Origin of the sequence: Flavobacterium sp. (assembly GCF_004211145.1) — a bacterium.
Lineage (GTDB): Bacteria > Bacteroidota > Bacteroidia > Flavobacteriales > Flavobacteriaceae > Flavobacterium.
In genome coordinates this window covers 1-57,671 of record NZ_SEBS01000015.1, presented here as the reverse complement: position 1 = coordinate 57,671, position 57,671 = coordinate 1, and the positions used below count along the sequence as shown (strand labels likewise).

Here is a 57,671-nt window from a genome sequence, read left to right as displayed (position 1 = left end):
CTGCCGACATCGAAATCACGACGGCTCGTTCGTCGGGCGCGGGCGGACAAAATGTGAACAAGGTCGAAACCAAAGTGCAATTACTCCACAAGCCGACGGGAATCCAGATACAATGCTCCGAAACGCGTTCACAGCACGACAACCGCCAACGCGCGATGCAGATGTTGAAATCCCAGTTGTATGAAATCGAACTCAAGAAACAACAGGAACAGCGCAACGACATCGAGGCCGGAAAGATGAAGATCGAATGGGGTTCCCAAATCCGAAACTACGTGATGCAACCGTACAAACTCGTCAAAGACGTTCGGACTTCATACGAAACGAGCAACGTCGACGCCGTGATGAACGGTGAGATCGACGAGTTTTTGAAGGCGTTCTTGATGATGATGGGGCAACGGGAGGAAGAAGTTTAATTTTGCTTTAGGCTTTATGCTGTAAGCTTTAGGCCTTACGTATCCTAGATTCAACAACGGTTCCAAATAACTTGGACGCAGTTTCGAATTCGAAATGTCAAACTGATACACTAAAAATAAAAGCGGTTCTCAATTGTTGAAAACCGCTTTTTCTATTTATAAAAGATTGTCAGATATTAACCGAAATCGTCATCCGCACTTTACACGAAAGCCTATTGCGTAAAGCATACAGCCTAAAGCAAATCACGTAACGACTAACTTCAATCTGAACAAACTCGTCGTCCTTACCTTAAAAGAAGCCTACTGCTTAAAGCTTAAAGCCTAAAGCCTACAGCCTACAGCAACTACGGCCGAATATTCCCCTCAATCGAATCGTCATACGTCTCCCCGACTGCCGCTCCGTAAAGTCGTTTCGCCATCGCGACGAGCATGCCGTTCTTCGTATCCCAGTAGTAACCTTCGGTCGGGACGACTTTGATTACGGTGATTCTCGGATCATCCTTGCCTTCAGTAAACCAGGTTTTCATTTGGGCGTCCCAGAGTTCGTCGATTTTCTGTGCGTCGCGCGAGATTTCGGCGCGTCCATAAATCGAAAGAAAATCGCTGTAACTCGAGCCCTGGAAGAGCAATTGCACGGCCGGATCTTTTTCGAGCTCTTTATTTTTATGGCTGTCGTTCGCGCTTAGGAACCAGAAGTTCGCGTCGTCGTCGATTTTTTCGGGCGCCATCGGACGGGCTGAAAAACTGTTTCCCGTTTCAATCTTCGTACACATGAAGCACGAACCCGCTTTTCCTGCAAGCGACTTGATCTTGTCGATGGCTTCTTCGCCGAATACGTCCTTAAAATTATCTTCTTTCTGGTTTTTGTTGATACTGTCCATAATTTCGGTTGTTTTTGTTTAGAGTTTAAAGTTAGAAATCGATTTCGGGAACCGGTTATATTATTCGCGGGCTTTGTTGCAGGATTTGGCAACGGCTTGCTATATTTGTGTAAATACTTGTCCATGCGCCCAAAATTCCTTCTCATTTTTCTACTTGCATTCGCTGCCTCGGCCCAGAATATAAAAGTCATGTCTTACAATATCCGCGTGGATTTTGGTGGCGACGGGGAAAACAATTGGGAGTTCCGACGCGAATTCCTCGCCGACCAGATTTCGTACAACGAAGCCGATTTCATCGGAACCCAGGAAGGAAAATTACATCAGATCAAATATTTGGACAGCGTTTTGGTCGATCACGCCTACATTGGGCGCGGTCGCGACAATTCGGAAACCCAAGGCGAATACAGTGCGATTTTCTACAACGCGAAAAAGTTCAAACTGATTTCGCAAAATACGTTCTGGCTGTCTGAGACGCCCGAAAAAATGTCAAAAGGCTGGGATGCCGCGCTCGAACGCATCTGCAGCTACGGATTGTTCGAGGACAAAAAGTCGAAAAAGAAATTTTATGTTTTCAATACGCATATGGATCACATCGGCGAAGTCGCGCGTACGAACGGCGCGAAGCTCATCCTCCAAAAGATCAACGAAATAAACACCAAAAAACTTCCCGTAATCCTAACGGGCGATTTCAACAGCGAAATGACGACCGGCGCCTATAAAAGCATCGTCAACGAATTGAATGACGCGCGCAACGTTAGTAAGACGAAACCATTTGGGCCGGCCGGGACGTTCAGCGGATTCAAGTTTCACGAGCCCGTCACATTGCTTATCGATTACATTTTTACATCGGGGAATATCGAAGTTAAAAAGTTCGCCGTGCTTAGTGATTCAAGGGATTGTAAGTATCCGTCGGATCATTTGCCTGTTCTTGCCGAACTAAAATTTTAACAGGAAATATTCCGTTTACTTGTCGATATTCCAAAAGGTTTGATTACCATTGTATACCAAAACCAATAAAACGAAATCATGAAATCAGCTATTCTGGCTATCGCCATGCTATTGCCTATTTTTATCTATTCACAAACAACATTTCAAAAAGGCTATTTTATCCAAAATGACGGACAAAGAAAAGAAGTCCTCATCAAGAATCTCGATTGGAGCAACAACCCTACATCGTTCGAATACAAGACGACCGATGACGCTTCGGTTGAAACGACGACAATGGCAAAAGTGACCGAATTCGGTATTGACGGCGTTTCCAAATACACACGGGCGACCGTCGACATGGATCTGGCCACGAAGCGCCACGGGAATCTTCCCCGGACGCGGATCCCGGAATTCACCAAGAAAACCGCTTTCCTCAAAGTGTTGTCAGAAGGCAAGGAAACCCTTTATGCCTACGACGATAACGGTGTCAACCTATTTTTCTATAAAACGGACGCCGACAGCATCAAGCAGTTGATCTACAGAAAGTATGTCGGTAAAAACAATGCATTGCTCGAAAATGTTGCGTACAGGACACAATTGAAGGCAGAAGTGAATTGCGCTACCGATGACAAGTCGGCGAAAATAGAAAGGCTGAAATATAACCGTGATGATCTTACCGACTATTTCGACGAAATCAACTCCTGTGGCGGTTTAAGTCCTTCAGCGACTGAACAACCGGTCGCCACGACAAAACTCGCACGCAAAAAAGGTGTGTTAAACTTTAGTCCAGCCGTCGGATACAATCTGTACAAAGGAGAAATCGACCATCCTGTAGACTCGCGCGACCTTTCATTTTCTAAATCCGGAGTAAGCATCGGGCTTGAAATCGAGTATGTTTTGCCGACCAACAATGGTAAACTCTCGATTATTTTTGAGCCGACCTACCATTCGATCGGAAAAGTCGAACAAACCAATACCATCAATACGGTTTTGGACGAGCACATGACGCTCAAGTACAATTTGCTGAAGTTTCCGTTGGGCGTGAGATGGCGTTTTTTCATTTCGCCCGATTCCCAGATCTTCGTAAATGGCGTTTTCAACTACGGTATGGTCCTGAACAACGAAATAGAGATGACTCAAAGCAATAATCTTGGTATCTTTACCTCTACCTATACGTTTGGTGCCGGCGTAGGGTTCGCTTATAAGAGATTTGCGGCCGAGGCGAGATTTTCGTCAAGTGCCGGTTTGGTGAGCAACCAAAACGTTTCGTCGTCCATACAGATAGGTCCGAATTTTATTTTCAGATATAACATATTCAAGCGTTGAAAAAATACATTGCCTTACTCCGCGGCATAAACGTAAGCGGACATCACGTCATCAAAATGGAAGCCTTACGCCCGGCATTGGTCGAGCTGGGGCTTTCAAACGTTTCGACCTATATCCAAAGCGGAAACATTCTTTTCGAGAGCGACGACAGTCCCGCGAAACTCGAGATGATCATCAAGAACAAAATTTTCCAGAAATTCGGGTTCGATGTCGCGACGTTCGTGTTGACGCCCGACGAACTGAAAACAGCGCTGGCCGACAATCCTTTCGCGGCAAAAACACCTGAAGATTCCGTGCAGCCGTACGTTGGATTTATGTCGGCGATTCCCGATGTCACGAATGTCGCCGTCATGAAATCACAGGATTTTCGCGGCGATGAATTCCATGTGATCGACAAACGCATTTATTTGTGGTACGCCGATTCGGCCGGAAATACGAAACTCAGCAACGCCGTTTTCGAGAAAAAACTCAACATCAAGGCGACGTCGAGGAATTGGAAGACGATAAAAAAGTTGATTGAACTTAGTAGTGAGTATTGAGATTTGAGCGCCTCAACCTCAAGACCCAAGACTCAAATCTCACAACTATCAAAGCCATTCCACCAGCGAACACCCGATCCCAACCGTCGTCTGCCTGTGGTTGTAATCGATAAGCGTTTCGCCATATCCGTGCGACGCCTGCAAATAGCCGCGTAAATTCCCTTTGACGGGAAATGACCATGAAAACGTGAGGTTTCCTTTTACAGCCGTTCCGAAACTCAGATTGTGGCTTCCGATAAGCGACAAAACATGCCCTTCACTCGCGTAAATCACGTTGAGATCGGCGCGCCCGAGTTCGTCGGTTATGTTCGGATTATCGTCTTCCTCATCGGGCAAACGAATCCACGGACGAGCGTAAATGCTCCATCGTCCTTTTTCCAATCCCGCGTGAAAAATGATGCGGTTCCAGCTTCTCGAGAACGGAAGGCTTTTCCCATTGCTTTGGTGGTTGAACGCCACACCTACCATTCGGCCCTTGAACCCGAAAAGATCGAATTTGATCGGAACGTTCACTATTAGTTCAGGTTCATAGTTGATCTCGCGGAACGGCCTCGAAAGCGACCCGTTGTAAACCTGCCAATGCGATACCTGCGTATATCCGACCCAAAGATCGGCGTGGTTCCAGAAAATGCCCTGCAATAATTTCGTCTTGAAACTGATCTGGAATTTGGTTTCGATGTTGTTATAGTCCTGCCCTTCGGGAACGATGTATTCTTCGCTTCCGTTTCCTGACCGCGGTTTCTCATTCGTGCTGCTCGTCCATCGGACAGGAAGCAAAAAAATCGGTTTGTAAGGCGTGATGATGAATGTGCCTCGCGTCGAGGTGGAATCGAGTTCCCAACGTTGCGCCATCGTTCGAGGTTTCGAGGAATTCCTGACGAGTGCGTCGATTTGGGCAAATGCCGATACTGAAAACAAAGCCGCGAACAGCAATACGTATTTTTTCAAGATTTTGATTTTATTCTAAGGTACGAAACGGGAATAAAAAAACCGCATCGCTGCGGTGTATGTTTTTTTTTGCCGTGAATTCGCTAATCTCAAATGGATAATCTCAGATGGAATCTTATGAAATTCGCGAATTCGCGGCCAAAATTCTAAATAAAAATCTTCAATAAATAATAGAAAATTCCCGCGATAATGGCCGAAACCGGAATCGTCAAGATCCAAGCCCACAACAAATTGATCGTCACGCCCCAACGTACGGCCGAAATCCTTTTCGTGATTCCAACCCCGATGATACTTCCCGTGATCGTATGTGTCGTGGAAACCGGAATTCCCAAATGTTCCGTCAGGTAAAGCGTCGCGGCTCCCGCGGTCTCGGCGGCCACGCCTTCAAGAGGCGTAACTTTCGTGATCTTGGAACCCATGGTCTTCACGATTTTCCAACCTCCGCTCATCGTTCCTGCAGCGATCACGACGAAACTCGCCAATGGAACCCACCACCAGAAATCATCGTTCACGAACATTTTGAAACGGTCGGCCGAATCGGCAGCCAAAAAAGCCGCGTCGCCCATGTCGAGCTTGTAGCAAATGACCGCGGCACCGATGATTCCCATTACTTTCTGGGCATCGTTTCCACCGTGTCCCAAACTGAACAAGGCTGAAGATACCAACTGCAGTTTCTTGAACCATTTGTCGGCTTTCGTCGGATTCGCCTTGCGACAGACATTGAGGATGATGATCGTTATGAAATACGCGATGACCATACCCAGCAAAGGCGCAAAGAATATGAAAAGGAATGTCGGGACGACTTTAGCGTAATTGATCACGTCGACGGTTTCCCCGTTGATGATCGCCGAAAATGCGCCCGCATGAGCCAAAGCCGCTCCCATGAATCCGCCCAGAAGCGTATGCGAAGAAGACGACGGAATTCCCAATTTCCAGGTAACCAGGTTCCAGATGATCGCCGCGATCAATCCCGCGAGAATGACTTCGAGCGTGATGAAATTCTCGTCGACCGATTTCGCGATCGTGTTTCCGATCTTGAATTCCCCGATCCAAAACTTCGAGATGAAGTAAGCCGCGAAGTTGAACATCGCCGCCCAAAGCACGGCCTGGAACGGGGTAAGTACTTTCGTGGCAACTATCGTCGCGATTGAGTTCGCCGCATCGTGAAAACCGTTGATGTAGTCGAAAATAAGCGCAAGGACAATGATGATAATAAGTAAGGTCAAATCCATTACTGAGTGTTGTTACTTATTATTTAAGAGTGTTTTACCGAAATCTGCTCGATAACGTTGGCGACGCTTTTACATTTGTCCGACGCCGATTCGAGAGCTGAAAGCACTTCTTTATACTTGATCACGTTTTTCGCGTCGGTTTCGTTTTCGAAAATGTCGGCAACCGCTTTGTCGAAAACCGTGTCGGCCTTGCTTTCGAGTTTGTTGATTTTCTTACAGACGTCGGCTATGCTTTTGTGGTTCTCGAGATTTTTGAGTTCCTTGATCCCGACTCCGATGAGTTGACACGCCTCAAGGTTGATCTCGGTCAATTTACGGATCGATTTCGTGATTTTTTCCACTTGGTACAAACGCATCCGACTCGCCGCTCCGTGCATGTAATCGGCAACGTTGTCGATGGCTTTGATGAGTGAGTGTATGTCTTCGCGGTCGAAAGGCGTGATGAAGTTCTTGCTTAATTCGAGGTGCGTTTTATGCGTGATTTCTTCGATTTTAGCTTCCAGTTCCTCTATCTTGCGGAAGTATTCCTCGCGCTGTTCTTTGGGGACATTGATGGCTTCGTGCAACGTTTCGGCCAAAAGGATAAGGTTGAACGATGCCTGCTCGAAAAGCGGGAAGAATTTTTTATCTTTTGGTACTAAAAACTGGAAAATGCTGTTCAGGTTCATGTAGCTGATTTTGATGGTGCAAAGGTAGACATCCAATGTTAAGCGAATATTAACTTTATGTAAGCCGCCGATTAAGCAGGGATTCAAAACTCCGGGTTGCTATTTCAAACGATTTCGTACTTTTACGCCACAACAATTTACAACTTTTTTTCAGCCCACACAGCCAATAGACATTATGGACTTGAACTTCAACCAGAACGAAGACCACAACAAGCTTTTACTTTCTTCCCTAAAACAAAAATTCGCGACCGTGAAATTGGGCGGTGGCGCAAAACGCATTGAGAAACTGCATGCCGAGGGCAAGATGACGGCTCGCGAACGAATCGATTACCTGCTCGACGAAAAAGCCTCGAGCATAGAAATCGGTGCTTTTACGGGCGACGGAATGTATGCCGAACACGGAGGTTGCCCATCAGGCGGAGTCGTCGTAAAAATCGGTTACATACGCGGCAAGCAATGCATGGTCGTGGCAAATGACGCGACCGTGAAAGCCGGCGCCTGGTTTCCGATTACGGGCAAGAAGAATCTTCGGGCACAGGAAATTGCGATGGAAAACCGTCTGCCGATCATTTACCTCGTCGACAGCGCGGGCGTGTACTTACCGATGCAGGACGAAATCTTTCCCGATAAAGAGCATTTCGGGCGCATATTCCGCAACAACGCCATCATGAGCAGCCTCGGCATCACGCAAATTGCGGCCGTCATGGGAAGTTGCGTCGCGGGCGGAGCATATTTGCCGATCATGTCCGATGAAGCGCTCATAGTCGATAAAACCGGAAGCATTTTCCTCGCCGGAAGTTATTTGGTAAAGGCCGCCATCGGGGAAACCATCGACAACGAAACGCTTGGAGGCGCAACGACGCATTGCGAGATTTCGGGCGTGACCGACTACAAGGCCAAAGACGACAAGGACGCGCTCGACACCATAAAGAACATCGTCTCGAAGATCGGAGATTTCGACAAGGCCGGATTCAATCGCGAGAAGCCGCAGAAGCCGTTGTCGGACGAAAAAGACATTTACGGGATTTTGCCCAAGTCGCGCGCCGAACAATACGATATGATGGAAATCATAAAACGTCTCGTCGACAATTCGGAATTCGACGAATACAAGGCCGGTTATGGCCAAACGCTGATTACGGGTTACGCGAGAATCGACGGTTGGGCGGTCGGAATCGTTGCGAACCAACGCAAGGTCGTGAAATCGAAGAAGGGCGAAATGCAGTTCGGAGGCGTGATCTATTCGGATTCGGCCGACAAGGCCACGCGTTTCATCGCGAATTGCAACCAGAAGAAAATCCCGCTCGTTTTCGTTCAGGACGTGACCGGATTTATGGTCGGATCGAAGTCGGAACACGGTGGCATCATCAAAGACGGAGCGAAAATGGTGAATGCGGTCTCGAATTCGGTCGTGCCGAAATTCACGGTAATCGTCGGGAATTCCTATGGAGCCGGAAACTACGCCATGTGTGGAAAAGCATACGACCCGAGATTGATCTTTGCATGGCCAAGCGCCGAACTCGCCGTCATGGGCGGAACCCAGGCCGCGAAAGTGCTGATGCAGATCGAAGCCTCGTCGCTCAAAGCCAAAGGCGAAACGGTCGACGAAGCCAAGGAAGCCGAACTTTTCAACAAGATAAAGGCGCGTTACGACGAGCAGGTTTCGCCTTACTACGCCGCGGCTCGTCTTTGGACCGACGCAATCATTGATCCGCTTGAAACGAGAACGTGGATTTCAATGGGAATTGAGGCGGCGAACCACGCCCCTATTGAGAAAAAGTTTAATTTGGGCGTGATTCAGGTTTGAGTCTTTAGATTTGAGTATTGAGATTTGAGTATTGAGAAATCGGCCGAAATTAAAGTACAATGACAACGATTAAAGTCCCAGTCTCAATTTACTGACCTCAATAATCTTAATGAACTTAATGATCTTAATGGTTCAAATAAATTGAGAACATCAAAATTCCCGTTCCCGTCTTAACTAACCTTAACTACCTTAATTGTTGAAAAAAACAACAACAGTTAAAAAATACATTGGTCAAATTTACATCCAACTTAAACCTCAATTCAATAAATTCGTAGTTCTAAAATCACGACTATGAAAAAGTTGCTATTGTTATTCCTATTTTTCGCGCTTTCGGCTCAAGCCCAGGATTCCGCGATTTCTACCGACAAGGAAAAAGTCAAGGGCAAACTGTCGATCACGATGTTGCGCGAATTGAAGTCGTCGCTTTCGAAGAATTTCGGAAAGAATCTTGACAGCCTTAAGGTGATAACGATTTTTTATTACCAGCCAAAAGCAAACTGTGCGAGCGACGCGTACAAATTCATCAAGCCCGACAAACCTGAACCAAAAGAAGCGAAATGGGTAAAATCCGAAGTACTTTATATGTGTTTCGAAAAAGGGATTTCAAGCCAGTACATAAAATATGACGAAGGCGCGACGGTCTACAACGCATTCTTCAGCGAAAATCGCGATTGTGAAGGTTTGGTCACCGTCGATTCGGACGGAAATTACATACTCATAAAGAAACGCGGTTCAGCGTCGACAGCCAACAAATTCCTCGAAGAACTTCAGGGTAAAAAGTGATTTTTCTATTGAAGTTGTAACAATCCGCGGGATTACGCCACCAATTACAAAACACGATACATGAGAATAGCCTTGATTTTATTGTTTGTTTCATGGGGCGCGTCGGCCCAGATTTTCGCCGAACACAGCTTCACTCGAAAAGATTCGCTGCATGGAGGTTTGCGCACCGAACGTACTTGTTACGACGTGCAGCATTACGGCCTCGACATCAGGATCGATACTGAAGCCAAAACGATTACGGGTTTCAACGACATCACATTCAAAGTTGTCGAACCGACGAGCAAAATCCAGATCGATCTGTTCGAGAACATGAAAATCGACAGCATCGTTTTCGAGAAAAAGAAACTTACGTACAAGCGCGAATTCAACGCCGTTTTCATTGACTTTCCGAAACCGCTTTCAAAAGGTATTGAGAAAACGCTTCGATTTTATTATTCAGGGACGCCGATAGCAGCACCGCGTGCACCGTGGCAGGGCGGCTTCGACTGGAAAAAAGACATCAACGGCAAGACGTTCGCGGGAGTTGCGGTCCAGGGAACCGGCGCGAGTTTATGGTATCCCGTGAAAGACACCCAAACCGACGAACCCGACAAAGGAGCCACGATAAAGGTCGCGGTCCCGAACGGTTTGATGAACGTATCCAACGGTCGGTTCAAAGGTTCGAAGGATCTCAAAAACGGTTACACGCGTTGGGATTGGGAAGTGAAAAGCCCGATAAATACGTACGACATTACGGTAAACATCGGCGATTACGTGCACATACATGACAATTACAAAGGGCTCGATATCGATTATTACGTGTTGAGTTATAATAAGGAAAGAGCGAAAAAACATTTCGAGGAAGTGAAGCCGATGATGGATTGTTTCCAGAGTAAATTCGGGAAATATCCATTCGCCGAAGACGGTTACAAACTTGTCGAGACGCCGTATTTGGGCATGGAACACCAAAGCGCCGTAGCGTATGGGAACGGTTATTTGAAAGGATATCGCGGAAACGACATGTCGGGAACGGGTATCGGCCTCACGTTCGATTATATCACGATCCATGAAAGCGGACACGAATGGTTCGGGAACAGCATTACGTCAAAAGACATCGCCGATATGTGGATCCACGAAGGCTTCACGATGTATTCGGAAGCCGTTTACATCGAATGCACGCTCGGATATGAAAAGGCGAACCAATACATGAACGGCATCCGCAACAACATCCATAATTACGAGCCGATCATCGGGCAGTTCGGCGTGAACAATGAAGGTTCGGGCGATATGTATCCGAAAGGTGCATGGCTGCTTCACACCTTGCGTCATGTCGTGAACGACGATGCGAAATGGTGGGCGATGTTGCTTAAATATTCGGAAACCTACCGACACAAGATCATCGATACCAAAACCGTCTGCGACTTTTTCAGCAAGGAAAGCGGTTTGAACCTTACGCCTGTTTTCGATCAGTATTTGCGTACGACGAAAATTCCGGTACTTTCATTCGAAGAAAAAAACGGAACCGTAGCGTATTGGTGGGACAACGCGGTCGATGGGTTCGAGATGCCTGTCGATATTATGATCGGCGACCGTAAACTCCGACTCGAGCCCACAAAGGAAAAGCAAGCGCTGTCTAAAATCGCGAAACTTTCAGAAATCAAGGTTCCGACCCAATACTTTTTGATCACTACATCAGGAATTTAAATTATCCCTAATTTTACCTATCTGATTTTAAATAGTTGTAAATTAGAGTAGTAATTTTAAACAACTTTATTATGGATAGAGTAAAAAGCTTGAACAAATGGGCAAACGCGCACACGAGTTATCCAATCGACGCGTTGCGTATCGCATTGGGCGCTTTTTTGTTCATTACGGGAGTTCTGTTTATCAAAAACAGCCAAGCCACTGCCGACGTGATCGCGCAGTTGAGCAATTTTGACGGCGGCATGTTCGTGTTCCATTACGTGGCCGCGGCGCACATGATGGGCGGCATCATGATCATCTTTGGACTTTTGACGCGTTGGGCGATTTGGGCGCAATTGCCTATTTTGATTTGCGCGGTGTTGTTGAATTTCGTGACTGAAATGAGTGTGCGGAATTTGTTGTTTTCTTCGGTTTGTTTATTGGTCTGCTTGTTCTTTTTGTTTTACGGCAGCGGGAAACATTCGGCGGATTATTATTTTAAGATGCAGAAATAATTTATCATTGAGTTTTGATCCTACCCTGAAATTTTTAAACAATTAAGATAGTTGAGAAAAGTTAAGATCAGAAACTTTTAACGTTACCAATCTTTCGCATTAAACGTTCAGTTGTTTTTATTTCAAAATGTAGAATCAATAATTTTGAAATTTTAGATTAATTCTGTCTGCTAAAGAGTTTAAATTATTGAGAGCATTGCGTTGTTAAGGTTAGATTTCCTTAATGAACTCAATGCTCTCAACATTCACAATAATAAAAACCATATTTCTTTTAACCAAAAAACCTAAACAGTAAACCCAAATCGCTTAACTTTTCTAAACTATCTCAACTGTTCAGAAAAAATTATATTATTTCTCACTAAACGTTTCCCTCCGTTTAATCTTCCCACTGCCCGTTTCTGAAAATTGAGCCACAAATCGAACTTCCTTCGGTTTTTCATATTTTCCTAAACCTGAAAACAAATCATCAGGCAGCGAAAACTCCTCACCTTCAACAAACAAAACCAATTTTTCCCCAAGGGATTCATCAGGTTCACCTGCGACGAAAAACCGTTGCTTGATCTTTTCCGACAACTTGGCCTCGATCTGCTCCGGGATTAATTTGATTCCGCCGGAGTTCACGATATTGTCGCGTCGGCCCAAGAACACGAACTGGCTTTCATTGACCAATTCGACGAGATCATTCGTGACGATCACATCGCCTGAAATCCTGCGCGCATGGATGACCAGGCAATTGTTGTCGTCATACGAGATCGTCACATGAGGCAAAACCGTAAAGGCGCTTTCCCCTACCCGTTTGGCGGCGATATGCGTGATCGTCTCAGTCATTCCGTAGGTTTCGTAAATCTCGGTGGGTAACTTTTCGAGTTTCTTTTCGAGCTGGGCGTTTACTTTCGCGCCTCCGATTATGAGTTTCTTGATGTTGCCCAAATCGGCGATCGAATTCTCGGCCTGAAGCGGAACCATGGCCGCGAAATCGTATTTCTGGTCGTTATTCTTAAGCGGATTTGCGCTCGGTGCCACGAAATCCATGTCAAGCCCGAGGATAAAACCGCGCACGAACATCATTTTTCCCGCGATATATTTCGTCGGCAAACAGTGCAACGCTTTATTTCCCGGAGAAAGATCGAAGAAATCGCCCGTCGCCAACGCCGAATTCACCATCGCCTGTTTATCGATTTTGATGATCTTGGGAGTTCCCGTAGTTCCTGACGTATTGATCTCGATATCGTCCTTGTCGTCGAACCAATCGAGCAGGAACAAGCCGCAGTGCTTTTCATATTCGTCGCCTTCCTTGATAAAACTGTAGGCCACGCGCAACAGATCGTCGCGATCGAGGTGAAAACCGTTCAAAAGGAAGCGGTGATGCACGTTGTTGTAAGTCGGGATATGTGTCATGCTGCGTCGGTTTTAGGTTGGATAATCGTGAAGTCGGCTACTTTTCCGAAGAGTTTCTGACGCCAGTTCGTCCACTTGTAGCGTTTAGCTAAAATTAATAAAATTAGCGGATATGTGATCGCAATCGACACGATCATTTCAGTAAGCATTCCGCTGTTGTCTTCCATTTTCGTATATCGGAACATCGCGTCGGTCTGGAGCGCCGTAAAATCGGAAGTGATGAGCAATGCAGCCATGAGGTTATTGCCCAAATGAAAGCCGAGTGAGAGCTCCAGACCTTCGTCCATCAGCGTCATGATACCCAATAAGAATCCTGTTCCGATGTAAAACGCCATCACGCCGAAGCCCAATTCGAAAACCTCGGGATTCGCGCTGTGGAAAAGCCCGAACATAACCGATGTCACGATAAACGGCAACGCTCGGCTCTTCGAAGCGATTCCGATCTGCTGCATCAAGTAACCACGGAACAAATATTCCTCGAACGCGATCTGCGCAGGAAAAAGCAACAAACTTATGATGACCAGAACCGTAAACTTAAACGGGTCGAAATTCCACACAATGTTCGAACTGTCGATGTAATAGGAAACCGCGAATCCCGCGATAGTGATGATCGTGATCACCGAAAACCCCATCAATACGCGACCGAAATCGACTTTTTTGCGCGATGTCGTCAACGATAAAATGCTGCGCTTGTGCAACACGTAAACCATCAGGAACAGCAAGCCGAGCAAAAATAAAAACGGAAGCAGGTTGGCGACCAGTGAAAAATTCTTGGGCAGGTTCTTGATCATTTCGTACATCTGGGCCGTTTCCTCGGGCGTCGTGAAAAAGAATACGAAAACGAAATTGATGACGAAAATTCCTGTTGTCAGCGCGGCGGTCAAAAGCACTTTCCACGGCGTATTGTCGCCTTTGTAAGCTTGTTCTATAAACATTGAAAATTGTTTGGTTCGTTATATCTACTAAATTAATCTAATTTTGCGCTCCCGATTTCATGTAGGGATATTTTTATGATACAAGTTTATCACAATCCGCGTTGCGGGAAATCCCGCGAATGTCTGGCGTTTTTGGACGACGAAAAAGTCGGGTACGAGATCGTCGAATACCTCAAGACAAAACCAAAATTCCGCGAGATCCAATCGCTTTTAAAGAAACTGCGCGTAAAAGCCATCGAAATCGTCCGAACCAAAGAACCTGAATGGCAGCCGTTTAAAAACGAAACACTCACAAACGACGAAATAATTCACATCCTCGTGAAACATCCGATACTCATCGAGCGACCAATCGTCGTCAAAGGGGACAAAGCGGTTGTCGCACGTCCTTTAGAAAAAGCGGCCGAAGTTATCAGGTCATGACGTCATCTAATTGTAAAGTCGAAAGCCGGAAGCCGCATCGCGAACAAGTGCGCCCTTTTAACAAACCTTTATGAAACAACCGCTAAACCAAAGTCTAATTTTGCACTCGAACGCCGAATAAATTTACCTTTCATGAAAAAATTACAATGGGTTTTCGCCTTGCTGCTTTCCATAACTTCTTTAAGCAGTTTCGCGCAAGCCGGTCCAAAAGTCAAAGTCACGGGAAAAATCGTTGAAAAGACAACCAAGCAACCGCTCGAATATGCGACCGTAACCTTTACGTTGCCCGACAATCCGAAACCTGTAGCAGGCGGAATCACGGATCCGAAAGGTGAATTCTCGGTTGAAGTTCCCGCTGGGACATACAATATCAGTTTCGAATTCATTTCCTTCAAATCGTTCGTGATGACGGGGAAAGCTATCACTGAAAACACAAATCTAGGAAGCGTCGAGCTGTCTGAGGATTCCCAGCTTTTGAATGAAGTCGTCGTCCGAAACGAAAGAACGACGGTCGAAATCAAACTCGACAAGAAAGTTTACAACGTCGGACAGGATTTGATGGTAAAAGGCGGAACCGTGAGCGACGTTCTCGACAATATTCCATCGGTCTCAGTCGACCAGGACGGAACCATCAGCCTTCGAGGAAACGAAAATGTGCGTATCCTGATCGATGGAAAACCTTCGAATGCGATCAACATCACCGAAGCCTTGCGCATCATTCCCGCCGACGCGATCGAAAAGGTCGAAGTCGTCACGAATCCATCGGCGCGTTACGATTCTGAAGGTGGCGGCGGTTTGCTGAACATCATCTTGAAAAAAGGAAAAAACCAAGGCATAAACGGAACATTCATCGGTACCGTCGGAGATCCGGATAATTACGGATTGTCAGGTAACCTGAACTTCAAGTCGAAAGACATAAACGTTTTCACGACAACGGGTTACAACTACAGATTGAGTCCCGGAAACATGTTGAACGACACGCGTTATCTCGACGACGACAACAACACGACGGGTTACATAAACGAGCGCCGCACGAACGACCGATTGAGCAAAGGATACAACTCCAACTTCGGGTTCGACTGGTATCTCGACAAAAGCCTGACGTGGACGAATGCGATCAACCTGCGCCGAAATACGAACGAGAATCCTGAAATCGTAAAGTACTTCAACTACGACGCAAACCGCGTTTTCACAGGTGTCGACACGCGTTTCAACGATCAGGATGGAAACAGCGAGAACTACGAATATTCGACCACGATCGTGAAAGACTTCAAGAAAGAAGGCCACAAGTTGACATTGAACGGGTCGTTCTCGATCAACGACGACAAGGATTTTTCTGAAATCAATTACGGAGCCGAGAGCACGCGCAACATCCAGGAGCAGAACCGCAACGTGATCCAGGCCGATTACGTGTTGCCGATTGGGAAAAACAGCCAGTTCGAAGCCGGTTTCAAAGGCGAGTACAACCGTTTGCTCACTGATTATTTCGTCGGACTTTTGAATGAAGACACAGGTGTATACGATTCGGATTCGCGTTACACGAACAAACTCGAATACAAGGAAAAAGTGAATGCGTTGTATGTCCAATACGGTTCGAAAATCAATAAATTCTCGTATTTGCTCGGCCTTCGTTGGGAAGATTCGAACATCGACGTGAACCAACTTTTCACCCAGGATTTCAACAACAAACGCTACAACAATTTCTTCCCGAGCGCTTTTTTGACGTATGAATTGGCCGAGGAAAGCAACATCTCCCTGAGCTACAGCCGACGCATTTCACGCCCGCGCGGCCGTTTTATCAACCCGTTCTCGAACTATTCGAGCAATATCAACATCTTCCAGGGAAATCCTGATTTGAACCCGTCGTTCAGCGATGCGTTCGACGTCGGTTATTTGAAGCGCTGGAAGAAACTCACGTTCAGCACCTCGATGTATTTGAACCACACGAAAGATTCATTCCAGGTCATCCGACGCGAATCCGGAGATCTGGCGCAGGTAACGCCCGACAGCCCGCTCACGCCGGTTATCCTTTCAACGCCTGTGAACTTGGGCGACGAATACCGTTTCGGGTTTGAATTCACGTTCAACTACTCGCCTTTCAAATGGTGGAAATTGAACAGTAACTTCAACTTCTTCCGAAACCAGACCGTCGGCGATTACACCTATACGATAACGAACGAAGACGGCACGACCGAAACGATCCTTGAAAACCTCGACAACACCGCGTACTCATGGTCGACGCGTCTGACGTCCAAAGTGACGTTGCCATTGAAAATCGACTGGCAGACCAACTTCAACTACAACGGCCCGCAAAAGAACGCCCAAGGTGAAAGCCGCGGCGTACCGAGCATGAACCTAGGTTTCAGCAAGGATTTCTTGAAGGATAAGGTTACGGCTGCGTTGAACGTCCAGGACGTTTTCAACTCACGCAAGCGCATCACCGAAACCTATTTACCGGGAGTTTTGGAGTCGTACAGCGAAATGCAATGGCGAGTGCGTCAGGTGACATTTTCACTCACATACCGTTTCAACAAGAAGAAATCGGAGCGCGAAGAACGTCCGCGTGGAAACGATGGCGGCGGAAACGAGGAATTCCCCGGGTAACCGTTAGAATATGAGCGCTGGATTTGTCCGGCGCTTTTTTTTTACCATTAATTCAATTGAAAGGTTTTGGGCGTGCGGAATACTGAACTTCTGACTTCTTATAAATAGTCATGATTTTTCAAATCAAAACCGAACCGATACGTTTACTGTGCAGGAGCGCTTAACTTTCTCAACTATCTTAACTGTAAAAAAAAACCATGTAGTAAACTTTAAAAGTGCAAACAAACACTCACTTACAGCCAACAAAAAAGGGAAGCGCAAACTTCCCTTTAATTTCTTCAACCAGCTTCTAGATTGCCGATTGTTCTGACTTTGCTTTCCTAGCGGCGCGTTTTTCTTTCCAAAGTTCCCAGCTCGCTCCTGCAACCCAGTAAAATACGAAGTTGACAAGGAATATCATAAGCCAGAAGCCGATAGTGAAAATACACAGGAACATTAAGAAACCTAAGTACTGTTGAAATTCAAACATGTTTTCCGGAATTTTTTGAATTATACGCAAATGTAACAATAGTATTTTTCCCGACCAACTGGCGAATACATTTTTATAAAAAAACATTTATGCGTACTTTTGGGACGCTATTTTTTTGGGCAGCATTTCCCGCTTTCCGCTGTAGCTTTTGAGCAGAATCGCTTTTTTGCACTTGTTTGACGGGCTTCCTTCGGTCGCCGCCAAACGTCGGCAAAAAATGCGCTTCCGCCGCAAAAGGCTGCCGCTTCAATCGGGGCTGCTATGGGAAGTTCGGAAGTTTTTGGTTTGGAAGATCGGAAGCCCAATTAGTAACGACCACATCGACGGGAGGCAATAAATCAAATCAACACCCGAGGCGCAGCCGAACAGTATGGAGCGCAGCGAAATAAAATCAACGAATCAACAAATAAACAGTTAAACCATTAAACAGTTAAACAACCAATGGAATACCGAATAGAAAAAGACACCATGGGCGAAGTAAAAGTCCCGGCCGACAAATACTGGGGCGCCCAAACCGAACGTTCACGCAACAACTTCAAGATCGGTCCGTCAGGCTCGATGCCGAAGGAAATCGTAGAAGGTTTCGCTTATCTTAAGAAAGCCGCAGCGTACGCGAATCACGACCTCGGCGTTTTGTCGGTGGAGAAACGCGATGCGATCGCAGCCGTGTGCGACGAAATCCTCGCAGGCAAACTCGAATCGGAATTCCCGCTTGTCATCTGGCAGACTGGTTCAGGAACGCAGTCGAACATGAACGTGAACGAAGTCATCGCGAACCGCGCCCAGGTGCTCGCGGGATTCAAGATCGGTGAAGGTGAAGCGGTCGTGAAAGCCAACGACGACGTGAACAAATCCCAATCGTCTAACGATACTTTCCCAACGGGAATGCACATCGCGGCCTACAAAGCGGTCGTCGAAGTCACGCTTCCGGGAGTCGAAAAACTACGCGATACGCTCCAGGCGAAATCAACCGAATTCATGAATGTCGTGAAAATCGGCCGCACGCACCTGATGGACGCGACGCCGCTTACGCTCGGGCAGGAACTTTCAGGTTACGTCGCCCAATTGAACTACGGCATAAAAGCGGTCAAGAATACATTGGCGCATCTTTCAGAAGTCGCGCTTGGCGGAACCGCAGTCGGAACAGGATTGAATACTCCTGCCGGCTACGACGTCAAAGTCGCAGAATACATCGCGAAATTCACAGGTCATTCATTCGTAACGGCCCCGAACAAATTCGAAGCCCTCGCCTCTCACGACGCTATCGTGGAATCGCACGGCGCTTTGAAACAATTGGCGGTTTCGTTGAACAAGATCGCGAACGATATCCGCATGTTGGCCTCAGGTCCGCGTTCCGGAATCGGCGAGATATTAATTCCCGAGAACGAGCCCGGATCGTCGATCATGCCCGGAAAAGTAAACCCGACGCAATGTGAAGCGCTCACGATGGTTTGCGCCCAGGTCATGGGGAACGACGTCGCGATCTCGGTCGGCGGCATGCAAGGCCATTACGAACTCAATGTTTTCAAACCGGTCATGGCCGCGAATTTCCTGCTGTCGGCGCGCTTGCTTGGCGATGCCTGTGTCTCGTTCGACGAACATTGCGCGCAAGGCATCGAACCGAACCACAAACGCATCAAGGAACTGGTTGACAATTCGCTAATGTTGGTAACCGCGTTGAATACTAAAATCGGGTATTACAAATCGGCCGAGATCGCGCAGACCGCACACAAAAACGGAACGACGCTAAAAGACGAAGCCGTGCGTTTGGGATACGTTACCCCAGAAGACTTTGACGCTTGGGTAAAACCTGAGGATATGGTCGGGAGTTTGAAGTAATTTTTTATGCTTTAGGCAGTGAACTTTGGCCGCGAAGTCGCGAATACGTCTGTGCAATCAGATTGAAATTCGCGAGTTCGCGGCTAACTTTTTTAAGACGTTTTGATGTTCAGTAAATGCTCGAGTGCGAGTTCCGCGATCGAAATCTCACGCATTTCTCCCTTGCGCACTTTTCCCGTGATCGTAATCGGGAAACTCTCGACAAATTTCCAATATTTTGGCACTTTATAATGTGCGATGCGATCCTTGCAATAGGATTTTAGTTCATCCTTGGTCAAATTATTGCCGGATTTTAATTTTATCCACGCCATGACGACTTCGCCGAGTTTTTCATCAGGAACGCCGATCACTTGAATGTCTTCGATCGATTCGTGTCCGTAAAAGAATTCTTCTATCTCGCGAGGGGAAATATTCTCTCCTCCGCGGATGATCACGTCTTTGATGCGTCCTGAAATATTGATGTAACCATCATCGTCCATCACCGCCATATCGCCCGAATGCATCCAACGCGCCTCATCGAGGACGCTCGCCGTCGCCTGCGGATTGTTCCAGTATTTTAGCATGACCGAATAACCGCGCGTACACAACTCTCCAGCCGTATTCCTGGGTACGATTTCGCCCGTTGTCGGGTCGACGATCTTTATTTCCAGATAATCCTGGACCGTCCCGACCGTTCCGACCTGTTTCTCAAACGGCGCCCCGATGACGGTTTGGGTTGAAACGGGCGACGTTTCGGTCATTCCGTAACAAATCGAAACATCTTTCATGAACATGCGCGACTGTACCTGTTTCATGATTTCAACGGGACAAGGCGAGCCTGCCATGACGCCCGTTCTCAAAGTGGAAAGGTCGTATGAGTCAAAATCGGGAAGCGACAATTCAGATATGAACATCGTCGGAACGCCGTAAAGCGACGTACATTTCTCTTGCTGGACCGTGCGCAATGCCGTCGCAGGTTCGAAACTTTCGGACGGAATCACGATACAGGCGCCGTGTGACGTGCAACACAAATTCCCGATCACCATTCCGAAACAATGGTAAAATGGAACGGGAATGCACACGCGGTCGTTCTCGGAATACTTCAAACGAACACCGATGAAATAGCCGTTGTTGAGCAAATTGTGGTGTGTGAGCGTAACGCCTTTTGGGAATCCTGTTGTGCCTGACGTGTATTGGATATTTATAGGTTCATCGAATTGAACCGAGTTTTCGAAGGTTTCCAAAATTTCGTCGGATATCGAATCTCCTACAGCTAAAAAATCAATCCAATCCCTGTCGAGATATAAAGTTTCCTGCAATTCCTCGCAGTTTTCCTGAACCGATTCGACCATCTGCTTGTAATCGCTCGTCTTGAATGTCAACGCCGAAACGAGCAATTTAATGCCCGACTGATTAAGCACGAACTCGAGTTCGCTCGACCTATACGCCGGATTGATGTTGACCAATATCACGCCGATGCGAGCCGTCGCATATTGCAACAAAACCCATTCGGGACGGTTCGGTGCCCAAATCCCGACGCGGTCGCCCTTGCCCATTCCCTTTTGCAACAGGCTTTTTGCGAGGATCGAAGTCTGCTCCAGAAATTCCGAATATGTCGCGCGATACGAATGGGAATTCGAAACAAGTACTTCGTGGTTGGGAAACTTCGAGGCGATTTCTTTGAGATTTTGCCCGATGGTTTGTCCGAGCAACGGAATATCCGACGGTCCGGCCGAATAAGAATATGGAGAGGTCAAAACGATGATTTTAGATTACCGTTAAAAGTAGTGAAAGTTGCAGAGAATCTTAACATACGCCGTATTGCAGCATATTTTAACTGAAAAATCCCGCTGTGAATAACGGGATTTTCGTATCTAATTTAAAGTTATTCCTTTACGAGTTTGTGTGTCGATGTCGTGCCCGACGCCGTGGTTGCCACTACATTGTAAATCCCTGATGCGAGATCGTGAATGTCGACGGTCGTATCCGAACTTTGGAAACCGGCTAGCATTTTTACTAATCTGCCCGAAAGATCGTAAACGCAAACATTCGTTAAAATGGCCGCGTTGCCCGCGCGAAATCCGAAACTTTCACTCGCTGGATTTGGACTCAAGATGAACTCGCTTGACGAAAATTCCGTCGCATGCAACGAACACGAATTGATTACCATAACCGGAACGTGTGAATCGGGCGCGGTTCCGATACCGAGTTGGCCTGACGAATTTTGTCCCCAAGCGTAAACGCTGCCATCGGCTTTTTGCGCAACCGTGTGATTATATCCGGCATGTACTGAAACCCAATCGCTGTCGGTCCCGATCTGCGTGGGAACATTCCTGTCCTGGGTCGTACCGTCGCCGAGCTGCCCTAAATTATTCTGTCCCCAGCCCCAAAGTGTACCGTCAGTTTTGATCGCGAACGAGGTGTTGAAATAGGCGCTGATCTTCGCCCAATCCGAATCGGTACCTATCTGCACGGGAAAGGACATAAATGTGATCTGCGGCCCCAATCCCAAAGCCCCGACGCCGCTTGACCACGCGCCCCCGAAAACGTACAGTCGGCCGTCATTTTTGAGTGCAAGCGTATGAAGACTGTAAGCACCTGATGCGATTGCTGACCAATTCGTATCGGTACCGATCTGCAACGGTACGCTCGAACTTCCGATTCCCGTAAATTGCCCTATGGCTCCCGCTCCATTGCTTCCCCAACCCCAAAGCGTGCCGTTTGTTTTCACGCCGATCGTCGCGTGATGGATCGCAACTGCATCTTTCCAATTCGTCTCGCTGCCGACCTGATTCGGCGTGTAATGGCTAGTTGTGGTTCCGTCGCCAAGTTGGCGGTACGTATTGCTTCCCCAAGCCCAAAGCGTGCCGTCGGTTTTTACGGCTACGGTGTGATCGCTGCTTCCCGACCCCGATTTCCAGTTGGTAGCCGTGCCAACTTGTACGAATACCTTGGATACGTTGGAAGGCCCGTATGTTCCAATGCCCAAATCACCTTGTTCGTTGCAGCCTGTTCCCCATAATGTTCCGTTCGTCTTGATGCCGAATGTGGTCAGCGCACCGGTAAAAACTTTGGCCCAGTTTGTCTGGTTACCGGCCTGAGTGGGTTCATAAATATAACTTACGTTTCCCTGGCCGAGCATTCCCCAGTCATTCATAGCTCCGCCCCAAGTGTGCAAAGTGCCGTTGTCTAATATGACTGCGCCATGAAAAACCCCGGTCGATACACCCGTGACGCATTGCGCGAAGCCTGAGACCGCAAAAAGTAGCAACAAAGTAATTTTCCCCATTATATATTGTGTTGTGATTGATTTCGAAAGCAGCAATCTACACAATAAATCACGAAAAATCAACGAATTGGATATTGTGACATTCGAATTTAGGATTTAAAAATTTACGCTGTCAAAAAATTGAATTTCCGAAAAAAGAACTCAAAAAAAGACGAAAATTCTTGCTTTTCTTTCGAATTTCATTTGTTTTGGCAGAAGTGAAAATCTTATGCAATCAGAATTGTATCGCGTTGAACTTGTCTCTATAAGCCGTCGGCGTCATCCCGACGTTTTTCTTGAACAACGTCCTGAAGGATTTCAAATCGTTGTAACCCGAATCGAGCATGACTTCGAGCACGCTGTGTCGCGATTGCTCGAGCATTTGCTTTGCGGCTTCGATACGTGTTTTTTGAAGATATTCGATCGGAGTGATTCCCGTGGCCTGTTTGAACCGGCGTACGAGGTTGCGGCGACTCGACGGAACATCGACGATGATTTCCTCTATCGTGTTCGCTTCCCGGAAATTCTTGCGGATTTCAAGCTGCGCCTGTTTCACGAGCGAATCACCGTGATCTTCAATCGGCAGAAAAGTGCCAAAGTAACTTTGCTGTTTACGATCGATATCGACTGAAAAAATCTTAGCCGTCCGAACGGCAACCGCGCGACTGCAGAATTTCTCGATCAAATAGATCATCAAATGGAAACTGTTCGTGGCGCCGCCGCTCGTGAAGATGCGATCTTGCTCCGTGACGACGGCGTCGGCTTGGACAAGGACTTTTGGAAATGCCGAGGCGAATGCGTATTCGGCGTTGATATGCGTGGTCGCGGGCTTTCCGTCAAGCAAACCGGTCGCCGCCAAAAGAAACGCGCCCGTGCAAAAACTGGCGATGTGTGCGCCGTTCGCATATTGGTTCTGCAACCACGGAATCCAATTGCGGTTCGTGGCGAGCTGGGACGGCATCGCGTCAGGCTTGAACGCGGGAATCAAAAGTAGGTCGTAACGCGCCTGGGAGTCGGGTTTGGTCAGTTCGTATTCCGAATACAATAACGGCCTGGAATCGTCCTGATACAACAATTCGATCTCGAAAAACGGATCGCGTTCGACCTCTACGTAAAAACGGTTTACGGTTTGGAACACGTCGAGCATGGCGGCGACGCTCAAGAGGCGATTTTCAGTGGTAAGCAGGATCCCAAGTTTCATATCGTAGTTTTGTCGGAACTCAAATATAAGATACTATGGCTTAAATGCCCTTTTCTTAAACTTTTAATAACAAAAAAAGCCCCGTACTTGACGAGGCTTCTTAAAATTATCTTACTAATTTTTAAGGAACTTGGTAACCGACGTACCTATTTCAGAAAAAACTTTTACATAATACTGTCCTTGCAATAAAGTCGACACATCAATCGTGGCATCGGTCTGTGGGCTTACATTTGTCAGCACCAATTGTCCGAGCGCGTTATAGAAACTGATCGATTTGAGCGCCGCATTATCTTTGGAGGCGATGCGTATTTCTTTGCCGGATGGATTCGGATACAACACAAAATGTTCTGAAAACTCAAAGTCGGCTGTTTGCAAAGTTTGGATAACAGTAATAGCGGGTTCGGTTACAACAGGGAAATTGTAATCGAAGTAAATCGAAGCCGAATTGCTGAAAGTGTCGCCAACGGTCAAGGTAGGTTTGGTCTTGATTTTAAATGCAATGAACCCATTGTTGCTCTCAGGCGCAAAAGGCAGGTCGATATTCTTGAAAATAAATTCAACACGTTCATTTATGGCACGGAATTCGAAATTATGGCTGGAAACCATAGGGATAAGAGTTTCTATATCGTATTTTGTTGTGTCGATGACATCCCTGACGACAATGTTATGAGCGTTCGCGTCACCCGTATTTTCGAATCGGATCACATAATGCACGTACTGGCCGGCCATTTCAGGACCTACAACCTGTCCTTCGATACATATCTTATCATTCGGGTCGTAAGAATTGGCAATTGTTTCATGAAAAACGATCGTATTGTCCTGTAGTTGCGTATCGCTAAGTGTTGATGATATCGTGGCCGTGTAATTCAAAATATCGCCTCCGTTCAATGGAGGTGTATCCATAGGTGAATTAAGATGGAACTTGATCGTGATCAATCTGCGTTCGAAAGGCTCAAGGTTTTCAAAATCCCAGACAAGATCACCCGCAGATTGTGTAGCTAAGGCAATATCGGAATCCACAAAATCCAATACAGACTCGTCATATTGCAAATGTACCGTGCCTGATTGATCCTGCGTTCCTTTATTCTTGATGAGCAATTGATAAGTTATCGTTTCTCCAGGAAGACACACATGTCTCGAAAACAACAGGACTTCAAGGTCAGGGAACGTACCATTCGGGGAAATGCAGAAATCATGTTGTAACGGACTTTCCTCATCAGGAAAAACCACACTGACCGAACTTGGCGATACCAAAAAATACTCAGGGTTTTCCAAGATTGGCGTCAAGGTGTGGTTTCCTGCAGGCAATGGTATGTTAAACGTATCTTGATTATAGAGGGAGATGCCGGTTTGAGTGCCATCTGTCAGACTCAGGCGAACAAAATTCGCATAATCGTCAGAGCCGTCACAACCGTTCATCTCATAATCATAACGAAGGACGCCGGTAAGGGCGTATGAGGCATCTAGAGGCGTGAACGAGCAATAGGAATTCACTTCGCAATTTTCAATCCCGTAATAATTGAGCTTATTATCTATATAGGCAAAAAGGGATTCTGGTACACATATATAACTTATGTCAGGATTCCCGTCAAACATAAGATCCGAAATACCGTTCGTTATGATATGCATTGTCGGTGCAAAAATCGATTGCAGGTTGTTATTATTGGCAAAAAATACCTCCATTTCAGGGCTGTTGCCCACATCGATCGACGTCAAATTATTGTCGTTGCAGAAAAGCCGTTTCAGGGAAACGCAATCGCTCAGGTCAAGTTCGGTCAATTGATTATTACTACATTCAAGGTGGACTAATTGTACTTTTCCTTCGAGGTCTAGCGAGGCAAACTGGTTATTATTGCATTGCAATATCTCCAGTTCGTCCAGACCAGCCAAATCGAGCTGACTAAGGCCGCTATTTTTACAATATATACGTTTCAGGGTTGGCCAGGAAGAGAGTGCTAAATCCGGCAGTTGCGGACTGTAGGAATAATCAAGATGTTCCAGCTGACTTAAACCGCTCATATTCAGCGAAACGAGACCGTTGCCGCCACATCTGAGTTTCTTTAGATTCGCAAGCATGGTAACATCCAATGAAACATAATTGTTAACCGAGCAATCTAACTCTTCGAGCGTAGAGTGTTGCGAAAAATCGGGTAATGGCAGATTCGGGCTGCTGGAATATCTTAAAATCTTTAGTGACGGAATATTGGAGATATTTAAAGATGTGAGGCCGCTTCCGCCGCAGTTTAATTCCTCTAGCTGCACCAAATCACTGCAGTCAATTTGTTGGATTAGATTTCCGGTACACGAGAGTTTTTTCAATTGGGTAAGCCCGCTAAAATCCAACGACTGGATGCCGGTAATATTGGAGCAATCCATCTCGATCAGATTCGCAAGCCCACTAATGTTAAAATTTATCACGTTCGTCACACCTCGGCACTTCAACGTTCGCAGGTTTGCAAATGCTTCAATGCCCGACATATTACCGGCACCAGGGCCTGAATCCCCCCATGAGCCGGAAACATCGAGATAGTATATCGCGATGGCTTCGTTTACTTGGATTTGCCCGTCAGAATTCGTGTCGATTGAAACCCAGGTTCCATTCACGTCTTTTGCCATATAAGTCTCGTCCGAAGCTGTAAGCAGTTTTGCCTTAAAATTGGTTGGGAGAGAAACAACCTGGGCTTCTGAGACAAGACCACTAAAGAATGTCAGGTAAATAACAATGAAGATTTTTTCATAACTATAGTTTACGATTGGAATATTGAACAGTTAACATAATTCGAAGCGTTGTGATTGGTAGACGTTTTTTTCTTTAAATGGTTGCGTCAAAAAAAAAAGCCCCGTATTTCTACGAGGCTTTATTATTAAGGCGAAAAGAAATTATTTCTTCTCGTTCTTCTCCATTTTAGCTTTCAAACCGGCAAGGATGTCGTTGTTGTCTCCCAACGTCGGCGCCGAAGCGTTGTTGTTGTTCGAGCTTTCTTGCGACTGGCGAACGTTCTTCTCCTCTTCCTCACGGAAAGTAGCAGTGTGAGACGCAACCACGCGCTTGAACTCCTTGTTGAATTCGATTACTTTGAATTGGGCAGTTTCACCTTTCTTAAGTTTCTTGCCGTCTTCTTTTTCAAGGTGACGCGCAGGGATGAACGCAACTACGTCATCTCCGAAGTCAACTGTCGCTCCTTTATCAACGATCTCAGCAATCGTCCCTTCGTGAAGGGTTCCAACTCCAAAGGCAGCTTCGTGCTTATCCCATGGGTTTGGTTGTGTTTGCTTGTGACCCAATGACAATTTGCGTCCGTCTACGTCAAGTTCCAATACGACAACTTCAAGTTTGTCACCAACGTTCACGAATTCTGAAGGGTGTTTCACTTTTTTAGTCCAAGAAAGGTCAGAGATGTAGATCAATCCGTCGATTCCTTCTTCCAATTCTACGAATACACCGAAGTTTGTGAAGTTACGAACGATACCTGTGTGTTTAGAACCTACAGGGTATTTAGACGTGATGTCGGTCCATGGATCTGGAGTCAATTGCTTGATACCAAGTGACATTTTGCGGTCTTCACGATCCAAAGTCAAGATTTGAGCTTCGACGACGTCGCCAACTTTCACGAAATCCTGAGCCGAACGCAAGTGCGTAGACCAAGACATTTCGCTAACGTGGATAAGTCCTTCAACGCCTTCAGCAACTTCGATGAAAGCACCGTAGTCAGCGATAACGACAACTTTTCCTTTCACTTTGTCACCAACTTTAAGCTCTTGACTCAAAGCATCCCATGGGTGAGCGTTCAATTGCTTAAGACCAAGTTGGATACGAGTTTTCTCGTCATCGAAATCAAGGATTACGACGTTCAATTTCTGGTCTAGTTCAAGAACTTCACTTGGGTGGTTGATACGTGACCAAGAAAGGTCAGTGATGTGGATAAGTCCGTCAACGCCTCCAAGGTCGATGAATACTCCGTAAGAAGTGATGTTTTTAACGACACCTTCGAGTACCTGACCTTTTTGCAATTGCCCGATGATCTCTTTCTTCTGTACTTCGATGTCAGCCTCGATAAGCGCTTTGTGCGATACTACGACGTTCTTGAATTCGTGGTTGATTTTCACGACCTTGAATTCCATGGTCTTGTTCACGTAGATATCGTAGTCACGGATCGGCTTAACGTCGATCTGCGATCCAGGAAGGAACGCCTCGATCCCGAAAACGTCCACGATCATACCACCTTTAGTGCGGCATTTCACGAATCCGTTTACGATTTCGCCAGTGTCATGAGCGTTGATAACGCGATCCCATGATTTGATGGTTCTAGCTTTACGGTGAGAAAGTACGAGTTGTCCTGTCTTGTCCTCACGAACGTCGATCAAGACTTCTACTTTGTCTCCAACTTTCAGGTTCGGGTTGTAACGGAATTCGTTCAACGAGATAACACCTTCTGATTTGGCGTTGATGTCGACGATTACGTCACGGTCAGTCATTCTCACGACTGTTCCGTCCACTACTTCTTCCTGATCTGTTGCGATGAAGGTTTTTGAAACGAGTTCCTCGAATTCCTTCAAGTTTGTCTCATCAACGGCGTCGATACCTTCTTGGTAGTTGTTCCAGTTGAAGTTGTTCAAAAAGTCTTCTTGTGTTTTTAATAATTCAGACATGCTGATTAATAATTTGTATCCTGCTTTTACCGGATTTCTTAACAGATTAAAAACAGAAGTTGTTTTTTTGTTTTTTTAGCGCCTTTCCGGAAATCCGTTCTCCATCAAAAAGGTGTGCAAAATTAAGGCATATTTATTTACCTGCCAAACAAGTAAACCAAATATTGTCTTAAAATGTTAAATGAAAATGGCGGACATGAATTTTTCGTAAATTGTCGAACAACAACAAATTGCTATTCGAACCGTGGAAATAATTTTACGCCCACGAATTTCCGCTATTGCAACAATCTCAACGAAGCTTGCGGGAAGTCTTTTGCTGTTTTTTCTGTTGTTTTTTTCGACCGGAACATCGGCGCAACTCGTCGTAAGCAAGACCGACGAAACCTGCGACGGCAACGCCAAGATTACATGTACGATTACCAATCCGGCTCCATCGGCGACGTTCGAATTCCGAATCTTCAAACTACCGGATCTCGTCACTCCTATTTCCATACTGACATCGAACGGAGGCGAACTCACAGGTCTGGACGCCGGAACGTATCGCGTGGTTGCGACGGTAACTGTGAGCGGTGTTCCGACTACGTTTCCGTCCCAGGACGTCACGATCGTAGAAATGATTACGCCCTTGCAGATCAGCGCGACTTTTACCGAGGAACATTGCGAGGACGGCACGATAACCGCAGTCGTCACGGCCGGGTTCCCGCTCGAGTATGAATTGTTCGAAGGTCCTGAAACCGTAAGCCCGCAAAGTTCGCCTCTCTTCACGGGATTGTTGCCCGGGCTTTACACCTTACGCGTGACCGATATATGCGGCGCAAAACAATCCATATCGGTAACGGTTCCGCATAACGAAGTCGTATTCTATGTAGGCGGCATGGGTTTTCTTCCCGAACTCCCCGATTGCAACCACATTACCGTCACGAATCCCGTTTATCCAGCCGATCTCGACGATGATAATTTGCTCTATCCATTGACAATGGTTTACACGGTTTATTCGCCGAACGGAACCAATAATGTCGTTTTGAGCAATATCGGCACGACGGGAAATCCTGATTCGTACACGGCTTTGCAGACCATCCCGTTCTGGTACGGCCAAATGTACACGTACGACTTGACCGTGACCGACGCTTGCGGCACGACGGTTTCATTTCCGGGCAACGTCGTCGATTTGACGTTGACGGCTTCATTCGTGCCCCAGTTGGGCGAGTGCAGCCAATACTTTTTCTATATCGAGCCGTCGGTTTACGTCGCTCCTTACAATATCGTATTTACATCTTTTCCCGCCGGTTTCGATCCGACGACGTACAACCCGAATCATCCCGGACCCTTTTCAGGTTCCACGACCGATTACGGCGACGACACGAATACCGTTCCGTTCGGCGATTACAGTTTTACGCTTACCGACGCTTGCGGCCACACGTATTCGGACACCCAGACTCTGGAACCGCCTGATTATACGATACACGCGATTCCGGTTCCGCATCCGGGTTGCGAGGCGTATTTGAGCGATGTGCAGATTCAGGTTATCGAATTCGACATCGCCTCGATCGTGATTACGGTCGCGCCTCCTGAATTCCCGTATCCATTGCCGTTCCAGGTTCCCGCGGCATGGATTACCGAACCACAGGAAGCGTGGCTCTTCGACTTGTGGTCGGGCAATTACACGATTGAGATTACTGACACTTGCGGTCTCGTCCATCCAAAAGATTTTACGGTCGACCCATTCCTGGCAAATCTGCCGCTCAATGATTCGACACGCGCCGATTGTGAACTTGGCAAAGGAGGAATTCGGGTACGTGGCGGAAACGCGAACCTGATCACCTCGGTCATCATCACGGCGGCTCCCGCGGGTTTCCCTGAACCGTTGCCGTTCGACGCATCGCTTTATATCGCAGGCGGAACCTTCACGATGGGCGGCCTGCTTCCCGGCGATTACACGATGGTCATTACCGACAACTGCCTCGTCCATCCGCCCGAAGTGTTCACGGTCATGCAATATCTGCCGCCTGTAAGCGACATTCAATTATCCAAAAATTGCGCGTCGTTCAATTTGGCGATCGCACATACGTCGAACGCGACGACGCAAAAATTCTGGTTGCAGAAGAAAAATTCATCAAACCAATGGACGCAACCGAATACCGGGACGGTTTATGTCGATGGAATTCCTTTCAGTGCCGCGAACGCACTGGAACTCCAAAACAACAGCCCGAACCTGAACCTGCAGTACATAGGCGAATTCAGATTGGTCACGACATTCCAGGCGTATGAGAACGGCAATATCGCCCCCACGAAGGAATGTATGGAAACGTTGCTGGAATTTGACAATACAGGTGACGTGGAAATTGTCGACGTTATAAAACTGACCTGTGACGGCGCACTCATAAGCGTCAAGGTAATTGCCGACGGGGTGCCTCCATTCCACTACAAAATCATCGAAAAGAACGGAAATCCATTCGTGATCGACAACGGCAACAACGATACGTTTATTGATCTGGAACCTGCGGTCTATAAATTCTCGGTAGAACATTTTTGCGGGCAATCGGTCGTGAAAGTCGTGGATATCGCGTCGCTCCCATCGCTTATAAATGCGATTCAGCCGAACTTTCCGTTGATAGCGTGCGACGACGACGATCGCGATGGAACGGCTGACTTTGACCTTACGCAATTCAACGCGACGATCATCGGAACCCAAGACCCGAACGACTTCGCGCTGACCTATCACAGTTCGTTGGAAGATGCCGAAGACGGCGTGGACGCGCTTGCACAACCCTATAATTCCGCGACGGCTCAGTTGTTCGCACGCCTCAAGTTTACGAATGGCGACTGTTACCAAGTCGTTTCTGTCGAAGTCATCGTAAACGAATATCCGAAACTCGACATGGAATTGCGTTACGGTTTATGTCCGAATGCGTCGCTTAACATTGTCGCCGATTCCGGAATGGATTCCTATTTATGGTCATCGGGCGAAACCACGAACCAAATTACGGTTTCAACAGCGGGAACGTACACGCTTACAGTGACGCAAACCAATAACGGAATTACGTGTACGGGAATGTATACGATCGAAGTCGTTCCTGTTGTTTCCCCAACGATACGCGAAGTCGAAGTCACCGATTGGACTGACAGTAACAATACCATCGTCGTCCACACGAACGAAACCGACACAGGCGATTTCCTGTATTCGATCGACGGCACGAATTACCAGCAATCGAATACGTTCACGAATCTCATGCCGGGCGAATACCACGTTTGGATAAAGGACATTGGCGGTTGCGGCGACGATGACGAGATCGTGCATTTGCTCATGTATCCGCGATTCTTCACGCCTAACGCCGACGGTTACAATGATTATTGGAAAGTCAAATACGACCAATACGAGCCTGCGCTTTACACGTACATTTACGACCGATATGGAAAACTGATCACGGGATTTCCCGTCGGTTCACAAGGCTGGGACGGAACGTATAATGGGAAACTCTTACCGTCGACCGATTATTGGTTTTTGGTGATTCGTGAAAATGGAAAGGAAAAACGAGGGCATTTTTCGATGAAAAGATAGTTTTAGTGCCTGAGTGCCTGAGTGCCTGAGTGCCTGAGTGCAAATTACAAAATGAAAAAAGTCGGACATCAAAATCCGACTTTTTTTATAAATCTTTTTTAATTTTTTTACCTGAGTTTTGAGTGACTTAAAATATAATTGAAAAAGATTATTCTTTTTCTGAAAACGAACTCAGGCACTCAGTTTCTCAGTCACTCAGGCACTTTCCAATCAATGCCCGACATTCACAACTTCCGCCGAATCGTGCTTATGCTTAAACAAAACCGCAAACGCAATAGCAACGATCAACGCATAAACCGCGAACGAAAACCAGATGCCGTGCCAGTCTTTCAATCCGTCGACGGTAAAATAATTTTGGATCACGTAACCGCTGATCGAGCTTCCGAGGATCGCACCGAAACCGTTCGTCATCATCATGAAAACGCCTTGAGCCGACGATCTGATTTTCGAATCCGTAGTCGTTTCGACGAACAACGATCCTGAGATGTTGAAAAAGTCGAACGCCATTCCGTAGATGATATTCGACAAAATAATAAGCAATAAACCGAAAGATTCCGGCGCCCCGAAAGCAAAGAAACCAAATCGCAAAACCCAAGCGAACATACTGATCAAAATCACGTTCTTGATGCCGAATCGCTTTAGGAAAAAAGGAATCGCCAGGATGAACAACGTTTCGGAAATCTGGGAAATCGACACGATCATCGTCGAATAACGAACCACGACCGAGTCGGCATATTCAGGAATATTCTTAAAGTCTTTTAAATAAGTGTCGCCGTACATATTGGTCAACTGCAACGCGGCGCCGAGGAACATCGAAAAGAAAAAGAACAACGCCATTTTCGAATCGCCGAGCAATCGGAACGCATCCAAACCGAGCTTTTTGGAAAGAGGCGCGTCTTTGTCGATGAGTTTCATCGGCGGACATTTCGGTAAACTGAACGAGTATAATCCCAACAATATCGCTCCGATTCCGGCGAAATAGAATTGGTTCGCATTCAACGAATTTCCGAACAACGAAGCGAATTTCGTCCCGACGTCAATCCCGAAAGTCAAAGGCGAAAACGTATCGCTGAACAAATTCGTGATCCACATCGCCACGATAAAACCGATCGTTCCCCAAACCCGAATCGGCGGAAACACCTTTATCACATCGTAGTCATTATCCTTCAATATCTTGTACGACAAAGCATTCGAAAGCGAAATCGTCGGCATATAAAAACACATTCCTAGGAGTAAAATCCAGAAGAAATTCACGGGATTGTCGGTTCCGGCCAAGACAAACAATGTCGCGCCGTACAAAATGTGCAGAATTCCGTAGAGTTTTTCGAGATTCATCCATCGGTCGGCGATGATTCCCATCAACGCGGGCATAAAAATCGAGGCGATTCCCAAAGTCGAAAATACGGCGCCAAATTCCTGTCCCGACCATTTTTTAAAGTCGAAGCCGTATGTTCCTAAAGTTGTAAGCCACGCGCCCCAAACAAAAAATTGCATGAAGCTCATGGCGGTAAGTCGTAATTTTAAACTCATAAAAGGTTTGGTTTGTTATGGCCGTAAATCTAAGGAATCGATTTAGATTTTGTACACGAGGTCGAGTACTTTATCGAGTTGGTCTTCGCGGCTAAGGTGTGAATTGTCGATTTCGATCGCGCCATCGGCTTTGCGCAATGGAGAATCGTCCCGGTGCGTGTCGATGTAGTCGCGTTCTTCCACGTTTTTAAACACTTCGTCGAACGTGACGGTCTGCCTTTTTTCGATCAGTTCTTCGTACCGACGTTGGGCGCGCGTGTGCGGGCTCGCGTTCATGAAAATCTTTAGTTCCGCATCGGGGAAAACGACGGTCCCGATGTCGCGTCCGTCCATCACGATGCCTTTGTCCTTGCCCATCTGCTGTTGTTGTTCGACGAGTTTGGCGCGCACCTGCGATATTTCGGCAACTTTGCTTACGAATCCGGAGACTTCGATCGTCCGGATTTCAGCTTCGACGTTTTTGTCGTTCAAAAACATTTCCCCAAAGCCCAATTCGGCGTTGAAGACGAAATGCAATTTTATCTTCGGAAGCAATTCCACGAGGCGTCCGACGTCGAAATGATGCGCATCGATCAAATGGTGTTGCATCGCGAAAAGCGTTACTGCGCGGTACATCGCACCCGTATCGACGTACACGTAGCCGAGTTGGCGCGCGAGTTGTTTCGCCAAAGTACTTTTTCCGGTCGACGAAAATCCGTCTATCGCGATCGTAATTTTTCTATCCACAATCAATATTCTTCTCCAAAATTAATGGTCAGCCCGAACAGGCTGGTGTTGGCCGCAAGCGAATAACGCGAGTACGAGTAATTGAATTTGAGCCTGTTCAACTTGAGACCGAAACCCGCTGAAATTCCTGCGAAGTTGCGCTGTTCCAGAATCCGCATTTCCTCGCCTCGTCTAAAATTGTATCCGATTCGTACGTTGAAGCTTTTCTTCGGAAACAATTCGGCCCCGACAATTACGTGGCGCAACGCATTGTTGAAGAACGACACTTTCTCAGGCGTCGAACCGCCGTCGATATTGCCCTCGGCTCGAGCCGGATTCGAGAACGAAACGTCCCACTGCTGCAGGTTTTCCAATGTCAAATGCCAACGCAACGGCACGTTTTCAGGTTCCTGGGAAACGCCGAACAGGATTTCGTTCTGTACGCGTTCGTTCGCGCCTGCGTAAGTCGTGAATTGCATGCCGAGATTCCGGATCGAAAACGCCCAGTTGATATCGTTCACGTCATCGATGTAAATCGCACCGAAGTCAATCGCGCCACCGAATGAATTATAGCTTTCAAGCGTCGATGAAATCAGTTTTCCCGTCGCGCCCAGATATAAATTCGTAAACGGGACATTGTAGGCGTATCCGACCGACAACGCGATTTCACTTCCCGAAAAGTCTTGTGTTTTCTGTCCGTTTTCGTCGTAACCTTCGAAATTTCCGTAATTCACGTAATTCACGCCGGCTTGCAACGTTTGCACGTGTCGGTCGTAAACGTAAGCGTATGAGGCCGTGCCGTATGTGACTTCGCCAAAATAACTTCCGTAATTCAACGCGAGCCGATTGTCCATCTCGGGATTTATCGTCGCCGGGTTGAAATTCGCGGTGTTCGGGTCTTCGTCGTAGATAGTAAGCACTTTTCCGCCTAAAGCTGCCTGCCTCGGCGATGTCACCAGATTGAGAAATTGATAGACGCCTTTACCTCCTATCTGCGCGAAAGACAGCGCATTGCATAAAAATAAGGTTACAAGGAGGAATTTTCTTAGCATATTTCGTAGCGGATTACCCGAGGTTATAACGCTGATGCGAAGATATTATTTTTACAAAAATAAACCCCTGTGAAAACAGAGGTTTTATTTCTATAAAGTTTTTGCGTTTTTGACCTTCTGGTCCGTAAGCGCAAATTTCAAAACTTCGTGCATTTCCTTTACATAATGGAACGTCAATCCTTCGATGTAATCGGCTTTGATCTCGTCTATGTCCTGCCTGTTCTCGTGGCAAAGAATGATTTCCTTTATGCCGGCGCGTTTCGCGGCGAGGATTTTCTCCTTGATGCCGCCAACGGGAAGCACTTTTCCACGTAACGTAATTTCGCCAGTCATCGCCAAATGTTTCTTGACCCGTTTTTGCGTGAGCAACGAAACCAATGATGTGAGCAACGCGATTCCTGCGCTCGGTCCGTCTTTCGGCGTCGCACCTTCAGGAATGTGGATATGGATGTTGTGTTTCGAGATCACGTCGGCATCGAGACCGAGGAATTTGTCGTTCGCCTTAATATATTCGAGCGCGATCGTCGCCGATTCCTTCATCACGTTACCTAAATTTCCGGTTAAGGTCATCGACCCTTTTCCCTTGGATATCAACGATTCTATGAACAAGATGTCACCACCTACCGACGTCCAGGCCAAACCTGTCACGACTCCCGCGACTTCATTGCTTTCATATTTGTCGCGCTCCATTCTTGGTACGCCGAGTATCTTTACGATGTCGGTGTCGTTGACTTTCACGTTGTATTCTTCCTCCATCGCGACCGATTTGGCCGTGTTGCGAACGACTTGGGCGATCTTGCCTTCAAGACCACGAACGCCCGATTCGCGCGTATAACCTTCGACGATTTTCTCGAGTTGTTTTTTGCCGATGACGAAATCCTTTGGCGTAAGGCCGTGTTCCTTCAATTGTTTCGGAAGCAAATGCTGACGTGCGATTTCGACCTTTTCCTCTATCGTGTAACCCGACATCCTGATGATTTCCATACGATCTCGCAAAGCCGGCTGTATCGCGCCCAGGTTGTTCGATGTCGCGATGAACATCACCTTCGACAGATCATAACCCATTTCAAGGAAGTTGTCGTAAAACGAATTGTTCTGTTCAGGATCGAGCACTTCGAGCAATGCCGACGATGGATCGCCCTGGTTGCTGTTCGAAAGTTTGTCGATCTCATCCAAAACGAAAACCGGATTCGAAGTACCCGCTTTCTTCAGACTTTGGATGATTCGTCCTGGCATCGCGCCAATGTATGTTTTTCTGTGTCCGCGGATCTCGGCCTCGTCGCGCAAACCGCCCAGGGAAATTCGGACGTATTCGCGACCCAAAGCCTCGGCGACCGATTTCCCGATCGACGTTTTCCCGACACCCGGAGGTCCGGTCAAACAAATGATCGGTGACTTCATGTCGTTGCGCAATTTTAGGACGGCGAGATATTCGACGATGCGTTTCTTGACGTCTTCAAGACCGAAATGATCGCGATCGAGAATTTTCTGGGCGCGTTTCAAATCGAAATTATCTTTGCTGAAATTGTTCCAGGGTAGTTCGAGGAACAGTTCGAGGTAACTTCTTTGGATGCCGAAATCAGGCGCCTGTGGATTCATGCGTTGCATTTTGAGCAACTCCTTATCGAAGTGTTTCGACGTTTTTTCGTCCCACTTTTTGGCCTTCGCTTTTTGTCGCATTTCCTCGACTTCCTGCTCGCCCGAAACGCCGCCCAGTTCTTCCTGGATGGTTTTCATCTGCTGGTGCAGAAAATATTCGCGTTGTTGCTGGTCGAGGTCGAATCGGACCTTGCTTTGAATGTCGTTCTTGAGTTCGAGTTTCTGCAATTCGACGTTCATGTAACGCAATGTTTCCAAAGCGCGTTCCTTCAACACGTTTATGGCGAGCAGGTTTTGCTTGTCGTTCACGGGCAGATTCATGTTCGAAGACACGAAGTTGATCAGGAACGAATGGCTTTCGATGTTCTTGATCGCAAAAGTAGCTTCCGAAGGAATATTCGGGCTTTCCTTCACGATCTGTATCGCAAGTTCTTTGATGGAATCGACGATCGCGAAGAATTCGGTATCGTGGACTCCCGGCCGAACTTCCTCGACTTCTTTTACCGAAGCGCGCAGATACGGTTTCTCTGAAATCATCGCATCGATCTCGAAACGCTTCTTGCCTTGAAGAATGACGGTGACGTTTCCGTCGGGCATTTTCAAGACGCGCAGGATTTGAGCGACGGTTCCTATTTTATGGATGTCGTTTTTCGTCGGATCTTCGTCTTCCTCATTCTTTTGTGCGACGACACCGATGATCTTGTTGCCGGCGTTCGCATCGTTGATAAGTTTGATGGATTTGTCGCGCCCGGCTGAAATTGGAATGACGACACCAGGAAAAAGTACGGTGTTTCTCAATGGAAGAATCGGCAATGAAGCGGGTAATTCCTCTCGGTTCATTTCCTCTTCATCCTCGGGCGTCAAAAGCGGGATAAGCTCGGCATCGGAATCGAAATTCTGAAGCGACAAATTGTCAATCGATAAAATTTTATGCTGTGACATGCGTGGTATTGTGACAGTGTGACAGTCAAAAAAATCGACTGTGGCACAAAGATAGGTTAACAAATGTTTACGGTTGGTTTAAAATCGATGTATGACGCATTAAAACGATACGCGCCGAAAAAGCCAAAAGTTGTGCCAAAAAAAATCCGCCAACGGGCGGATTTATACTTTGAAATGCATTTTTGTTTTCGATCAATACGCGGCGTCGAAGGTTCCATTCGTGATCTGGAAGGTTTGTGTACCGTCGACAACCGTTGCGGTAAACGTACCTTTCACGCGATCGGCCGTGATTTCAGTGATGATTACCGTTCCTGTCGTCGCCAGACCTCCGTTTCCGTCAGGATTCGTGAACACGACCTGAACCATGTCGGTATTCGGGCTTCCCGTGATCGGGTAACTTCCCGTATCGATGTCCGACTTTACACTGACCGTGATCGCCGTTTCTCCCGACTGACCCGCAACCGAGATGAAATCCATACCTCCAACCGAAGTTTCCGCCGTGAGGATATCGCCCGCTGTAAACGCGGTTCCATCGACAGTTGCCGTGAACGTATCGCCTGTCGGACTGTCGGTCACATAAGGAAGATTCGTGAATATACCGTTCGTGAATTGTTTCGGCGCGACGGTTTCGTCGGTGTTTGACCAATAACCCGTAAAGTTGAACGTTCCCGAAATCGTGTGGTTTGCCGTATTTATTTCGGTAATCGTGATCGTTCCCGTATTCGCGGTATCATCCTCAGGATTTATCGACCAATAGCCGTATTGTGAACCCGACGGATTGAACGCCAAAAGATTCTCGTTCGCGGGATAAGCGCCGATTTGCGTCGCATCGATGATGAACCCGAAGCTGTCGCCGTTCGCACGCAAAGCGGTCAGTAAGATCGAACTTTCAGAAACGAAAACCTGGGTAGTCAGCGCCGTATATGTATTTCCGTCAAAATCCACTTTAAAAGAACCGGGATCGTTTGGATTGGGATTATTCGGATCTTCGGGCTCCGGAACGATAATGTTCGGATCGAGCGGCTCAACGTCGCAAGCCGTGAAATTAAGTACGGTGAAAAAGGCAAAAAGGCCGATCAGCAATTTATTTTTCATGGTAGTTGTTAGTTTTGGCCAAATATAGTTTTTTGGGTGCAAAGTGCAATGTCCAAAGCGCAAAGTTTTGCGTGAAGCAGCGACAAATTCTGCAGAAATAATATGCGAAATTTTTACTTTAGCGTCGGTTTTTCAGGGTAATACTTTGCGCTTTGCACCATGCGCTTTGAACTTTCTCAAAAAAAACTGTAACAAACAAATCTACCTCCTGTCATTAACCACAAATCACAAATAACCGATTGAGCTTAGCCGGCCACAAAATAGAGGAACTGATATCACTTTGCAAGCGCAAGGACCAGCGCGCGCAGTTTGAAATCTACAACCGCTACAGCAAAGCGATGTACAACGTGGCGCTGAGAATCGTGAAAGACGAGCATTACGCTGAGGATGTGATGCAGGAAGGTTTCCTCAGGGCTTTCCTCAAAATCGACGATTACCGGCAGGAAGTCGCGTTCGGCGCATGGCTCAAGAAAATTATCGTGAATTACAGCATTGATTTCTATAAGAAGAACAGCCGTTTTCCGCAGGAAGATTTCGATCGGGTCGTGTACAAACTCGAGGATGAACCTGAAACGTCACACGAAGGAATCAGTTTTGCGAATATCAAGGCGAACCAGGTTCTCGACACGATCGGGGCGTTAAAGGAAAGCTATCGAATGGTCCTCACGTTGTTCTTCATCGAAGGTTACGACCAGGAAGAAATCACTGAGATTCTCGGCATCAATTACGGAAACTGCAGGACGTTGTTGAGTCGGGCGAAAGAAAATTTAAGAAAGAAGCTTCAGGAAATCTGAAAAATAAACATGACTATGAAAACGGAAAATGACAGCATCGAAAGCCTGTTTACGCAACTTGAAGGCCAATGGGATATTTACGAACCGAGCCGGGGACATTCGGAGCGCTTTCTCGACAAACAATCGCGCAAGACTCAGAAAGTGCGCTGGTTCCCGATGTCGATAGCCGCATCGATTTTACTCGCCGTGGGTTGGTTCACGTTCATCAACAACAACAATCCCGGACGTCAGCAGCAGATTGCCGAGATGTCGAGCCAGACGCGGGAAACCGATTCGGTATTCACGGCCATCATCAAATACGAGATGCAACGCATCAAACAGAAAAATTCACCCATCAATCAACAAATCATTAAAGACGCGCTCGCCCAACTTGAGGAAATGGACGCCGACTATGAGAAAATCAAGACCGATCTCGCAAAAGGAGGCGAAAGCCAACAATTGATCCACGCGTTGGTCAGCAATCTCAAGACGCAAATTTCCTTCCTTGAAAACATATTGGACAAAATCGAGCAGAACGAACAATTAAACGACACTACCAATGAAAAAGTTATGTAATATCCTAGTTCTCCTATTAACTCCTGCCCTTTTGATGGCGCACGGGATCGAAGAGGGAAAATACAATAAGCAGAAGCGCATCAATAAAGCGTATGCAGTGAATTCCGACGCCGGAATCGACATCGAAAACACGTTCGGACCTGTTTTCGTAACCACTTGGGACGAAGACAAGATCGAACTCGACATCACGATCAAAGTGAGCGGAAACAATGAGGAATGGGTCAACAAACGTCTAGAGTCGATCGACGTCGACATCAACGCGCTCACGAATTTGGTGAGTGCGACCACGAAAATCGGAAATGTTTCAGGAAGATCGGGCAACGGGAATTCGATGGAAATCAGTTACACGATCAAAATTCCTAAAAAAGGCGCGATGAAAGTGTCGAACAAGTACGGAGACGTGTTGTCGTCGGACATCTTCGGTCCCGTAAAACTCAACGTGAAGTACGGGAACGTAAAACTCGCCAAATTAAATAGCGCGGGGAATACGCTCGATATGGAATACTGCGGTTCGGTGAACATCGAGCGCATCAAATCGGGATCGATCCATGCCAATTACTCGAAGGTCAACATCGGCAGTTATGACAATCTCACGGTCAATTCGAATTACACCGACATCACGGCAATCGACGGCGACAACATCAAATACGACAGCAATTACGGCAAACTTAATTTCCAAAAGATCGGCAATCTTGAAGGAAACGGCGATTATTTGACCGTGGTCGCGGGAGAATTGTCGGGCAACCTGAGCATTTCGGCGAGTTATACGAACATTAAAGTCAGCAATGTAACGGCTGCAGCCAAAAACATTTACGTGACCGGCGGTTACAATACGGTCGATCTGCGGTATGCCGACGGTTACGATTTCGATTTCGAAGTCAACGGGAAATACACGAACATGAACTTCGACGACAATCTTCAAGTCAACTCGAAACAGGAAACCAACAAAGACAAAGTGTTCAAAGGTTTCCACAAAAAACAAGGCGGCGGCAAAGTCATCATCGTCGGGAAATATGGAAACGTCACATTGAAAAGCAATCGTTAATCAGGTTTCGGCCACAATCACAATCAATCATGAAAAACACGATCACATTTGCAGCAATCCTTGCCGTATCGGCTTTCGCGACCGCACAGGAAAGTAAAGACATCAAGACCGAAAAATATGACGAGATTGTCGTCGCCGGTTCCTACACAGTAGAACTGGTTTCAGGAATTGAAGGCGAAATCACCGTTTCAGGCGAGGCCGACGACCTTAAAAAACTCGTCGTCGAAAGTGACGGCAGTACGCTTAAAATCCATCACAACAAGGAATTCGGATGGAAAGGCAACAAAAAACCAGTGAAAATCACGGTTCCTGTGGAATCTATAAACAAAGTCACGCTTTCAGGATCGGGCAGCATCACGGGCGCGAATGTGATCAAGACAAATCATTTCGAAGCGACGCTTTCAGGTTCGGGAAAAATTAACCTAAACCTCGATGCTGGCGAAATCGAAGTTTCCATGAGCGGATCGGGAAAAATCGAGCTTAAAGGGAAAGCCGACAAATTCGAATCGAACATCTCAGGTTCGGGCAACATCAAAGCATTCGAACTCGCGACGGCAACAGCAAACGCGAATCTTTCGGGCTCCGGAAATTGTGAAATCAACTGCTCGGAAGCGATCGTCGCGCGAATTTCAGGTTCCGGCCGAATCCACTACAAAGGAAATCCTGCCAAGGAAGACACAAAAATCGTGGGTTCAGGCGGCGTCACAAAGTCGTAAAACAACAGGAAAAAGGATTTTCATAACCGTAAACTTTGATTTACGACGTAAGTTAAAAGTTAGCGCTGACGCCTTGCTCAATCGAGTGAGGCGTCTTTTTTTGGGATGCGTTTGAGCAGGATGATTCCAATCACGAAGAAGGACGCGAGGAACACGATCGCGAAACGCGGGCTGCCAGTAACTTGGTCGATGATGCCGTAAATGCACATCCCGATCACGATTCCTACTTTCTCGGCTACATCGTAGAAACTAAAGAACGAAGCCGTGTCGTTAGTTTCAGGAAGGAATTTAGAATAGGTCGAGCGCGACAACGATTGGATGCCGCCCATGACCAACCCGACGAGCGACGCCATCACGTAAAATTCAATCGGTTTGGTGATGAAATAAGCACCCGCACAAAGTATCGCCCAAAAAATATTGATTCCGACAAGCACAGGAATATTTCCGTATTTCGCCGACGCTTTCGATGTAAGGACCGCGCCCAAGACCGCCACAAGCTGGATCAACAAAATACAGATGATAAGCCCGAATGTGCTTTGTTCCGGATTCTCCCACTTAATTTCCTGGCTCCCGAAATATGTCGCGACGAGCATTACGGTCTGGACGGCCATGCTGTACACGAAGAATCCCGACAGATAACGCTTTAGCCTAATGTTCGACGACAATTGTCCCCAGACTTTCTTAAGCTCGCGAAACCCGTTGAAGACAACCGACCGCGTGAATTTTTGCGAGTTTTGGTTTCCCTTCGGAAGATATATGTATGTGTATTGGCTGAACAAAATCCACCAAATCCCGACGGCGATGAATGAGTATCGCATCTGCATTTCGCGTGCGGCATCGTCTTCGGCCGACATGACCATCGCAAGGTTGATGACAAGCAACACGACGCTCCCGATGTAGCCCAACGAATACCCTTTCGCGCTTATCGAATCCTGTTGTTCCGGAAACGCGATGTCAGGCAAATAACTGTTGTAGAAAACAAGGCTTCCCCAAAATCCGACGAGCCCGAAGAAATAACAAATCAATCCCGGATAAATATTTTCAAGGTTGAACCAATACAATCCGACGCACGACAACGCGCCCAGATAGTTGAAAAAACGCATGAACATTTTCTTGTTCCCGACATAATCGGCAATTCCCGACAACATCGGGGACAAGATCGCGACGAGCAAAAACGCACCCGCCGTCACGAAGCTGATGAGCGCCGAATTCTTGACATATCCGCCGAAAATCACGACGACGCGATCGCTGCGCAGCGCAAACAACTGATCGTAAAAGATCGGGAATATCGCCGACGCAATCGTAAGCGTGTAAACCGAATTCGCCCAATCATAGAACGCCCAAGCGTTGAGTAACTTCTTGTCGCCCTTTTGTAAATCAGCCATAAAGGAAAGTTTTGGTCATAAAAAAAGCTGCCTTGAAAGACAGCTTCGAAGATAGTTTTTTTAGTCGAAAGTCGAACGTCAAAAGTCGAAAGACAATTTCGAATCAACCGTAATTTAATATTTGGTACCGAGTTTCGCGGCTTCGGCTTTCGCGGTCGGGATCAGTTTCTTGATGTTGTTGATACGCGTGTTGTCGCTTGGGTGCGTGCTTAAAAGTTCAGGTGTCGAACCTCCGCCCGATTGCGCCGACATGCGCTGCCAGAACGCCAAGGCATTGTCGGGATTGTAGCCTGCAATCGCCATCAGCGTCAAACCGATTTCGTCGGCTTCGCTTTCGTGGCTTCGGCTAAACGGCAAGATTACGCCGACTTGTGTCCCGATTCCGTAGTATTGTTGGAAGGCTTGCTGTCTTTCGGCGCTTTGTCCACTCGTTGCGACAGCTACTGCCGCAGCCCCGACCGCTTGCGCTTGAGATTGGCTCATACGCTGCGCACCGTGGTTCAATAATGCGTGCGCGACTTCGTGTCCCAAAACCGTCGCCAAACCGGCTTCGTCTTTCGTAACGGGCAGGATCCCCGAATACACGACGATTTTTCCGCCGGGCATACACCAGGCATTCACGGCTTTGTCCTGAACCAATTTATATTCCCATTGATAACCGGCGAGTGAATTTGAAATGCCTTTCGACGCATAGTATTTTTCGACGGCGGCGCGGATCTTGGCACCGACTTTTTGTACGAGAGCGGCGTCCGACGTTCCTGTGACGACTTTATTTTCGGTCAGGAATTGGTTGTATTCGGCAAATGCCGACGGAAACAGTTGATCGTTGGAGACGATATTGAATTCCTTTTTTCCTGTCAGGGCGTTCGTGGAACAAGCGGTCGACAATAACAAAACCGACACGGCGAGCAAGATTCTATTTTTCATGGATGTTGATTTTAACATTGTAAAATTAGTTTAAAATGTTAAAATCGGTTTATACGAAAGTTGGAATTTTTTACAGTATATAAATCTGAAATGGAAAAGCCTTCGAGGGGAAGGCTTTTTATATTTTATTACTATTGCTTATTTCTATTCGCCGATGATATGGATTTCGGTGAACTCTTTCTCGATTAAGAATGAGTTGGCATCGAATTCCACTTTCGTGAGTTCGCGTCTTTCGTTGTCGACGTAGATGTTTTTGACCTTGAACGGCAACCCGTGCAGGTTGATGCGGAATTTGGCGTACGTCGTCTCGAATTTTCCTTCCTTGAACTGTTGGATCACCAACTGGTTTCCCTTTCCATTCAATGTGAACGACAACATGCTGTAGCGACCTTTGTTGTAATCGTAACCGTCCTGCGCGTCCTCGTAAAGGAACGAACGCTCCTTGCCGATCTTGAAATACACTTCAAGCGTGACCTCGTCGAATTGCTTTTCCCCGACGTATTGCTGCACCGGATATTTCGGGATGATCGCGCCTTCTTTGACGAACAACGGGATCTGGTCGTAATCGGTGGCGACCCAAACTTCGCGTTTTCCCGACACAAATTCGTCGGTCCAGTAGTTGTACCAATTTCCTGCGGGAAGATACAAACGACGTCCGAGCGAGTTCGGTTCCAGGATCGGGCATACCAAAATCTGGTCGCCGAAAATGAATTCGTCGGTTCTATAATGTGTCTGCGGATCTTCCTGGTCGAAATACACGAGCGGCTTCAACATCGGCACGGCATCGTTGATATATTGCCAGAACATCGTATACAAATACGGCAACAATTGATAACGCAGCGACACGAATTTACGAGTGATATTGACGACATCTTCGTCAAACGACCAAGGTTCCTGGTCGCCGTGATCGCCCGATGAATGCGTCCTGCAGAACGGATGGAACACGCCAAGCTGGATCCAGCGCGCGTACAATTCACCCGACGGTTGTTCGGCAAATCCACCGATATCCGATCCCGTGAAACCCATGCCTGAAATCGACATGCGTTGCATCTGTATGTTCGCAATCCACAAATGCTCCCAAGACGCGACGTTATCACCCGTCCAGGAACTCGTATAACGCTGTGCGCCCGAATAGGCAGAACGCGTGATGATGAACGGACGTTTCGGATACGCGAATCGCTTCACGCCTTCATAGGTAGCGCGCGCCATCTGTGTTCCGTAGATATTATGTGCCTTCCTGTGTGAGCAAGGATTTCCGTCGTAGTCGTGACGCACGTCCATCGGGAATGTTTTACCCGGAACTTCCATCACGGCAGGTTCGTTCATGTCGTTCCAGACGCCTTTCACTCCTATTTCCCCGATAAGTTCCTTAAACAATCCGGCCCACCATTCGCGCACCGCAGGATTCGTGTAATCCGGGAAATTGCATTCGCCGGGCCAGACTTTTCCTTTCATGTAGGGACCGTCGGCGCGTTTGCAGAAATAATCGTTCGCAACGGCTTCGTTATATACCGAATAACTCTTGTCGATCTTGATTCCCGGATCGATGATCACGACGGTCTTGAAACCATCTTCGGCAAGTTCGGCGACCATCTTTTTTGGATCGGGAAAATATTCCTTGTTCCAGGTGAAGCATCGGAAACCTTCCATATAATCGATGTCGAGGTAGATCGCGTCACAAGGAATCTGCAGTTCGCGGAACTTTGACGTGACTTCGCGCACCTTACTTTCAGGATAATAACTCCATTTGCATTGGTGATAACCGAGCGTCCACATGGGCGGCATTTCGGGTTTTCCCGTCAAATCGGTGTAGGTCGTGACGACGTCGGCCATTTTGGGACCGTAGATGAAGTAGTAATTCATTTCGCCACCTTCGGCCCAGAAGCTTGTCACGCCTCGTCTTTCCTGTGCGAAGTCGAAGAACGTTCGGAACGTATTGTCGAAGAAAACGCCATATGACGCTTTTTGGTGCAGCCCGATGTAAAACGGAACGACCTTGTAAAGCGGTTCCTGGTCTTTGTGGAACGCATATTGGTCAGTGGCCCAATTCTCGACGCGTTTGCCTTTGAGGTTGAAATGCGTCGGCTTGTCGCCCATTCCATAATAGGATTCGCCTTCCTTTGAAACCAGACTCATCTTGACGATGTTTCCGCCCCAATGATAGCTTTCCTCCCAATGGAATCCGATTTCCTCATCGAGCAAAACATTGCCGTCCAAATCATAAATCGTTTTGTGTACGTCTGACTTACGGATTTTCACGATGACTTTACTGGTCTTGATCTGATAAAACTCAGTTTCCTCTATGAACGAAAACTCATTGAAACCGTGGGATTGGTTCTTGTCGATCGCGTATGAAAAGTCGGTGTTGAAATACCCTTTCGTCGTGTAGCGAAAGCGGATCATGCTGTCGCGCAGCACGGTCACCTTCAAGATAACATCGTTGTCCGTATGGAAAAAAACGGAATCGGTCTCTTTGGTGAATGATATGATTTTTGACGGATAGACGTCTCCTTTGAATTCTAACTCGGTGTTGGTAATCATCAATAAAAAGTTTGTAGGTAGGGTTCCAAACTTAGGTAAAATTGTTCATACCGAGCAGGAAACCCTATAAGATTTTACGCAAACGTTGTCGTATCTTGCATGCGTGATTCGGCGCGTAAAGTGCACACGTCCGAAACATTTGAAAATAAAAAAACGTTCAACGCGTGTTAACTTTTTGTCAATTTATCGCTTCGTACGCAAGCAATGAGCGAAATTCACGTTGAAAGTCATTAAAATTGCCCTGATGAAAATACCACACCCGATCAATTCCATGCGCAGGAATATTATGCGCTCTTTAACTAAGAACATCGGCAATTCGAATTCCAAGGCTGAATTTGAGAAGACCGATCCCAACGAAATCAAGCGCGTCCTGATTTGTCGACCCAACCACCGGCTCGGGAATTTGCTTTTGATAACCCCTTTATTACAGGAAATAGAAGAACGTTTTCCAAACGCCAAAGTAGATTTATTCGTGAAAGGCGGCATCGCGCCCGTGATTTTCAAAAATTACGAAAGCGTCGATCGGGTGTTACAATTGCCCAAAAAACCGTTTTCGTCCCTGCTCCAATACATGGCGGTTTGGTTTAAATTGAAAGCGAGAAAATACGATGTCGTAATCAACGTCGACAGGAAATCGTCATCGGGCCGGCTTTCCACGAAAATCGCAAATGCGCGTTTCAAGTTTTTCGGGGACAATTGCGAATGTATTTCGGCCACTGAACCTGATGCGCGTCACATTGCAAAATCGCCGGTGTACGAACTCCGTGACGGGTTTTGCCAAACGACCGTGTTTCCCGTAGTGCCAAAGTTGAACCTGAAACTTTCATTGGACGAACTGCAAGATGGAGCAAAAAACCTGAAAGAAATTTTCAACAACGACAAAAAGACGATAAGCATATTTACATTTGCGACAGGCCGAAAATGCTACGACCAAAATTGGTGGCTCGCGTTCTACACGAACCTGAAAGAACAATACCCTGATTACAACATCGTGGAGATTTTGCCCGTGGAAAATGTTTCCCAAATAGGATTTCGTGCGCCTATTTTTTACAGCAAGGACATAAGGGAAATTGCTTCGGTAATCGCCAACACTGAAGTTTTCATCGGCGCCGACAGCGGCATCATGCATCTGGCGAGCGCATCCCAGACCGATACGATGGGATTATTTTGCGTGACCGACGAAACCAAATACAAACCTTACAACGGACGAAGCCTCGCGGTAAACACGAATTCTTCAGGGCCGAACGAATGGTTTACGGCGTTGCAACAAATATTGGCGACGTATTGTGTTATCCTAAACGAAGTACTGTAACACCGAGCGGAGGAAGCGTCAATTCCGCCGAGAATTCGCGACCGTTCCACGCCGATGCCTCGATCTTGATCACTTTTGGATTTACGTTTCCACCTCCGGCATATTCGGTTTTGTCACTGTTGAAAACCTCGGTAAGTTTTCCTTTCGACGGCAAGCCGATTCGGTATTTCTCGCGTAATACCGGAGTGAAATTACAGACGATGACCAGGTTTTCCTTTGGGTTATTGCCTTTTCTCATGAAGCTGATCACGGCATTCGCGCTGTCGGAATAATTGATCCATTCGAAACCGTCGTGGTTGAATTGCTTTTCGTGCAACGCGGGTTCTGACTTGTAAAGCGCGTTCAGATCGGTGATCGCTGATTTGATTCCTTTGTGGAAGTCGTAATCGAGCAAGTGCCAATCGAGGCTTCCATCGAATTTCCATTCTTCGCTTTGCCCGAATTCGGAGCCCATGAACAGCAATTTCGATCCCGGATGCGTGAACATGTATCCGTAAAGCAGACGCAAATTCGCAAAACGCTGCCATTCGTCTCCGGGCATGCGTCCTAAAATCGAGTGCTTTCCATATACGACTTCATCGTGCGAGAGCGGCAACATGAAATTCTCGGTGAATGCGTACGTCATCGAAAACGTGATGTCATTCTGGTGATAACTTCTATAAACAGGTTCTTTCTTGAAATATTGGAGCGTGTCGTGCATCCAGCCCATCATCCATTTCATGCCAAAACCGAGGCCTCCGGCGTATGTCGGGCGGGAAACCATCGGGAATGATGTGCTTTCTTCGGCAATCGTCTGCACGCCGTCGAAATTCGAATATACGGCTTCGTTGAAGTCTTTCAGGAAACTGATAGTGTCGAGATTCTCGCGGCCTCCGAACTCATTCGGTTCCCATTCTCCATCCTTGCGCGAATAGTCGAGATACAGCATCGAGGCGACGGCATCGACACGTAATCCGTCGACGTGATAGTGTTGCAACCAGAAAATCGCGTTTGAAATCAGGAACGATCGCACCTCGTTTCGACCATAATTGAAGACCAATGATTTCCAATCGGGATGATATCCTTTGCGGATGTCGGGATGTTCGTACAGATGCGTTCCGTCGAAATAACCCAAACCGTGCGCGTCACTTGGAAAGTGAGACGGCACCCAATCGAGGATCACTCCTATTCCCGCCTGGTGGAATTTGTCGACGAGATACATGAAATCCTGAGGCTTCCCGAATCGCGACGTCGGCGCAAAATACCCTACCAGTTGATAGCCCCAGGACGGATCGTACGGATATTCCATGATCGGCATGAATTCCACGTGCGTGAATCCGGTTTCTTTAACGTATGAAACCAGTTCGTCGGCGAGTTCGATATAGGTAAGGAAACGATCCTGTTCCACATTTCGTCTCCATGAACCCAAATGCACTTCGTAGACCGAGTACGGCTTATCAAGTTGATTTGCCACGGTGCGCGCCTTCATCCATTCGTCATCCTTCCATTTGTAATTCAAATCCCACACGACCGATGCGGTGTGAGGCGGCTTTTCACAATACAACGCGAACGGGTCGGCTTTCTCGGTGATCATGCCGTTGTTGTGGGATTGTATCTTGTATTTATAGGTCGCACCCTGTTCGATTCCGGGAATGAAACCTTCCCAAATCCCCGATTCGTCCCAACGCACGTTGAGCTGGTGTTCGCCCTGTATCCAATAATTGAAATCGCCCACGACCGAAACCGTGCGCGCACTCGGCGCCCAAACCGCGAAATAGACACCTTTCACGCCGTCGACTTCGACAATGTGTGCGCCGAGTTTCTCGTGCAACTGAAAGTGTTTTCCGGCTTTGAAAAGGTTGATGTCGAAATCGGTGAAAAGGGAATATGATCGTACTTTCATAGTTTTGGGTTTGGGCTTCGAGCGCAGTCGAGAAGCCTCAGGGTTTATATTTGTGATGCGTAGCGTTTCGGCACTCCGCCAACGTTTGGATATGATCGAAATTTTTCTCCAAAAAAGCTTTTTTCTTTTGGCCCGACCAACCCGATAATTTCTTCTTTATCGCCAAAGCCTGTTCCAAGTTGTGGAAGGTTTGATACCACTCCAGAACGAAAGGCCGTCGGTTGAACGTATAATTTTTGCGATCGCTGCCATTTTTTAGGCAGTCGATTTCTGTTTTCAAATTTTTGGTGATTCCCGTAAAGAATTTACCGTCCTTACAACGAAGGATATAGACGTAATAAAACATGGCGTGTACAATTTTATATGGCTTGTAATAAATTTCATTTTAATCTGGCTTTTAGTTCAATTGACGACGTTCCTCGACTACGCTCGGAACCTAATAACCCATTATACTCTGAATTCCCCTCAAAGGAATCACCGCCCATCGTGGACGCGAATTTAACTCATATCCCAATTCATAAACGGCTTTTTCCAATAAACAATACCTCAAAAGGAATTCGATTTCATGGCTGTAACCGATATTCAAGTTTTCCGACTGCACTTTTTCAATATACGTTTCCAAAAACGCGCCGACGATGTAATTGAACAACAATTCGGCGGCCTTGAACAATTCTTCCTGCTCGTACGGATACTTTTCCTTGTTGTTGAAAATCGTCGCGTAGATCGCGTAGTGGAACGATCGGAACATGCCCGCGACGTCTTTAAGTGGCGGCTGTTTTACCTTTCTATCGCGGATCGTACTTTCAGGTTCGCCCTCGAAATCGAGCAGATAGAAATCGTCGCCCGAAACCAAAACCTGTCCCAAATGGTAATCACCGTGGATTCGGATGCGCTCGCTTTTCATCTTCGTCCAATCGAAATCGACGAAATGCTTGCGCACGAGTTTTTTGTTTTCGAGGAATTGCTGAGCGAGTTCGAGCGCCAGACCGTCGAGTTTGTGCAGGCTGTTTTCGATGATGTTGAGCCTGTTCTGGAACTGGTACAACAATCGGTTCTTGAGCCAGACGGTATAATCGCCGTTGTAGGTCGTCGGTGTGAACGCCGTGTCGTGAATGTCGCTTCCGAGTGCGATGTGCATTTCGGCCGTGCGCCGCGCCAACGTCTGGATCCGTATGAACAAGCTTAATCCCGCCCAGTCAATAATTTCAGGCGGTATTTGGTTGATTTTCAGTTTTTTGAATAAGTCTACTTGAGGTAACTTATCAATGTTTATTTTCTTGGTTTTAAGATTTTGAAATACGCCGTCGATCTCATCCAACATGAATTTCCACGCGTCGCCTTGGTTCGGAACGAGCTCTTGCATCAGGCCCAAAGTGATGTTTCCTTCGGCGAGATTCGAACTCATGCTGCCCATATACGCGGGCGTGTTCCTGAAATCCATACGTTCTGTCAAGAAGCGGTTGATCTCATAATCAGGATTCGTGCTCACGTAGATGCGTCGGAAAATCTTAAGCACGAAGTTATCGTTGTAGATGATCGACGTGTTGCTTTGCTCGACGCCCATAAAGCGCGACGACTTGTAATCGCTGTCGATGAGATTCTTGCCTTTGTGGAACGACAACTTCGCCGAACTTTGAACGTCGGAAGCTTTCGAAATATTCTCAAATATGAGCTTCCGGAAATCTTCCTGGTGCAGCGCGTCAACGAGATAACCTTCTTCCTTGTTCATACGCACGGGCGCGATGATCGTATTCGTGTCGAGTTCTTCCTCGGCCATGAACGAAAGTGGCATGAAATAATGCTGGTAAAACGCTTCCTTGAAATTCACTTCAAGCAAAACGCCGTAATACGTATTCTTTTTCGATGTGATCTTAAAGTAATCGATGACCTCGATGTATTTGAGCGTACTCGCCTTTCCGCCGTACCAACGTTTGTTGATGATATAATTCTCGAGAATGTCGGACGAGAATACTTTTACGAAATTATCGTTCTCGAATGCGTCTTTCCAGTCAGTGTTGAACTCGAAAGGCGTCGTGAAGGTTTCCTGATTCGGATCTTTCATGTTCATTATTTCTGCAATTTAAACAGATGGAAAGGCAGCGATGTGTCGAGTTCGACGTAATTCCATTCGGTATCCCAAATGTAGGAATTGCCTGTGATCAAGTCGTCGACTTTAACCGAACCTTGGCCTATTTCCTGTTGTGGCAACCGAACCCAAGTACGTTGGGTGTTGTGCGGATCGAGGTTTACGACCATCAGCGTTTCGTCCGAGCGGTCGTCGTCGTATTTGTAGTAAGCGATGATCTGGTCGTTCTGGGTGTCGCAAAATACGATGTTGTTGGTTTGCTGCAACGATGCGTGATTTTTACGCACGTGGTTGATTTTGGTAATCAGCGAGACGATCTTATTCTGCGCGCTCCAATCCCATTTTACGATCTGGTATTTCTCCGAATCCTTGTATTCTTCTTTTCCCGGAAGCGGTTCCGAAACCATGAATTCATAAACAGGCCCGTAAATCCCGACGCTCGAGCTCAATGTCGCCGCGAGAAAATATCGGCTCAGGTGAATCGCTTCGTTCCCATGTTGGAGCGGGAACGGATTGATGTCGGGCGTATTCGGCCAGAAGTTCGGGCGATAGAACTCGGCCTGTTCCGTTTGGGTCAATTCGGTCACGTATTCGATGAGTTCGGCCTTCGTATTGCGCCAGGTGAAATACGTGTACGATTGCGTGAACCCTTGCTTGGCGAGCTCGTGCATAATCTTGGGACGCGTGAACGCTTCGGCCAAAAACAATACATCGGGATGTTTTTTCTTGACTTCGGCAATCAGCCAGCCCCAAAAGTAGAACGGCTTCGTATGCGGATTGTCGACGCGGAAAATCGAAACGCCACATTCCTCGACCCAGAACAGCGCGACATCGAGCAATTCCTTCCACAAGCTTTTCCAATTCTCGGATTCGAAATAAATCGGTTGGATATCCTGGTATTTCTTTGGCGGATTCTCGGCGTATTGTACCGTTCCGTCAGGTCGCCATTTGAACCATTTCGGATGTTCTTTCACATACGGATGATCGGGCGCCGCCTGCAACGCATAATCCATCGCGATCTCGATTCCCATGGATTTCGCTTTTTTCACGAGCGACTTGAAATCGTCGACAGAACCCAATTCGGGATGCGTGGCTTTGTGTCCGCCGTGCTTCGACCCGATTCCCCAAGGAGAACCGACATCTCCGGGCTGGGCGTTCGTCGCGTTGTTTTTTCCTTTGCGGTTGACTTCACCGATCGGATGCACGGGCGGGAAATACAGCGTGTCAAATCCCATTGCGGCTACTCTCGGAAGCAATTTCTCACAATCCTTGAACGTGCCGTGTTTCCCATCTTCAGACGAAGCGGAACGCGGAAAAAATTCGTACCAAGTGCTGAAAAGTGCTTTTTTTCGGTCGACATAAACCTGAAATTCCTGTGATCTATTTTCTAGGTATCGGACGGGATTTCGCTTAAAGATATCGTGAAGTTCGTGCGACATCGCTTGCCTGATCGCGTTTTCGTAGTCTTTTTCGTCGGCGAACGATTTGGCGACTTTCCTCAGATAATCCTTTTCAGATTTGTCGGCAAGCTTCGCGACATCCTTTACATATTCGGCTCCTTCAAGCAATTCCGACCTCACGTGTTGGTTGTCCTGGATCTTGCGCTCGGTTCCGTGTTGCCAGTTAAGCGCATAATCGACCCAACCTTCGACGAAGTAGCTGTAATGGCCTTGTTTTTCTACGATGAACGAAGCTTCCCACGCGTCATTTTCAGTGGGAACCATACGAACTTCGCTCCAGTCTTTATCGTTTTCATGTTTGTATTTTACGCAACATTCGATCACGTCATGGCCGTCTGAAAAGACATCAGCGGTCACGTGAACAGTTTGGCCGGGAATTCTCTTTATGTAGAATGCTCCGGAATCGAGCTGCGGACGCACGTTCTCGATGATGATCCGGGTTTGGTTTTGCATTTTAAGTATTATTTATGAATCTGAAATTTAAGAAAAATAGCAGTACTTAATAACTTGCAATAAAATTTAGTGAAATGACAAAGAAAGCGAAGAAGCGCCCCGATTCATTGAAGATTCCGAACGTTATCATTTATACCGCTAAATTTTTGCAACTGTTTTCGCGCAAATGGTGTACGAAGTTCTGCGCACGGCTTTTTACGACGCCGATTCGGCACAAGATCCCGAAACGCGAGCACGACATGGAATCCCGGAGCAAACAACAACTGATTTTTGTTCCTTCGATCGCGAAAGAAGTCATGTTGTACACGTTTGGGTCGGGACCAAAGAAAATCCTGCTCGCACACGGTTGGTCGGGCCGAGGCACACAACTTGTCAAGATCGCCGAACGCCTTGTCGAGGAAGGTTATACGACGTATAGTTTCGACGCTCCGGCTCACGGAAAATCATCGGGTTCGACGACATTGATGCCGGAATTCATCGCATCGATATTGGAAATCGAAAAGCAATTCGGGCCGTTCGAGGCCGCTGTCGGGTACTCGCTTGGCGGGATGTCGTTGCTCAACGCCGTGAAACGTGGATTCGACATCAAGAAATTAGTGACGATCGGCAGCGGCGACAAAATCAGCGACATCCTGCTCGATTTCACGCGTCGAATGAAGCTCGACAACAAAGTAGCCGACGAGATGCGCGACTATTTCGAGGCGAGTTTCATCGGGGAAACCATGGAAGGCTATTCCGCGTATATAGCGGCAAAAGAAGTTGAAATCCCGGTGCTCGTGATCCATGACAACGACGATTTTGAAGTGCCCGCGAAGTGCGCGATCAACATCCATAAACATCTGCCCGATGGTCAGTTGATGCTTACGAAAGGGCTCGGACACCGCAAAATCCTCGGCGATCCGGCCGTGATCGAACAAACCCTCGATTTCATTAAAAACAACACATTATGAAAAAAGTATTTTTATTTCTAGCAGTATTTTCGCTGCTTTCGTGCCAGTCCCAGGAGAAAAAACCTGAGAAGACAGCCGCGACAACTTCAAAAGGCAAAATCGTGAAAAGCGAAGCCGAATGGAAAAAGGAGCTTACTCCGGAACAGTACAGCGTATTGCGCGAGAAAGGAACCGAAAGACCGCACACCGGGGAATATGTAGACACGTTCGAAAAAGGAAAATACGTTTGCGCGGCTTGTGGAAATGTACTGTTCAACTCTGATTCGAAATTCGCTTCCGACTGCGGATGGCCGTCGTTCGACCAAGCGATCAAAGGTTCGGTAGATTACCACGTCGACAATTCGCTTGGCATGTCGCGTACCGAAGTCACTTGTGCGAAATGCGGCGGACATTTGGGCCACGTATTCGATGACGGACCGATCAAGACAACCGGAAAACGCTTTTGCACGAATTCGGTATCCATTAAATTCATTCCCGCGAAAAACCCCGAAAACAAGTAAATATGGACTACAAGATCAATAAATCAGAAGAACAATGGCGCGAAGAGTTAGGGCTCGAGCGATATAAAATCCTGCGGCAAAAAGGTACCGAGTTTCCACATTCGGGCAAGTACAACCTTCATTTCGACAAAGGAACTTATGTGTGCGGCGCCTGTGGAGAACCGCTATTCGAAAGCGATTCCAAGTTCAATTCAAGCTGCGGATGGCCGTCGTTCGACGATGCGATTCCCGGCAAAGTCGAATATATCAAAGACACGACGCACGGCATGATGCGAACCGAGATCTTGTGCGCCAACTGTGGTAGCCATTTGGGACATGTGTTCGACGACGGTCCGACCGAAACCGGCCAACGGTACTGCGTGAATTCATTGTCGGTTGACTTCAAGGAATAAAAAAAGCGGAGATAAATTCTCCGCTTTTTTATTTTATTTCTTGATGACGCGTCTGGTTTCAGTAAGGTCGTTTTCGAGTTGTATTTTTAGGAAATACACGCCACTGTTAGCGTCGGCGAGCGAAATTTCATCGCCGTTTGCCTGACGAACCTGTTGGCCTAACGTATTTAAAGCCGTTATCGACTTCACGCCTGTTTCCGATTGTACCTTGAAAACATCGGCAGACGGATTCGGATAAATCGAAACCAAGTTTTTCACATTCGAATTCACGGCTAGAGATTCGCCAAATACGTTGATCGCAAAAACGACAAGCGATTGGAAATTTCCTCCCGGTGAATATGAAAATGATACCCCTGTGATCGCTTTGCCTTGATTGGCCGCCAAAATATCGATTTTTTTCTCGAATAATTTACATGCGCCCGATTGGGAAAACTCGTTGAGCTGCGCCCATTGCGTGCTGCCTGAGCCGACGCGGCTTAAGTTTCCGAGCGCGATTCCTGTGGTTCCACCAACCCAGTCGTAGGCGATTTGGTTGGTTGCTGCCTGGGACGTTCCGTCGGCAAAATTTACGGTCACGCCAACTGTGCTGGCCTGTGCCTCAGTCGCAACCCACAAAATATAGAGCGAAGTTGCCGTGTATTGCGTCCCGAAAGTCAACGTTCCCGTATTCGTAGTCAGCGGACGGATCAACAGCGCGTTTGAAGCACTGTAGTCTGCGAGTTGGTAGGTAACTCCTGCGGTAACGGCGCTCGTGATTTGGCCGTTCGCGGGTAAACCACCGCCGAATACCGCGGCCGATGCGGAATTATATACGGTCGTCGGCACGAAGTCTGCCGAGAAATATTCGTTCGAAAAGTCAATTGTCGTCGTAGTCGTCGTATTCGCCTGACCGTTTCCATTGGCGATAACGTCGTGGTTAAAGCCCGTCAACGGAACCGAATAGTACGATGCGGCTACCGATTGCGGCAAATCCTGCTGTTGCATTTCCATTGCAAAATCCGCATCGCTTCTGTCCGAATTACGCGCGAACATTAGAGAGGAAATCAAAATGAATAAAAAATAGTAGTTGTTTTTCATAAATCTTTGTGTTTTGGTTAAATAGAGATTTATAAAAATAGTGAAAGTATTTTTGTTATCGTAATTTATTTTTGGGCGTGCCGGCGGCGTGGGCGTTTCTGGTTACTTGACGATTTCGTTCACCGCCGTCGGGCTGGCCCGCTGCTATCTTTTTGCCTCGGACGTCTTCGGTAAGCGGACATTTGGCTTCGGCAAAAAGGATATCCGCTTGCATCCCTCACGCTTTTTGAGTGCCTGAGTGCCTGAGTGCCTGAGTGCCTGAGTGCCTGAGTGCCTGAGGCAAAAATCAACAATCGACAACAAACAACGTAAGGAATCTAAAAAACTTCGTGCCTTCGTGCCTTCGTGGCAAAAAAAACGGCCGTCACTAAAAACTTCGAGTCCCCGTGCCTCCGTGCCTTCGTGTTAAAAAAGCGCAAAGCGCCCCAAAACAAAAAAAAACCACAGTTTCCTGTAAGGGTTTGCTTTGCCAGTTCGCTGCGCTCGTGTCCAAAAAAAGCCAGCGACACGACCATAGGGACTGCGCTGCAACTAAAAACAAAAAACCCTCACAGTTTCCTGTAAGGGTTTCCAAAAAAAGGCAGCGACATACTCTCCCACAAATTGCAGTACCATCTGCGCAGGCGGGCTTAACTTCTCTGTTCGGGATGGGA

At 47.1% G+C, this 57,671-nt stretch carries 46 protein-coding genes and 1 rRNA gene (1 of these 47 running past the window's edge); 20 read left to right on the top strand and 27 right to left on the bottom strand.

Annotated features, from left to right (window positions below; translation table 11 throughout):
- A protein-coding gene (prfB, locus tag EOO50_RS09050) for a peptide chain release factor 2 (RefSeq protein WP_290839389.1) crosses the window boundary here: on the top strand, positions 1-413 show its end. It extends 688 nt beyond the left edge of the window; 413 of the gene's 1,101 nt are visible here — the last part of the coding sequence; its start codon lies beyond the left edge, outside the window; its stop codon occupies positions 411-413.
- A gap of 344 nt (positions 414-757) precedes the next feature.
- On the opposite strand, the gene EOO50_RS09045 is transcribed toward prfB, so the two are convergent.
- Positions 758-1,294, bottom strand: coding sequence for a pyridoxamine 5'-phosphate oxidase family protein (locus EOO50_RS09045; protein WP_290839388.1), 537 nt, complete (start codon positions 1,292-1,294; stop codon positions 758-760).
- Positions 1,295-1,417: 123 nt separating this feature from the next.
- Here EOO50_RS09045 and EOO50_RS09040 point away from each other — a divergent pair, with 123 nt between their 5' ends.
- The 3 genes from EOO50_RS09040 to EOO50_RS09030 all read left to right on the top strand — a co-directional run bounded on the left by EOO50_RS09040 (position 1,418) and on the right by EOO50_RS09030 (position 4,086).
- On the top strand, positions 1,418-2,242 hold the full coding sequence (locus tag EOO50_RS09040; protein WP_290839387.1) for an endonuclease/exonuclease/phosphatase family protein: 825 nt from the start codon (positions 1,418-1,420) through the stop codon (positions 2,240-2,242).
- 78 nt (positions 2,243-2,320) lie between these two features.
- The gene (locus EOO50_RS09035; RefSeq protein ID WP_290839386.1) at positions 2,321-3,547 is read left to right on the top strand and encodes a hypothetical protein; all 1,227 of its coding nucleotides are present in this window, start codon (positions 2,321-2,323) and stop codon (positions 3,545-3,547) included.
- Entirely contained in the window at positions 3,544-4,086 is a 543-nt protein-coding gene (locus EOO50_RS09030) for a DUF1697 domain-containing protein (RefSeq protein ID WP_290839384.1), read from the top strand. Before EOO50_RS09035 ends, EOO50_RS09030 begins: the two co-directional genes overlap by 4 nt.
- A gap of 48 nt (positions 4,087-4,134) precedes the next feature.
- On the opposite strand, the gene EOO50_RS09025 is transcribed toward EOO50_RS09030, so the two are convergent.
- The 3 genes from EOO50_RS09025 to EOO50_RS09015 all read right to left on the bottom strand — a co-directional run bounded on the left by EOO50_RS09025 (position 4,135) and on the right by EOO50_RS09015 (position 6,934).
- Positions 4,135-5,034, bottom strand: coding sequence for a phospholipase A (locus EOO50_RS09025; RefSeq protein ID WP_290839383.1), 900 nt, complete (start codon positions 5,032-5,034; stop codon positions 4,135-4,137).
- A gap of 146 nt (positions 5,035-5,180) precedes the next feature.
- Entirely contained in the window at positions 5,181-6,266 is a 1,086-nt protein-coding gene (locus EOO50_RS09020) for an inorganic phosphate transporter (protein ID WP_290839382.1), read from the bottom strand.
- A 23-nt stretch (positions 6,267-6,289) separates the two neighbouring features.
- A complete protein-coding gene (locus EOO50_RS09015; RefSeq protein ID WP_290839381.1) occupies positions 6,290-6,934 on the bottom strand; it encodes a DUF47 family protein in 645 nt (214 codons plus the stop codon).
- Between the two features lie 175 nt (positions 6,935-7,109).
- On the opposite strand from EOO50_RS09015, the gene EOO50_RS09010 reads away from it, so the two are divergent.
- The 4 genes from EOO50_RS09010 to EOO50_RS08995 all read left to right on the top strand — a co-directional run bounded on the left by EOO50_RS09010 (position 7,110) and on the right by EOO50_RS08995 (position 11,698).
- Entirely contained in the window at positions 7,110-8,738 is a 1,629-nt protein-coding gene (locus EOO50_RS09010) for a carboxyl transferase domain-containing protein (RefSeq protein ID WP_290839380.1), read from the top strand.
- Positions 8,739-9,029: 291 nt separating this feature from the next.
- On the top strand, positions 9,030-9,521 hold the full coding sequence (locus tag EOO50_RS09005; RefSeq protein WP_290839378.1) for a hypothetical protein: 492 nt from the start codon (positions 9,030-9,032) through the stop codon (positions 9,519-9,521).
- Between the two features lie 60 nt (positions 9,522-9,581).
- On the top strand, positions 9,582-11,204 hold the full coding sequence (locus EOO50_RS09000; RefSeq protein WP_290839377.1) for a M1 family metallopeptidase: 1,623 nt from the start codon (positions 9,582-9,584) through the stop codon (positions 11,202-11,204).
- Between the two features lie 71 nt (positions 11,205-11,275).
- Complete coding sequence (locus tag EOO50_RS08995; protein ID WP_290839376.1) at positions 11,276-11,698, top strand: DoxX family protein; 423 nt, start codon at positions 11,276-11,278, stop codon at positions 11,696-11,698.
- A gap of 348 nt (positions 11,699-12,046) precedes the next feature.
- Here EOO50_RS08995 and EOO50_RS08990 read toward each other — a convergent pair whose 3' ends face one another.
- Both EOO50_RS08990 and EOO50_RS08985 read right to left on the bottom strand, forming a co-directional pair.
- The gene (locus EOO50_RS08990; RefSeq protein ID WP_290839375.1) at positions 12,047-13,096 is read right to left on the bottom strand and encodes an AMP-binding protein; all 1,050 of its coding nucleotides are present in this window, start codon (positions 13,094-13,096) and stop codon (positions 12,047-12,049) included.
- Positions 13,093-14,031, bottom strand: a complete 939-nt coding sequence (locus EOO50_RS08985) for a CPBP family intramembrane glutamic endopeptidase (protein ID WP_290839374.1) — start codon at positions 14,029-14,031, stop codon at positions 13,093-13,095. Before EOO50_RS08985 ends, EOO50_RS08990 begins: the two co-directional genes overlap by 4 nt.
- 75 nt (positions 14,032-14,106) lie before the next feature.
- Here EOO50_RS08985 and arsC point away from each other — a divergent pair, with 75 nt between their 5' ends.
- Together arsC and EOO50_RS08975 are read left to right on the top strand one after the other, a co-directional pair.
- Complete coding sequence (arsC, locus tag EOO50_RS08980; protein ID WP_290839372.1) at positions 14,107-14,451, top strand: arsenate reductase (glutaredoxin); 345 nt, start codon at positions 14,107-14,109, stop codon at positions 14,449-14,451.
- A 132-nt stretch (positions 14,452-14,583) separates the two neighbouring features.
- Complete coding sequence (locus tag EOO50_RS08975; RefSeq protein ID WP_290839370.1) at positions 14,584-17,055, top strand: TonB-dependent receptor; 2,472 nt, start codon at positions 14,584-14,586, stop codon at positions 17,053-17,055.
- A 289-nt stretch (positions 17,056-17,344) separates the two neighbouring features.
- Here EOO50_RS08975 and EOO50_RS08970 read toward each other — a convergent pair whose 3' ends face one another.
- Entirely contained in the window at positions 17,345-17,524 is a 180-nt protein-coding gene (locus EOO50_RS08970) for a hypothetical protein (protein WP_290839438.1), read from the bottom strand.
- 441 nt (positions 17,525-17,965) lie between these two features.
- Between EOO50_RS08970 and fumC the strand changes: the two genes are divergently transcribed.
- Positions 17,966-19,363, top strand: coding sequence for a class II fumarate hydratase (fumC, locus tag EOO50_RS08965; RefSeq protein ID WP_290839369.1), 1,398 nt, complete (start codon positions 17,966-17,968; stop codon positions 19,361-19,363).
- 92 nt (positions 19,364-19,455) lie between these two features.
- On the opposite strand, the gene EOO50_RS08960 is transcribed toward fumC, so the two are convergent.
- From EOO50_RS08960 to rpsA, 5 genes are all read right to left on the bottom strand, one after another.
- The gene (locus EOO50_RS08960; RefSeq protein ID WP_290839368.1) at positions 19,456-21,099 is read right to left on the bottom strand and encodes an AMP-binding protein; all 1,644 of its coding nucleotides are present in this window, start codon (positions 21,097-21,099) and stop codon (positions 19,456-19,458) included.
- Positions 21,100-21,227: 128 nt separating this feature from the next.
- Positions 21,228-22,631: a T9SS type A sorting domain-containing protein gene (locus tag EOO50_RS08955; RefSeq protein ID WP_290839367.1), complete on the bottom strand. Its 1,404-nt coding sequence runs from the start codon at positions 22,629-22,631 to the stop codon at positions 21,228-21,230.
- 214 nt (positions 22,632-22,845) lie between these two features.
- On the bottom strand, positions 22,846-23,811 hold the full coding sequence (locus EOO50_RS08950; protein ID WP_290839366.1) for a helix-turn-helix domain-containing protein: 966 nt from the start codon (positions 23,809-23,811) through the stop codon (positions 22,846-22,848).
- Between the two features lie 114 nt (positions 23,812-23,925).
- On the bottom strand, positions 23,926-26,427 hold the full coding sequence (locus tag EOO50_RS08945) for a T9SS type A sorting domain-containing protein (RefSeq protein ID WP_290839365.1): 2,502 nt from the start codon (positions 26,425-26,427) through the stop codon (positions 23,926-23,928).
- Between the two features lie 264 nt (positions 26,428-26,691).
- Complete coding sequence (gene rpsA / locus EOO50_RS08940; RefSeq protein ID WP_290839363.1) at positions 26,692-28,461, bottom strand: 30S ribosomal protein S1; 1,770 nt, start codon at positions 28,459-28,461, stop codon at positions 26,692-26,694.
- A gap of 244 nt (positions 28,462-28,705) precedes the next feature.
- Here rpsA and EOO50_RS08935 point away from each other — a divergent pair, with 244 nt between their 5' ends.
- Positions 28,706-32,020, top strand: coding sequence for a T9SS type B sorting domain-containing protein (locus EOO50_RS08935; protein ID WP_290839362.1), 3,315 nt, complete (start codon positions 28,706-28,708; stop codon positions 32,018-32,020).
- A 210-nt stretch (positions 32,021-32,230) separates the two neighbouring features.
- On the opposite strand, the gene EOO50_RS08930 is transcribed toward EOO50_RS08935, so the two are convergent.
- The 5 genes from EOO50_RS08930 to EOO50_RS08910 all read right to left on the bottom strand — a co-directional run bounded on the left by EOO50_RS08930 (position 32,231) and on the right by EOO50_RS08910 (position 38,943).
- The gene (locus tag EOO50_RS08930) at positions 32,231-33,550 is read right to left on the bottom strand and encodes a nucleoside permease (protein ID WP_290839361.1); all 1,320 of its coding nucleotides are present in this window, start codon (positions 33,548-33,550) and stop codon (positions 32,231-32,233) included.
- Positions 33,551-33,592: 42 nt separating this feature from the next.
- Positions 33,593-34,276, bottom strand: coding sequence for a (d)CMP kinase (cmk, locus tag EOO50_RS08925; RefSeq protein ID WP_290839360.1), 684 nt, complete (start codon positions 34,274-34,276; stop codon positions 33,593-33,595).
- Positions 34,277-34,278: 2 nt separating this feature from the next.
- Positions 34,279-35,307 carry a type IX secretion system protein PorQ gene (porQ, locus tag EOO50_RS08920; protein WP_290839359.1) on the bottom strand — a complete coding sequence of 343 codons (1,029 nt, stop codon included), beginning with the start codon at positions 35,305-35,307 and terminating at the stop codon, positions 34,279-34,281.
- A 90-nt stretch (positions 35,308-35,397) separates the two neighbouring features.
- Positions 35,398-37,848 (bottom strand): endopeptidase La, encoded by a 2,451-nt coding sequence (gene lon / locus EOO50_RS08915; protein ID WP_290839358.1) that lies wholly within the window; start codon positions 37,846-37,848, stop codon positions 35,398-35,400.
- Positions 37,849-38,040: 192 nt separating this feature from the next.
- A complete protein-coding gene (locus EOO50_RS08910) occupies positions 38,041-38,943 on the bottom strand; it encodes a DUF6252 family protein (RefSeq protein WP_290839356.1) in 903 nt (300 codons plus the stop codon).
- Between the two features lie 239 nt (positions 38,944-39,182).
- Between EOO50_RS08910 and EOO50_RS08905 the strand changes: the two genes are divergently transcribed.
- From EOO50_RS08905 to EOO50_RS08890, 4 genes are read left to right on the top strand one after another with little or no spacing between them, the layout of a single operon-like run.
- Complete coding sequence (locus EOO50_RS08905) at positions 39,183-39,737, top strand: RNA polymerase sigma factor (RefSeq protein ID WP_290839355.1); 555 nt, start codon at positions 39,183-39,185, stop codon at positions 39,735-39,737.
- A gap of 15 nt (positions 39,738-39,752) precedes the next feature.
- Positions 39,753-40,292 carry an anti-sigma factor gene (locus tag EOO50_RS08900; RefSeq protein WP_290839354.1) on the top strand — a complete coding sequence of 180 codons (540 nt, stop codon included), beginning with the start codon at positions 39,753-39,755 and terminating at the stop codon, positions 40,290-40,292.
- On the top strand, positions 40,276-41,337 hold the full coding sequence (locus tag EOO50_RS08895) for a hypothetical protein (protein WP_290839353.1): 1,062 nt from the start codon (positions 40,276-40,278) through the stop codon (positions 41,335-41,337). The genes EOO50_RS08900 and EOO50_RS08895 overlap by 17 nt, the downstream gene beginning before the upstream one ends.
- A gap of 29 nt (positions 41,338-41,366) precedes the next feature.
- Entirely contained in the window at positions 41,367-42,053 is a 687-nt protein-coding gene (locus tag EOO50_RS08890) for a head GIN domain-containing protein (protein WP_290839352.1), read from the top strand.
- Between the two features lie 77 nt (positions 42,054-42,130).
- Here the strand turns inward: EOO50_RS08890 and EOO50_RS08885 are convergent, their stop codons facing one another.
- The 3 genes from EOO50_RS08885 to EOO50_RS08875 form a co-directional block, all read right to left on the bottom strand.
- Complete coding sequence (locus tag EOO50_RS08885; RefSeq protein ID WP_290839350.1) at positions 42,131-43,438, bottom strand: MFS transporter; 1,308 nt, start codon at positions 43,436-43,438, stop codon at positions 42,131-42,133.
- A gap of 114 nt (positions 43,439-43,552) precedes the next feature.
- Positions 43,553-44,365: a M48 family metallopeptidase gene (locus EOO50_RS08880; protein WP_290839348.1), complete on the bottom strand. Its 813-nt coding sequence runs from the start codon at positions 44,363-44,365 to the stop codon at positions 43,553-43,555.
- A gap of 144 nt (positions 44,366-44,509) precedes the next feature.
- Complete coding sequence (locus tag EOO50_RS08875; protein ID WP_290839347.1) at positions 44,510-46,906, bottom strand: glycoside hydrolase family 31 protein; 2,397 nt, start codon at positions 46,904-46,906, stop codon at positions 44,510-44,512.
- Between the two features lie 244 nt (positions 46,907-47,150).
- On the opposite strand from EOO50_RS08875, the gene EOO50_RS08870 reads away from it, so the two are divergent.
- On the top strand, positions 47,151-48,218 hold the full coding sequence (locus EOO50_RS08870) for a glycosyltransferase family 9 protein (RefSeq protein ID WP_290839346.1): 1,068 nt from the start codon (positions 47,151-47,153) through the stop codon (positions 48,216-48,218).
- Here EOO50_RS08870 and glgB read toward each other — a convergent pair.
- From glgB to EOO50_RS08850, 4 genes are all read right to left on the bottom strand, one after another.
- Positions 48,196-50,100: a 1,4-alpha-glucan branching protein GlgB gene (glgB, locus tag EOO50_RS08865; RefSeq protein ID WP_290839345.1), complete on the bottom strand. Its 1,905-nt coding sequence runs from the start codon at positions 50,098-50,100 to the stop codon at positions 48,196-48,198. The two genes, EOO50_RS08870 and glgB, sit on opposite strands and share 23 nt — an antisense overlap.
- Positions 50,101-50,137: 37 nt before the next feature.
- Complete coding sequence (locus tag EOO50_RS08860; RefSeq protein WP_290839344.1) at positions 50,138-50,446, bottom strand: GIY-YIG nuclease family protein; 309 nt, start codon at positions 50,444-50,446, stop codon at positions 50,138-50,140.
- 90 nt (positions 50,447-50,536) lie between these two features.
- Positions 50,537-52,168 carry a putative maltokinase gene (locus tag EOO50_RS08855; RefSeq protein ID WP_363331729.1) on the bottom strand — a complete coding sequence of 544 codons (1,632 nt, stop codon included), beginning with the start codon at positions 52,166-52,168 and terminating at the stop codon, positions 50,537-50,539.
- Positions 52,168-54,099: an alpha-1,4-glucan--maltose-1-phosphate maltosyltransferase gene (locus EOO50_RS08850; RefSeq protein ID WP_290839342.1), complete on the bottom strand. Its 1,932-nt coding sequence runs from the start codon at positions 54,097-54,099 to the stop codon at positions 52,168-52,170. The genes EOO50_RS08855 and EOO50_RS08850 overlap by 1 nt, the downstream gene beginning before the upstream one ends.
- Before the next feature lie 74 nt (positions 54,100-54,173).
- Between EOO50_RS08850 and EOO50_RS08845 the strand changes: the two genes are divergently transcribed.
- Genes EOO50_RS08845 through msrB (EOO50_RS08835) form a run of 3 tightly spaced genes read left to right on the top strand, consistent with a single transcriptional unit; the run spans position 54,174 to position 55,941 of the window.
- Entirely contained in the window at positions 54,174-55,049 is an 876-nt protein-coding gene (locus EOO50_RS08845; protein WP_290839341.1) for an alpha/beta hydrolase, read from the top strand.
- Positions 55,046-55,549, top strand: a complete 504-nt coding sequence (gene msrB / locus EOO50_RS08840; RefSeq protein WP_290839340.1) for a peptide-methionine (R)-S-oxide reductase MsrB — start codon at positions 55,046-55,048, stop codon at positions 55,547-55,549. Before EOO50_RS08845 ends, msrB (EOO50_RS08840) begins: the two co-directional genes overlap by 4 nt.
- 2 nt (positions 55,550-55,551) lie before the next feature.
- The gene (msrB, locus tag EOO50_RS08835; protein WP_290839339.1) at positions 55,552-55,941 is read left to right on the top strand and encodes a peptide-methionine (R)-S-oxide reductase MsrB; all 390 of its coding nucleotides are present in this window, start codon (positions 55,552-55,554) and stop codon (positions 55,939-55,941) included.
- 33 nt (positions 55,942-55,974) lie between these two features.
- On the opposite strand, the gene EOO50_RS08830 is transcribed toward msrB (EOO50_RS08835), so the two are convergent.
- The 3 genes from EOO50_RS08830 to rrf form a co-directional block, all read right to left on the bottom strand.
- Positions 55,975-57,018 carry a T9SS type A sorting domain-containing protein gene (locus EOO50_RS08830; RefSeq protein ID WP_290839337.1) on the bottom strand — a complete coding sequence of 348 codons (1,044 nt, stop codon included), beginning with the start codon at positions 57,016-57,018 and terminating at the stop codon, positions 55,975-55,977.
- Positions 57,019-57,073: 55 nt separating this feature from the next.
- Positions 57,074-57,232, bottom strand: a complete 159-nt coding sequence (locus EOO50_RS08825; RefSeq protein ID WP_290839334.1) for a hypothetical protein — start codon at positions 57,230-57,232, stop codon at positions 57,074-57,076.
- Between the two features lie 361 nt (positions 57,233-57,593).
- Positions 57,594-57,671 (bottom strand): 5S ribosomal RNA (gene rrf / locus EOO50_RS08820); the annotation flags it as partial.

Excerpts from the sequence above, each read along its gene's own strand:
- EOO50_RS09045 (WP_290839388.1), bottom strand. The coding sequence starts at position 1,294 with ATGGACAGTATCAACAAAAACCAGAAAGAAGATAATTTTAAGGACGTA.
- EOO50_RS09040 (WP_290839387.1), top strand. The coding sequence starts at position 1,418 with ATGCGCCCAAAATTCCTTCTCATTTTTCTACTTGCATTCGCTGCCTCG.
- EOO50_RS09035 (WP_290839386.1), top strand. The coding sequence starts at position 2,321 with ATGAAATCAGCTATTCTGGCTATCGCCATGCTATTGCCTATTTTTATC.
- EOO50_RS09020 (WP_290839382.1), bottom strand. The coding sequence starts at position 6,266 with ATGGATTTGACCTTACTTATTATCATCATTGTCCTTGCGCTTATTTTC.
- EOO50_RS09015 (WP_290839381.1), bottom strand. The coding sequence starts at position 6,934 with ATGAACCTGAACAGCATTTTCCAGTTTTTAGTACCAAAAGATAAAAAA.
- EOO50_RS09010 (WP_290839380.1), top strand. The coding sequence starts at position 7,110 with ATGGACTTGAACTTCAACCAGAACGAAGACCACAACAAGCTTTTACTT.
- EOO50_RS09005 (WP_290839378.1), top strand. The coding sequence starts at position 9,030 with ATGAAAAAGTTGCTATTGTTATTCCTATTTTTCGCGCTTTCGGCTCAA.
- EOO50_RS09000 (WP_290839377.1), top strand. The coding sequence starts at position 9,582 with ATGAGAATAGCCTTGATTTTATTGTTTGTTTCATGGGGCGCGTCGGCC.
- EOO50_RS08995 (WP_290839376.1), top strand. The coding sequence starts at position 11,276 with ATGGATAGAGTAAAAAGCTTGAACAAATGGGCAAACGCGCACACGAGT.
- EOO50_RS08990 (WP_290839375.1), bottom strand. The coding sequence starts at position 13,096 with ATGACACATATCCCGACTTACAACAACGTGCATCACCGCTTCCTTTTG.
- EOO50_RS08985 (WP_290839374.1), bottom strand. The coding sequence starts at position 14,031 with ATGTTTATAGAACAAGCTTACAAAGGCGACAATACGCCGTGGAAAGTG.
- arsC (WP_290839372.1), top strand. The coding sequence starts at position 14,107 with ATGATACAAGTTTATCACAATCCGCGTTGCGGGAAATCCCGCGAATGT.
- EOO50_RS08975 (WP_290839370.1), top strand. The coding sequence starts at position 14,584 with ATGAAAAAATTACAATGGGTTTTCGCCTTGCTGCTTTCCATAACTTCT.
- EOO50_RS08970 (WP_290839438.1), bottom strand. The coding sequence starts at position 17,524 with ATGTTTGAATTTCAACAGTACTTAGGTTTCTTAATGTTCCTGTGTATT.
- fumC (WP_290839369.1), top strand. The coding sequence starts at position 17,966 with ATGGAATACCGAATAGAAAAAGACACCATGGGCGAAGTAAAAGTCCCG.
- EOO50_RS08955 (WP_290839367.1), bottom strand. The coding sequence starts at position 22,631 with ATGGGGAAAATTACTTTGTTGCTACTTTTTGCGGTCTCAGGCTTCGCG.
- EOO50_RS08950 (WP_290839366.1), bottom strand. The coding sequence starts at position 23,811 with ATGAAACTTGGGATCCTGCTTACCACTGAAAATCGCCTCTTGAGCGTC.
- EOO50_RS08945 (WP_290839365.1), bottom strand. The coding sequence starts at position 26,427 with ATGGCAAAAGACGTGAATGGAACCTGGGTTTCAATCGACACGAATTCT.
- rpsA (WP_290839363.1), bottom strand. The coding sequence starts at position 28,461 with ATGTCTGAATTATTAAAAACACAAGAAGACTTTTTGAACAACTTCAAC.
- EOO50_RS08930 (WP_290839361.1), bottom strand. The coding sequence starts at position 33,550 with ATGAGTTTAAAATTACGACTTACCGCCATGAGCTTCATGCAATTTTTT.
- porQ (WP_290839359.1), bottom strand. The coding sequence starts at position 35,307 with ATGCTAAGAAAATTCCTCCTTGTAACCTTATTTTTATGCAATGCGCTG.
- lon (WP_290839358.1), bottom strand. The coding sequence starts at position 37,848 with ATGTCACAGCATAAAATTTTATCGATTGACAATTTGTCGCTTCAGAAT.
- EOO50_RS08910 (WP_290839356.1), bottom strand. The coding sequence starts at position 38,943 with ATGAAAAATAAATTGCTGATCGGCCTTTTTGCCTTTTTCACCGTACTT.
- EOO50_RS08900 (WP_290839354.1), top strand. The coding sequence starts at position 39,753 with ATGAAAACGGAAAATGACAGCATCGAAAGCCTGTTTACGCAACTTGAA.
- EOO50_RS08895 (WP_290839353.1), top strand. The coding sequence starts at position 40,276 with ATGAAAAAGTTATGTAATATCCTAGTTCTCCTATTAACTCCTGCCCTT.
- EOO50_RS08890 (WP_290839352.1), top strand. The coding sequence starts at position 41,367 with ATGAAAAACACGATCACATTTGCAGCAATCCTTGCCGTATCGGCTTTC.
- EOO50_RS08885 (WP_290839350.1), bottom strand. The coding sequence starts at position 43,438 with ATGGCTGATTTACAAAAGGGCGACAAGAAGTTACTCAACGCTTGGGCG.
- EOO50_RS08880 (WP_290839348.1), bottom strand. The coding sequence starts at position 44,365 with ATGAAAAATAGAATCTTGCTCGCCGTGTCGGTTTTGTTATTGTCGACC.
- EOO50_RS08875 (WP_290839347.1), bottom strand. The coding sequence starts at position 46,906 with ATGATTACCAACACCGAGTTAGAATTCAAAGGAGACGTCTATCCGTCA.
- EOO50_RS08870 (WP_290839346.1), top strand. The coding sequence starts at position 47,151 with ATGAAAATACCACACCCGATCAATTCCATGCGCAGGAATATTATGCGC.
- glgB (WP_290839345.1), bottom strand. The coding sequence starts at position 50,100 with ATGAAAGTACGATCATATTCCCTTTTCACCGATTTCGACATCAACCTT.
- EOO50_RS08860 (WP_290839344.1), bottom strand. The coding sequence starts at position 50,446 with ATGTTTTATTACGTCTATATCCTTCGTTGTAAGGACGGTAAATTCTTT.
- EOO50_RS08855 (WP_363331729.1), bottom strand. The coding sequence starts at position 52,168 with ATGAACATGAAAGATCCGAATCAGGAAACCTTCACGACGCCTTTCGAG.
- EOO50_RS08850 (WP_290839342.1), bottom strand. The coding sequence starts at position 54,099 with ATGCAAAACCAAACCCGGATCATCATCGAGAACGTGCGTCCGCAGCTC.
- EOO50_RS08845 (WP_290839341.1), top strand. The coding sequence starts at position 54,174 with ATGACAAAGAAAGCGAAGAAGCGCCCCGATTCATTGAAGATTCCGAAC.
- msrB (WP_290839340.1), top strand. The coding sequence starts at position 55,046 with ATGAAAAAAGTATTTTTATTTCTAGCAGTATTTTCGCTGCTTTCGTGC.
- msrB (WP_290839339.1), top strand. The coding sequence starts at position 55,552 with ATGGACTACAAGATCAATAAATCAGAAGAACAATGGCGCGAAGAGTTA.
- EOO50_RS08830 (WP_290839337.1), bottom strand. The coding sequence starts at position 57,018 with ATGAAAAACAACTACTATTTTTTATTCATTTTGATTTCCTCTCTAATG.
- EOO50_RS08825 (WP_290839334.1), bottom strand. The coding sequence starts at position 57,232 with ATGCAAGCGGATATCCTTTTTGCCGAAGCCAAATGTCCGCTTACCGAA.